Source organism: Aquisphaera insulae, assembly GCF_011064615.1.
In the GTDB taxonomy this organism is placed as follows: domain Bacteria; phylum Planctomycetota; class Planctomycetia; order Isosphaerales; family Isosphaeraceae; genus Aquisphaera; species Aquisphaera insulae.
In genome coordinates, this window is record NZ_JAALJH010000001.1 from 1 (window position 1) to 57,671 (window position 57,671).

The 57,671-nt window shown below is 68.2% G+C and carries 44 protein-coding genes (1 of these 44 running past the window's edge); 26 read left to right on the top strand and 18 right to left on the bottom strand.

Features of this window, described 5'->3' with window-relative positions; translation table 11 throughout:
- Positions 1-367: 367 nt before the first annotated feature.
- From G6O54_RS00005 to G6O54_RS00030, 6 genes are all read left to right on the top strand, one after another.
- The gene (locus tag G6O54_RS00005) at positions 368-1,540 is read left to right on the top strand and encodes a DUF1559 family PulG-like putative transporter (RefSeq protein WP_165218912.1); all 1,173 of its coding nucleotides are present in this window, start codon (positions 368-370) and stop codon (positions 1,538-1,540) included.
- Positions 1,541-1,586: 46 nt separating this feature from the next.
- A complete protein-coding gene (locus G6O54_RS00010; RefSeq protein ID WP_165218915.1) occupies positions 1,587-4,226 on the top strand; it encodes a PSD1 and planctomycete cytochrome C domain-containing protein in 2,640 nt (879 codons plus the stop codon).
- A 47-nt stretch (positions 4,227-4,273) separates the two neighbouring features.
- Positions 4,274-5,683: a DUF1501 domain-containing protein gene (locus tag G6O54_RS00015; RefSeq protein ID WP_165218918.1), complete on the top strand. Its 1,410-nt coding sequence runs from the start codon at positions 4,274-4,276 to the stop codon at positions 5,681-5,683.
- Positions 5,684-6,015: 332 nt separating this feature from the next.
- On the top strand, positions 6,016-7,257 hold the full coding sequence (locus tag G6O54_RS00020; protein WP_165218921.1) for a DNA polymerase Y family protein: 1,242 nt from the start codon (positions 6,016-6,018) through the stop codon (positions 7,255-7,257).
- Positions 7,258-7,284: 27 nt separating this feature from the next.
- Positions 7,285-7,752, top strand: coding sequence for a hypothetical protein (locus G6O54_RS00025; protein ID WP_165218924.1), 468 nt, complete (start codon positions 7,285-7,287; stop codon positions 7,750-7,752).
- Positions 7,753-7,853: 101 nt separating this feature from the next.
- The gene (locus tag G6O54_RS00030) at positions 7,854-8,522 is read left to right on the top strand and encodes a hypothetical protein (protein ID WP_165218927.1); all 669 of its coding nucleotides are present in this window, start codon (positions 7,854-7,856) and stop codon (positions 8,520-8,522) included.
- Here the strand turns inward: G6O54_RS00030 and G6O54_RS00035 are convergent, their stop codons facing one another.
- Both G6O54_RS00035 and G6O54_RS00040 read right to left on the bottom strand, forming a co-directional pair.
- Positions 8,523-9,380, bottom strand: a complete 858-nt coding sequence (locus G6O54_RS00035) for a YHS domain-containing protein (protein ID WP_165218930.1) — start codon at positions 9,378-9,380, stop codon at positions 8,523-8,525.
- A gap of 22 nt (positions 9,381-9,402) precedes the next feature.
- Entirely contained in the window at positions 9,403-11,322 is a 1,920-nt protein-coding gene (locus G6O54_RS00040; RefSeq protein WP_250846624.1) for a redoxin domain-containing protein, read from the bottom strand.
- A 219-nt stretch (positions 11,323-11,541) separates the two neighbouring features.
- On the opposite strand from G6O54_RS00040, the gene G6O54_RS00045 reads away from it, so the two are divergent.
- From G6O54_RS00045 to G6O54_RS00070, 6 genes are all read left to right on the top strand, one after another.
- A complete protein-coding gene (locus G6O54_RS00045) occupies positions 11,542-13,176 on the top strand; it encodes a glycosyltransferase family protein (protein WP_165218933.1) in 1,635 nt (544 codons plus the stop codon).
- Between the two features lie 133 nt (positions 13,177-13,309).
- A complete protein-coding gene (locus G6O54_RS00050; RefSeq protein WP_165218936.1) occupies positions 13,310-13,657 on the top strand; it encodes a biotin/lipoyl-containing protein in 348 nt (115 codons plus the stop codon).
- The gene (locus tag G6O54_RS00055; protein WP_165218939.1) at positions 13,654-14,133 is read left to right on the top strand and encodes a bis(5'-nucleosyl)-tetraphosphatase; all 480 of its coding nucleotides are present in this window, start codon (positions 13,654-13,656) and stop codon (positions 14,131-14,133) included. Before G6O54_RS00050 ends, G6O54_RS00055 begins: the two co-directional genes overlap by 4 nt.
- A gap of 80 nt (positions 14,134-14,213) precedes the next feature.
- Complete coding sequence (gene tmk / locus G6O54_RS00060; RefSeq protein WP_250846626.1) at positions 14,214-14,897, top strand: dTMP kinase; 684 nt, start codon at positions 14,214-14,216, stop codon at positions 14,895-14,897.
- Positions 14,869-15,906: a DNA polymerase III subunit delta' gene (gene holB, locus G6O54_RS00065; protein WP_165218942.1), complete on the top strand. Its 1,038-nt coding sequence runs from the start codon at positions 14,869-14,871 to the stop codon at positions 15,904-15,906. Before tmk ends, holB begins: the two co-directional genes overlap by 29 nt.
- A gap of 28 nt (positions 15,907-15,934) precedes the next feature.
- Positions 15,935-17,653: an alpha-keto acid decarboxylase family protein gene (locus G6O54_RS00070; protein ID WP_165218945.1), complete on the top strand. Its 1,719-nt coding sequence runs from the start codon at positions 15,935-15,937 to the stop codon at positions 17,651-17,653.
- An 88-nt stretch (positions 17,654-17,741) separates the two neighbouring features.
- Here G6O54_RS00070 and G6O54_RS37240 read toward each other — a convergent pair whose 3' ends face one another.
- Entirely contained in the window at positions 17,742-20,195 is a 2,454-nt protein-coding gene (locus tag G6O54_RS37240; RefSeq protein WP_205678629.1) for a beta strand repeat-containing protein, read from the bottom strand.
- Between the two features lie 455 nt (positions 20,196-20,650).
- Here G6O54_RS37240 and G6O54_RS37665 point away from each other — a divergent pair, with 455 nt between their 5' ends.
- From G6O54_RS37665 to greA, 5 genes are all read left to right on the top strand, one after another.
- Entirely contained in the window at positions 20,651-23,533 is a 2,883-nt protein-coding gene (locus tag G6O54_RS37665; protein ID WP_165218948.1) for a TolC family protein, read from the top strand.
- Positions 23,487-25,334, top strand: coding sequence for an efflux RND transporter periplasmic adaptor subunit (locus tag G6O54_RS00085; RefSeq protein ID WP_165218909.1), 1,848 nt, complete (start codon positions 23,487-23,489; stop codon positions 25,332-25,334). The genes G6O54_RS37665 and G6O54_RS00085 overlap by 47 nt, the downstream gene beginning before the upstream one ends.
- Before the next feature lie 77 nt (positions 25,335-25,411).
- On the top strand, positions 25,412-26,176 hold the full coding sequence (locus G6O54_RS00090; RefSeq protein WP_369432117.1) for an ABC transporter ATP-binding protein: 765 nt from the start codon (positions 25,412-25,414) through the stop codon (positions 26,174-26,176).
- Positions 26,177-26,284: 108 nt separating this feature from the next.
- A complete protein-coding gene (locus G6O54_RS00095; protein ID WP_165218951.1) occupies positions 26,285-27,562 on the top strand; it encodes an ABC transporter permease in 1,278 nt (425 codons plus the stop codon).
- A 478-nt stretch (positions 27,563-28,040) separates the two neighbouring features.
- A complete protein-coding gene (gene greA / locus G6O54_RS00100; RefSeq protein ID WP_165218954.1) occupies positions 28,041-28,520 on the top strand; it encodes a transcription elongation factor GreA in 480 nt (159 codons plus the stop codon).
- A gap of 494 nt (positions 28,521-29,014) precedes the next feature.
- Here greA and G6O54_RS00105 read toward each other — a convergent pair whose 3' ends face one another.
- The 4 genes from G6O54_RS00105 to G6O54_RS00120 form a co-directional block, all read right to left on the bottom strand.
- Positions 29,015-29,722, bottom strand: a complete 708-nt coding sequence (locus G6O54_RS00105; RefSeq protein WP_165218995.1) for an RluA family pseudouridine synthase — start codon at positions 29,720-29,722, stop codon at positions 29,015-29,017.
- A gap of 7 nt (positions 29,723-29,729) precedes the next feature.
- Positions 29,730-30,221 (bottom strand): hypothetical protein, encoded by a 492-nt coding sequence (locus G6O54_RS00110; RefSeq protein ID WP_165218997.1) that lies wholly within the window; start codon positions 30,219-30,221, stop codon positions 29,730-29,732.
- Positions 30,222-30,325: 104 nt separating this feature from the next.
- Positions 30,326-30,943 carry a superoxide dismutase gene (locus G6O54_RS00115; protein WP_165218999.1) on the bottom strand — a complete coding sequence of 206 codons (618 nt, stop codon included), beginning with the start codon at positions 30,941-30,943 and terminating at the stop codon, positions 30,326-30,328.
- Between the two features lie 169 nt (positions 30,944-31,112).
- Complete coding sequence (locus G6O54_RS00120; RefSeq protein WP_165219001.1) at positions 31,113-32,888, bottom strand: matrixin family metalloprotease; 1,776 nt, start codon at positions 32,886-32,888, stop codon at positions 31,113-31,115.
- A gap of 767 nt (positions 32,889-33,655) precedes the next feature.
- On the opposite strand from G6O54_RS00120, the gene G6O54_RS00125 reads away from it, so the two are divergent.
- Positions 33,656-35,626, top strand: a complete 1,971-nt coding sequence (locus tag G6O54_RS00125) for an efflux RND transporter periplasmic adaptor subunit (RefSeq protein WP_205678631.1) — start codon at positions 33,656-33,658, stop codon at positions 35,624-35,626.
- On the opposite strand, the gene G6O54_RS00130 is transcribed toward G6O54_RS00125, so the two are convergent.
- On the bottom strand, positions 35,627-36,670 hold the full coding sequence (locus tag G6O54_RS00130; protein WP_165219003.1) for an N-acetylmuramoyl-L-alanine amidase: 1,044 nt from the start codon (positions 36,668-36,670) through the stop codon (positions 35,627-35,629). It abuts the gene before it with no gap.
- Between the two features lie 80 nt (positions 36,671-36,750).
- On the opposite strand from G6O54_RS00130, the gene G6O54_RS00135 reads away from it, so the two are divergent.
- Together G6O54_RS00135 and G6O54_RS00140 are read left to right on the top strand one after the other, a co-directional pair.
- Positions 36,751-37,839: a serine hydrolase gene (locus G6O54_RS00135; protein WP_250846628.1), complete on the top strand. Its 1,089-nt coding sequence runs from the start codon at positions 36,751-36,753 to the stop codon at positions 37,837-37,839.
- Positions 37,840-37,897: 58 nt separating this feature from the next.
- Positions 37,898-38,371: a hypothetical protein gene (locus tag G6O54_RS00140; protein ID WP_165219005.1), complete on the top strand. Its 474-nt coding sequence runs from the start codon at positions 37,898-37,900 to the stop codon at positions 38,369-38,371.
- A 32-nt stretch (positions 38,372-38,403) separates the two neighbouring features.
- On the opposite strand, the gene G6O54_RS00145 is transcribed toward G6O54_RS00140, so the two are convergent.
- Genes G6O54_RS00145 through G6O54_RS37670 form a run of 3 tightly spaced genes read right to left on the bottom strand, consistent with a single transcriptional unit; the run spans position 38,404 to position 40,186 of the window.
- Positions 38,404-38,790 (bottom strand): acyl-CoA thioesterase, encoded by a 387-nt coding sequence (locus G6O54_RS00145; RefSeq protein ID WP_165219007.1) that lies wholly within the window; start codon positions 38,788-38,790, stop codon positions 38,404-38,406.
- Between the two features lie 45 nt (positions 38,791-38,835).
- A complete protein-coding gene (locus G6O54_RS00150) occupies positions 38,836-39,438 on the bottom strand; it encodes a phosphatase domain-containing putative toxin (RefSeq protein ID WP_250846629.1) in 603 nt (200 codons plus the stop codon).
- Entirely contained in the window at positions 39,404-40,186 is a 783-nt protein-coding gene (locus G6O54_RS37670) for a protein-tyrosine phosphatase family protein (RefSeq protein ID WP_250846630.1), read from the bottom strand. Before G6O54_RS37670 ends, G6O54_RS00150 begins: the two co-directional genes overlap by 35 nt.
- Before the next feature lie 254 nt (positions 40,187-40,440).
- Between G6O54_RS37670 and G6O54_RS00155 the strand changes: the two genes are divergently transcribed.
- Positions 40,441-41,841, top strand: coding sequence for a glycosyltransferase family 39 protein (locus G6O54_RS00155; RefSeq protein WP_165219011.1), 1,401 nt, complete (start codon positions 40,441-40,443; stop codon positions 41,839-41,841).
- Here G6O54_RS00155 and G6O54_RS00160 read toward each other — a convergent pair.
- The 4 genes from G6O54_RS00160 to fusA form a co-directional block, all read right to left on the bottom strand.
- Positions 41,758-42,201 (bottom strand): hypothetical protein, encoded by a 444-nt coding sequence (locus G6O54_RS00160; protein WP_165219013.1) that lies wholly within the window; start codon positions 42,199-42,201, stop codon positions 41,758-41,760. The genes G6O54_RS00155 and G6O54_RS00160 overlap by 84 nt on opposite strands.
- 73 nt (positions 42,202-42,274) lie before the next feature.
- Positions 42,275-43,648, bottom strand: a complete 1,374-nt coding sequence (locus tag G6O54_RS00165; protein ID WP_165219015.1) for an MFS transporter — start codon at positions 43,646-43,648, stop codon at positions 42,275-42,277.
- Positions 43,649-43,764: 116 nt separating this feature from the next.
- Positions 43,765-46,440 (bottom strand): pyruvate, phosphate dikinase, encoded by a 2,676-nt coding sequence (ppdK, locus tag G6O54_RS00170; RefSeq protein ID WP_165219017.1) that lies wholly within the window; start codon positions 46,438-46,440, stop codon positions 43,765-43,767.
- A gap of 619 nt (positions 46,441-47,059) precedes the next feature.
- Positions 47,060-49,150 (bottom strand): elongation factor G, encoded by a 2,091-nt coding sequence (gene fusA / locus G6O54_RS00175; protein ID WP_165219019.1) that lies wholly within the window; start codon positions 49,148-49,150, stop codon positions 47,060-47,062.
- 545 nt (positions 49,151-49,695) lie between these two features.
- Between fusA and G6O54_RS00180 the strand changes: the two genes are divergently transcribed.
- The 3 genes from G6O54_RS00180 to G6O54_RS00190 all read left to right on the top strand — a co-directional run bounded on the left by G6O54_RS00180 (position 49,696) and on the right by G6O54_RS00190 (position 52,379).
- Entirely contained in the window at positions 49,696-50,454 is a 759-nt protein-coding gene (locus G6O54_RS00180) for a S26 family signal peptidase (protein WP_165219021.1), read from the top strand.
- A 236-nt stretch (positions 50,455-50,690) separates the two neighbouring features.
- Positions 50,691-51,206, top strand: a complete 516-nt coding sequence (locus G6O54_RS00185) for an HIT family protein (protein ID WP_250846631.1) — start codon at positions 50,691-50,693, stop codon at positions 51,204-51,206.
- A gap of 72 nt (positions 51,207-51,278) precedes the next feature.
- The gene (locus tag G6O54_RS00190) at positions 51,279-52,379 is read left to right on the top strand and encodes a PIN/TRAM domain-containing protein (protein WP_165219025.1); all 1,101 of its coding nucleotides are present in this window, start codon (positions 51,279-51,281) and stop codon (positions 52,377-52,379) included.
- Between the two features lie 19 nt (positions 52,380-52,398).
- On the opposite strand, the gene G6O54_RS00195 is transcribed toward G6O54_RS00190, so the two are convergent.
- The 3 genes from G6O54_RS00195 to G6O54_RS00205 form a co-directional block, all read right to left on the bottom strand.
- Complete coding sequence (locus G6O54_RS00195; protein ID WP_165219026.1) at positions 52,399-52,632, bottom strand: hypothetical protein; 234 nt, start codon at positions 52,630-52,632, stop codon at positions 52,399-52,401.
- Between the two features lie 30 nt (positions 52,633-52,662).
- Entirely contained in the window at positions 52,663-53,913 is a 1,251-nt protein-coding gene (locus tag G6O54_RS00200) for an aminotransferase class I/II-fold pyridoxal phosphate-dependent enzyme (RefSeq protein WP_165219027.1), read from the bottom strand.
- A gap of 455 nt (positions 53,914-54,368) precedes the next feature.
- Positions 54,369-55,937 (bottom strand): trypsin-like peptidase domain-containing protein, encoded by a 1,569-nt coding sequence (locus G6O54_RS00205; RefSeq protein ID WP_165219028.1) that lies wholly within the window; start codon positions 55,935-55,937, stop codon positions 54,369-54,371.
- A 399-nt stretch (positions 55,938-56,336) separates the two neighbouring features.
- Between G6O54_RS00205 and rlmN the strand changes: the two genes are divergently transcribed.
- Both rlmN and G6O54_RS00215 read left to right on the top strand, forming a co-directional pair.
- The gene (gene rlmN, locus G6O54_RS00210) at positions 56,337-57,371 is read left to right on the top strand and encodes a 23S rRNA (adenine(2503)-C(2))-methyltransferase RlmN (RefSeq protein WP_165219029.1); all 1,035 of its coding nucleotides are present in this window, start codon (positions 56,337-56,339) and stop codon (positions 57,369-57,371) included.
- A 243-nt stretch (positions 57,372-57,614) separates the two neighbouring features.
- Positions 57,615-57,671: the start of a hypothetical protein gene (locus G6O54_RS00215; RefSeq protein ID WP_165219030.1), read on the top strand. 1,458 nt of this gene lie beyond the right edge of the window; 57 of the gene's 1,515 nt are visible here — the first part of the coding sequence; the start codon lies at positions 57,615-57,617; its stop codon lies off the right edge, out of view.

Genomic DNA, 57,671 nt, shown 5'->3' on the forward strand with positions numbered 1-57,671 from the left:
ACCGAAATCGCGCTTCAAGGGCCTCCATGAAGGCCCATTCCCCTTCCATCCCAGCCACCCCCAAAGCTCAACTTTGATTATTCCTACAGACTATGCGGGAATTCCTCTTGACCTTGAGCTAACGCGCGTGAAGAATGGGGCTCATAGCACGGGGATTTGTCCCACCATCGTGGCGATCCGAACGCGTTGTTGCGAAGAGGCAATCCGTCCGGGATGGCCTGAATACCGATCGACAGTGAGATTTCTTCACGTCGGTTGATCGGTGCTCCCTTCCGCCCACTCGTCCACGAGAGGCGTCTCGACCTACCTTTACGCGACGGGCCGACCGAACGACTCGGAGGCTCGCTCGAGACTCGTGGAGACGAACATGAACAGCCTCACGCAAGGAGGCCGGTCGCTCTCGGTCCGCGCCGAAGGGAATCACGTCGGGTCGGCACGCCGCCCGGCCTTCACGCTGATCGAGCTCCTGGTCGTGATCGCGATCATCGCGGTCCTCATCGCCCTCCTCCTGCCCGCGGTGCAGTCGGCCCGCGAGGCGGCCCGGCGCATCCACTGCACCAACAACCTCAAGCAGATCGGCCTCGGGCTCCTCAACTACGAGAGCACCAACGCCTGCTTCCCGCCGGGTGCGCTGCCTTATTTCGAGAACGGGGACATCCGTTCGAGCACCTTCTACAACAACCACGGCCCCAGTGCACACGCCCGGATGCTCAACTACGTTGAGCAGCAGAACCTCTTCAACGCCCTGAATTTCAACGTCAGCATCTTCAACGATCCGATCGGCGATCTGATCAACGTCACTGTGACGTCAACGTATTTGAGCACGTTCATCTGCCCATCGGACGTGCAGCCCGCGTGGCTCATCCAGGGGACGCATACGGTCCTGGCGACGACCCGCGCGGTCGGCAACAACTACTTCGCCTCGATGGGCTCGAGCCTGGAATTCGCGATGCAGCAGACGGGCGGGCCGCCGAATGGCCCTTTCCCCTACATCGGTACGCTCGGTCACATCACCAGGCTCAGCGAGATCACCGACGGCACCAGCAACACCATCGGCTTCGGCGAATGGCGGATCGGGAGCGGCCAGTCTGGGACGCAGTCGATCCAGGACATCGTCTTCACGGGCACCTTCCCCGCCGGGACCGCGAGGAACAACGGGACGCTCAACCTGCCCAATCCGAAGCTCGTCGCGAGCCTGCCCGCGTGGATCGAGGCCTGCTCCGCCCAGTGGCGGGCCGGGGGCGGACGATATGGCAAGTCCGTGACCCTGGGCGAATCCTGGGCGTTCGGCCTGGTCGGCTATAGCCAGGGGAACCTCGTGCTGCCGCCGAACTCGCCCTACCCGTATTGCAGCACCAGCAACAACGGCACGATCGAGAGCGTCGGGATCTACGGCCTGAGCAGCCATCACCCCGGCGGGGCCAACGTGGTCCTCCTCGACGGATCGGTCCGCTTCCTCAAGGACAGCGTGAGCCGCCCGACGCTCTGGGCGCTCGGATCGATCAGGCAGGGCGAGGTGATCTCCTCCGATTCTTATTGACCCGCGGCGAAGCCGTCCGGAACGAACTGTCAGGAGCAAGTCCCCGATGAAGCCTTCTACGAGATGGCTGCCGGCCATCCTCGCGATCGTCCCCCTCGGCCCGCCTTCCGCGCGGGCCGAGGTCGCTCCCGCGTCGGCGAGCCCCGAGAAGAAGGTCGAGTTCTTCGAGAAGAAGATCCGGCCGATCCTCGTGAGCCAGTGCCATACCTGTCATTCGGCCGAAACGAATTCCAAGGGGGGCCTGCGGGTCGATGACCGCAACGGCCTCGTCCAGGGGGGCAACAGCGGGTCGGCCGTCGTCCCCGGGAAGCCCGACGAGAGCCTGCTCCTCCAGGCGGTCCGGCACGCCGACGATGCCCCCAAGATGCCCCCGAAGTCGAAGCTGACCGACGCGGAGATCGCCGATCTGGCGCGATGGATCGAGGACGGCGCCGCCTGGCCCGCCGAGGTCGCCGCGAGCGCCCCGGCCCGTGGCCAGTGGGAGGAGAAGTACGCGGCCCTCCGCAAGAGCCACTGGGCCTGGCAGCCGGTCCGCGGCGGCGGCCCGCCGCCGGTACGCGACGCCTCCTGGCCGAGGTCGGACGTCGATCGCTTCGTCCTGGCCGGCCTCGAGGCGAAGGGCCTCTCGCCGGTGGGCGATGCCGACCGCGTCGCGCTGATCCGGCGGGCCACCTTCGACCTGACGGGCCTGCCGCCCGAGGTTGCCGACGTCGAGGCCTTCCTCCGCGACGACTCCGCCGGGGCCTTCGAGCGCGTGGTCGACCGGCTCCTGGCCTCGCCGGCCTTCGGCGAGCGGTGGGGGCGGCACTGGCTGGACGTCGCCCGGTACGGCGAGTCGACCGGCTCCTCGCGGAACGTCCCGTTCCCCCATGCCTGGAGATATCGCGACTACGTCATCGACGCCTTCAACCGCGACGTCCCCTTCGATCGCTTCCTCCGCCAGCAGATCGCCGGTGACCTCCTGCCGGCGGCCGACGACCGCGAGCGTCGCGAACACCTGGTGGCCACCGGGTTCCTCGCGCTCGGCGTCAAGGACGTCAATCAGCGGTTCAAGGTCCGCTTCGTCATGGACAACGTGGACGAGCAGATCGACACCGTCAGCCGCGCCGTGCTCGGGCTGACGGCGAGCTGTGCCCGCTGCCATGATCACAAGTTCGACCCCATCCCCCAGGCCGATTATTACGCCCTGGCCGGCATCTTCCAGAGCACCGACCTGTGCGCCGGCGTCCGGAACAAGATGGGGGGCGGCGGGCTCGACTACTACGACACGGCCATGCTGATCCCGCTGGACTCCGCCCCCGCCTCGAAGGCCGACTCGGCCAAGGTCGAGGAGGCGAAGAAGAAGGTCGCCGCCGCGAAGGCCGAGTTCGAGAAGCTTCGGGACTCCCCCGCGGGGGCCGAGCTCGGCCCCAACGGCCGGCCGAAGCGGGCCGCGGCCCGCCAGAAGATGGTCAAGCTCCAGGCCGATCTCCTCCAGCTCACGGACCCGGCCGCGCTCGGCCCGGTCGCCCTGGGCGTCCGCGACGGCAAGGCCGTCGGCGACACCCAGGTCCGGATCCGGGGCGAGGCCGAACGGCTCGGCCCGACCGTCCCCCGCGGGTTCCTGTCGGTCCTCAACCTGCCGGGCCAGCCGGCGATCCCGGCGAAACAGAGCGGCCGCGCGGAGCTCGCGAGCTGGCTGACCAGCCCGGACAATCCGCTGACCTCCCGGGTCTTCGTCAACCGCGCCTGGCAGCATCTCTTCGGGCAGGGCCTGGTGCGCACGGTCGACAACTTCGGCGTGACGGGCGACCTGCCGTCCCATCCGGAGCTGCTGGACCATCTCGCCCGCGAGTTCACCCGGGACGGCTGGTCGGTCAAGCGGCTGGTCCGACGGCTCATCCTGACCCGGGCCTACCAGCTCGATTCGTCCGCGACCCCGGATCGACTGGCCGCCGACCCGTCGAATCGGCTGGTCTGGAGGCACGCCCCGCGGCGGCTCGACGCCGAGGAGATCCGCGACGCCACCCTGGTCGCGGCCGGCCGCCTCGATCCGGTCCGGCCCGTCGGGGACTCGTCCCCCTCTTCCTCGATGAAGGTGATCGAGATCCGCAACAACGGCCCGGAGGCTCGCAAGCTCCTGGAGATCGCCGGCGCGAGCCGGTTGCGGAGCGTCTACCTCCCGTCGCTCCGGGGGATCACGCCCGGCTCGCTCGAGGTCTTCGACCCCGCCGAGCAGGGCATGGTCACGGGCCGTCGCGAGACGACGACCGTCCCGTCGCAGAGCCTCTACTTCCTCAACGACCCGTTCGTCCGCAGGCGGTCGATCGAGCTGGCCGACCAGCTCCTGGCCCGGTCGGACCTCGACGAGGCGGCCCGGATCGACCTGGCCTATCGCCGCACCGTCGGCAGGCCGGCCTCGGCCAATGAGCTCCGCCGGGCCTCGGCCTACATCGCCGAGTTCGCCCGCGATGCCCGCGCGGCGATCGACTGGAGCCCCTCCACCGCGGTCGCCGCCAAGGCCCCCGAGCCTCAGACGCGGCCGAAGCCCAAGGCCGCCGCCGCCCCGGTGAACCCCGACGAGGCCGACCAGTCCGACGAACCCGTCCGCGAGGAGGTCATCCGCGCCTCCAATCCGGAATCGGCCGCCTGGTCGAGCTTCTGCCAGGCCCTCCTCGGCTCGGCCGAGTTCCGATACCTGCGATGACGCTCCGGCCCCTCGCTCTTGATCAATCAATCCATACGAGAACGACGATGCCAAACGATTCTCCGCATCTTCCCGGGTCCCTCCTCACCCGCCGCCAGGCCCTCCGGTCCGCCGGCGCCGGCTTCGGCAGCCTCGCCCTGGCGGGCCTGCTCGACCAGGCCGCCCCCGCGGCCCGCGCCGCGGGGACTCCGGGAAAGCCCGCCACCCCGGCCGACCGCCCCCTCGCGCCCCGGCCACCCCACTTCCCGGCGAAGGCCAAACGGATCATCTTCCTGTTCATGCAGGGGGCCATCTCCCAGATGGACACCTGGGAGTACAAGCCCAGGCTCCAGCAGAGCGACGGCAAGGTCGGCCCGGGGGGCGGCACGCTCACGGCCTCGAAGTTCCGCTTCCGCCAGCACGGCGAGACCGGGACCTGGGTCTCCGAGCTCTACCCGCACCTGGCCGCCCACGTGGACAAGTTCTGCTTCCTGCGCGGGCTCTACACCGACACCCCGGCCCACCCCGAGGCGGTCATCCAGATCCACACCGGGGCCAAGCTCGTCCAGCTCACGAGGCCCTCGATGGGCTCGTGGCTGCTCTACGGGCTGGGGACCGAGAACCAGGACCTGCCGGGCTACGTGACGATCAACCCGCCGCCCAACTTCGGCGGTGCGCTCAATTACGGCAGCGCCTTCCTGCCGGCCCACTTCCAGGGGACGCGGATCAACGACCTGGGCTACCTGCCCAACCTGAAGGCGCAGTCCCCGTCGAGCCTCCAGCGGAAGCAGATCGACCTGGTGCAGGCCATGAACCGCGACCTCGCCGCGACTCCCTCGGCGCCCGACGAGCTCGAGGGGATCATCTCGTCGTACGAGCTGGCCTTCCGGATGCAGGGCAAGGTCCCGGAGCTGCTGGACATCGCCAGCGAGCCGCAGGCGGTCCTCGACGCCTACGGCGTCAAGCCCGGCCCCGCCGGGAGCTTCGCCAGGCAGTGCATCATGGCCCGGCGGCTGAGCGAGGCCGGGGTGCGGTTCGTCGAGATCTGCCATCCGGGCTGGGACCAGCACAACGACCTGCACGCGGGCCTGATCCGCAACACGGCCGCCACCGACCAGCCGACGGCCGCCCTGCTCGCCGACCTGGACCAGCGCGGGCTCCTCGACGAGACTCTCGTCCTCTTCGGCAGCGAGTTCGGCCGCCTGCCGACCGCCCAGGGGCCCGACGGCCGCGACCACAACATCACCGGCTACCCGATGTGGCTGGCCGGCGCCGGCGTCAAGCCGGGCTTCTCCTTCGGCGCCACCGACGAGTTCGGCCAGCACGCCGTCGAGGGCCGGATGCACATCAACGACCTCCACGCCACGATCCTCGCCCTGATGGGCCTGGACCACGAACGCCTCACCTACCGCTACGCCGGCCGCGACTTCCGCCTCACCGACGTCGCCGGCAACGTGGCCCGCTCCATCTTCGCCTGAACGCTAGCCACCGATGAAGAGGGGGGGAGGAATTTAGCCACAGATCAACACTGATAAACACAGATAAGAGATGAATTGGGGAGGGACGGGGAAGGGAAAGGGAAGGACGGTCAGGGTGGGCTTGCGGAGATGCCGAGGCCCGACCCAGTCGCCGGGCTGGCCGCCGGATTCCGGGCTCGCCCAACCTGAATTTCCCTCCCTCCCTCCCTCCTTCCCTCCCTCCCTCTCTATCTGTGTTGATCTGTGTTCATCCGTGGCTAAATTCCTCCCCTCTTCTCTCCGTGGCGACATCTCCCTTGACCTGTCCAGGAGTTCATACTACATTTCTGTTCATGACGACGCGAGCATCCGCCAGGGCGATCGGGCATCTGGACGCCGACTGTTTCTACGTGTCGGCGGAGCGGGTGCGGGATGGCTTCCTGGAGGGGAAGCCGGTGGGGGTGCTGGGGAACCAGGGGGCGTGCGTCATCGCCAAGAGTTATGAGATGAAGGCGAAGGGGGTGAAGACCGGGGAGCCGATCTGGGACGCGATGGAGAAGTGCCCGGAGGGGATCTACGTGAAGCGGGACTTCCGCTGGTACGAGGTCCTCAGCCGGCTGATGCTGGACGCGGTGCGGGACCTGTCGCCGCGGGTGGAGTACTACTCGATCGACGAGTTCTTCTTCCTGGCCCTGGCCGATCGCGGGCAGACGCTCCAGTCGCTGGCGGAGGAGATGCGGGACCGGATCCGGGAGCGGCTGGGGGTGCCGGTGACGGTGGGGATCGCCCGGACGCGGACGCTGGCGAAGCTGATCTCGGATTCGGCCAAGCCGTTCGGGGCCAGGGCGGTGATCGGGGCCGATCAGGAGGAGGAGCTGCTCAGGGGGCTGCCGGTGACGGAGATCACCGGGATCGCGGGGCGGCGGGCGGCACGGCTGTCCCCCTGGGGGATCGCGAGCTGCCTGGACCTGGCCCGGGCGGACCGGAGGCTCGTGCGGTCGCTGCTGACGGCGGCGGGAGAGACCCTCTGGTGGGAGCTCAATGGGGATCCCGTGCAGGCGATCCACGCCAAGCGCCCGGCCCACAAGGTGCTGTCGCGCGGGGGCTCGTTCGGCGAGTCGACGGCCGCGCCGGGGGTGCTCTATGCCTGGCTGGTCCGCAACCTGGAGCGGCTGATCGAGGAGATGCGGTTCCACGGCGTGACCGCGGGGCGAATCACGGTGGCCCTCAACTACAAGACCGGGCACTCGGGGGTCGGCCAGCGGACGATGCCGGTGGCCACGGACCGCTTCGACCTCCTGCTCGACGCGGCCCGGCCGTGCCTCCGCAAGGCGTGGATGCCGGGGGTCCAGGCCAGCCACATGCACCTGATCGCGGAGGACCTCGCCCCCCGCGGCCAGTGCCCGCCGGGGCTGTTCGAGGACCCCGCGGCGCGGGCCCGTGCGGAGGCCGTCGCCCGGGTCAAGGAGCAGGTGAACAACCGGATGGGCCGCTTCAGCCTCCGCAGCGCCGCCACCCTCCGCCTGCCGGAGATCTACCGCGACGTGGCCAATGAATATGACATCTGCGACATCCGAGGGAAAATCTGCTTCTGATCCGGGATCGCCGCGACAACGATAACAATGTGCGTCGGAATTGCCCTGCCATGGAGTGAGCTGCCCACGGAGCTGTCGGCACGATACGGGCTGGAACGCCGCGTCCACGAGCGTGGGGGCGAGCGCGAGGTGCGATTTTACTATCGCGACCGCCGGCCGCGGCTGCCCGTCTGGCGCGACGGCCGGCTCCTGGTCGTCCGCTGGGGCAACGGCCGGGGGCAGAGCCGGTTCCTCCCCGCCACCGGCTGGACCTGGCAGTCCACCATCGACGAGGGCTACTGGCGGAACCTCGACGGCGTCTACGTGGACATCCCCGCCTCGCTCGGCTACGACCGCGGGGTCTGGTACAAGATCCGCCAGGGGATCCGCGGGATCCTCGTCCCCGACGAGCGCGGGGTCGCCGTCGTCTACATGATCTGCGAGCCGGCCAGCCACTATTACCAGATCATGACCCGCTCCCCTCGCATGCCCGTGCTCATCGAGGAGCGGATCTGACCCGAGGGGCCGCGCGCTTGACCGCCGATGGCGGACAGGCGATCATCGGCCCGTCGTCGCGACGTTCCCGCATCCCCTTGCGGCCATCGAGGATCGCTCGCATGTCCACGCCAGAATCCACGCCGCAGGCCCCCAACGCGGACGTCCCGGTCGGCGTGGCCATCGTCGGCGAGCCCGGCACGGTCACCGCCCGCCGGGCCGGCGGGCTCCGCGACCTGGCGCTCGAGGTCGACCCCAAGAAGGTCGGCGACGACGCCGCGCTCCAGCACCTGGCGAAGGCCGTCAACATCGCCTTCCAGACCGATTACGGCGAGAACTACCTGGAAGCCGTCTACCAGGCGGCCATCGTCCGGCGAGGGGCCGTGACGATCGTCCACCGCGAATACTTCGGCTACGGCGACACCTGGTTCGGCCAGCTCGGCCGCCTGATCCGCTCGCTCGAGCTCACCATGGAGGGCCCCGATCCGGCCTCCCCGGAGGGGCGGGCGGCGATCGCCGAGAAGGGGCCGCGATCGATCCGCGGCCTGCTCAACCTGATCGGCCGCAAGCTCGACCTGGCGAGCGAGTACGAGGACCGCGTGCCGGCCTACGTCGAGCAGATGTTCGACCGGCTGGAGGCCTCCGGGATCATCGTCGGCTGGGATCGCGACGACTGGGAGATCGCGACGACCACCATCGGCCTGGACATCCGGATCTCGCGCAAAGCCCCGGCCCGTCCGGCGGGCGAAGGCGAGGAGATCTCGCCGGCGATCCCGCCTCCCAAGCGTTGATTACCTGGGCGGCTTCTTCGCGTCCTTGCCGTCCGTCGCCGGCGCGGGGGCGTCGTCGGAGTCGCCCGAGAAGGCGTCCTCGAACCGGCTCACGCCGGAGGGCTTCGCGGCCGCGGCCCCCTTCGCGGGCTCGGCCTTCCGGGAGGCCAGCTTCTTGAGGTACTTCTCGGGGTTCTCCTTGAACTCGTCGATGCAGCCGGTGCAGCAGACGGGGTAGGACTGGCCCTGGTACGAGACCGACATCGCGGCGGCCCCGCCCGTGACGATGCAGCGGGGACGCTCGACGGCCGAGGCTCCGGCGGCGAGGGACTCGCCCTCGCGGGTCAGGCCGACCTCGGATTTCGGGGCGAACGCGGTCGACCCCGCCGGCTTCCGGTCGATCGTCATGACGTAGCGGACGAAGTTCGCATTGGGCCGGATCGAGAGCCGCTGCGTCCCGCCGCCGGACGGCTCGGCCCGCTCCAGGTTCAGGACCTTGCCGGTGGCATCGAGCGTCCCCGTGAAGACGACGGCCTTGCCCCGATCGCCGGGCTCCTTGCCCTCGAGCCGATAGCGGCGCGAGGGTGCGTCGTAGGTCAACCGGCCCTGGGCGAGGACCTTGCCGGCCTTGATGGAGACGGTCAGCCCCACGGGCTTCCCCTTCTCGAAGGCCCAGGCCCAGGTGTGGGTCTCGGTCCACCCGCGGAAACGCTGGGAGGGATTGTCCCTGGGCACCCCCTGCCCCTTCCACGAACCGACCAGGAACTCGAGCGGGGCCAGCGCCGGCGGGACGTCACGGGACGGCTCAGGCGGCTGGCCCAGGATCGGGCCGACGAACAGGACGGCCGGGACGATGAGGAAGAGGCGAGGGTATCGCATGATGAGACCTGGTGCCGTGGACTCAGAGTGAGGGCCGGGCGTCGGCCTTCGCTCCCCGATCGCGGGGGAAGTCGACGTCGATGTAGCCGATCATCATCTCGTCGGTCGTCTGATCGCCCCAGCGGACGAGCCGGGTGGGGTCCGGGTTGTTCGGGTTGCCCGCGGAATTATCGAAGTGGGCCAGGCAATCGATGCGGGTCCCGGCGGGGAGGGCCATCGGGTTGGCGAGCGTGTAGATGCTCTGCCAGCCGAAATCGTAGGCCGGGACCGAGAGGACGACCTCCGGGGGCTGACCGGGTCGCGTGACCGTGTACCGGAAATCCTTCCCTCGCAGGTGCATGTGGGGCATGAAGTTGAGCAGCCGCGTTTCCCGGTCCAGGGTCAGGGTCGAGGCGACGGGGACGTCGTCCTTCCCCGCCGGGATCAGGAACCCCGTCTCGGCGATGCCGACGGTGCGCGCCTCGCGTACGACCGGCTCCTTCGCGAAGACGAGCCCGACCTTCGAGCGGTCGGTGTGTGGCTGGCCGTTGGGGGTGTAGTGGAGCTCGAAGAGGAGGTCGGATCCGGCCGGGATCCGCTTGGCCGTCCCCGCGGGGTAGATGCTGGGCAGGTCGCCGGGGGCGTAGGCGACGAGGTGCGACTCCTCGTGCCGGTCCCGCTTCGCATCCTTCGGCGGGACGACGTAGGCGATGATGTGATGGACGGCCGAGCGTTCGCCGGGCCGGGCCTCGGCGGCCTGCACCCAGCGGTCTTCCTGGAAATGAGTCGGCACGCGGATCCGGACGTATTCGAGGACGCCCTGGGCGGGCACGAGGTAGTCCTGGGGCATCTCGATGACCAGATCGGGCTTGCCGATGGTCCAGCCGTCGGGGAACTCGCGCGGGGGCGGGGCGTCCTTCGGGTCGCCCAGGGGCGTCCCCTGCTCGACCCAGGCCAACAGGGTCGCGCGTTCGCGGGGCGTCAGGCTGCGGTCGTTCGAGAACTTGCCGTGGCGAGGGTCGGCATGCCAGGGGGGCATCCGCCGGTTGTCCACCACCTCGCCGATCATCGCGGCGTGCTTCCTCGCGTCGTCATAGGTCCGGAGCGGGAACGGACCGACCTGGCCGGGGCGATGGCAGGACTCGCATCGCTCCTGCAGGATCCGCCCGGCCTGGGCATACGTGACAGCCCCCACGTCGGCGGTCGTCTCGCCCGCTGTCTCCTTGATCCCGGCCAGGATCGCCGGGGCCGCCGGTCGGATCCGCGGGGCCGAGGACCGGGCTTCCGCCGGTAAGGCCCGGTCGATGAGGCAGCCCGGCGCGGCGGTCGAGGCCAGCGCGACGGGCTTCCCCGCCAGGATCGAGTCCAGGGCGTCCGCCAGGTAGCGGTGAGCGGGCTCGGGCTTGCGCGTCCCCACGCCGTACTGGTCATCGATCGCGCCCCGATACCGGATCACGGCGCGGCCGTCCAGGACGACCACCTCGGGGGTCCGCTCCGCCATGGCCAGGTCGGCCACGACGTTCCGCTCGTCCCGGAGCATGGGGAAATCGAGGGCGTGCTTGCGGGCCTGGGCGGCCATCGCGGCGGCGGAATCGCCCGCGTTGGAGTTGATCGCCAGGAAGACGACGCCGCGGGACCGGTAGGCGGAATTCAACTCCTTGAGCCGAGGCGCGTACAGCTCGGCGAGCGGGCATTCGGCCCCCAGGAAGACGAGCACGGCCGCCTTCTTGCCGGCAAAGCCGTAGAGCGAGACCTGGCGGTCGTTGACCACGTCGCGGAGCTTGAAATTCCCCATCCGCTGGCCGACGCCGCGGTCCGCGGGGAGCGCGGGGCGGGGCTGTCCGTCCGCGGCGACGGGCCGTGATACCCCGATCAGGGTGCATGCCGAGAGGACCCAGGCGAGCACGGCGCCGCCGGATCGTCGTGATGGGGAAGCCGACGTCGCTCCTCGGATCGTTCTCATTCCGGAACCTCGGGGTATGGGGGCGAGCCGAACGCTCGCCGGGTTTCAACTCTCCCGAGTAAGACCCTGTGACGCAACGCCAGGTTTCAACTCTCCCGGGAAAAGTCCGAACGGGAGTGGCATGGCCGCCTCGCGGCTTTCTGATATAGTCCCGGCCGAGCCCCCTCGGACGGACTCGCGGGGGCGTCCTGGCCGATGCGATGGGGAGTCAGACCGCGCATGGATAATCCGGAAGGGAGGCCCGGGACGGGGCGATGGGTGGCGATCGCGACGGGGGTCTTCCTGGTCCTGGGGATCCTGATTCGGCTGACTCGCTATCTGGTCGTCTATCCGATCTGGCACGACGAGGCGTTCCTGGCGGCGAGCCTCTGGGATCGCAGCTATGTGGACCTCTTCCGGCCGCTCGAATACGGGCAGATCGCCCCCTGGCTCTTCCTGGTCATCGAGCGGACCGCGGTGGACTGGCTGGGATACTCGGAATGGTCGCTCCGACTCTTCCCGACGATCTGCAGCGTCGCCGGCATGGTCGTCTTCGGCCATCTCTCGGGGCAGCTTCTCACGGGGAAGGCGCGGCTGATCGCGGTCGCCGTCTTCGCCACGGCGATCTTCCCGATCCGGCACGGGGCCGAGATCAAGCCCTATGCGGGCGACCTGCTGGCCGCGCTGATCGTCGTGAGCCTGGCCCTCCACGCCATCAAGGAACCCGGCCGGAGTCGGTGGTGGTGGATCATGGCCGCGGCCTCGCCGGTCCTGATCGCCGTCTCGTATCCGGTCATCTTCGTGCTGGGGGGGATTGCGATCGCCACGGCCCCCCTGGTCCTCCGGTCGCCGGAGCGGTCGGTCCGACTGGGCTGGCTGACGACCAACCTGGTGGTCGCGGCCGCCTTCCTTTCGGTCTACTTCGCGTGCACCCAGTTCCAGGCGGCGGCCATGCGCGACCAGTACCGGACCGGCTGCTGGGCGGACGCCTTCCCTCCGCTGGACCGACCCTGGATGGTCCCGGTTTGGCTCGTCGACGTGACGTCCGGCGTGATGATGGCCTACCCGGCGGGCGACCGGCACGGCGGCAGCACGGCGACCCTGCTCTGCCTGATCGCGGGTGCCCTTTGCCTGGCGAGGCGGGGAGACCGGGCCGCGCTCGGGGTCCTGCTGGCCCCGTCCGCCCTGGGACTCGCCGCGGCGTTCCTGGGCCGTTATCCGTTCGGCGGGGCGCAGCGGGTCATGCTCTATCTCGCCCCGTCGATCTGCCTCCTGGCCGGCCTGGGGCTGGCGGACCTGATCGCTCGCATCCGGATACCACGCCGGCAGTTCGCGGCGATCGCGGGCTGCACGGCGGCGCTCGCGATCCTCGGCGTCGGGCTGCTCGTCCGCGACCTGGCCAGGCCGTACCGGGTGATCGAGGACGCGAGGACCCGGGAGTTCGCACGCTGGGTCTGGTCCGGCCAGTCGCCCCGGGGCGAATCGGCCTGCGTGAAGACCGACCTGGGGCTATCGGCCCGGCCGGACCTCTGGCGGGTGGGGATGTCCGCGGTCTACCTCTTCCATCAGCGGATGTTCTCCGAGCGTCATCGGGACCGGCTCCCCGTGGACCTTGATCCCTCGCGATACTCGGCCGATCGGCCCCTCCGCCTGGTCGCCTTCGACGAGCTGCCGGAGGGGGAGCCGGGGTTCGACGCGTGGTACGCCGCGCTGCTACGGAGTTTCGAGGTCCGCCGCCGCGATTCGTACGAGATCCAGCCCGGCAAGCCGGGAGAGGGCTGGCTGCGCGATGCCTACGTCGTGCTGGAGCTGGTGCCGCGACGCGACGGCGCCTCGATCGCGGGCAAGGCGCCCCGGCCGATCAGCCGGTACTAACCAATTCAAATCGCTCTGGCCAAAGAGGATGGGCCAAGATAAGCTAGGGATAAGTGAGCGGCGTGCGAATCGGCAACGGTCCGCATGCCGTTTCGAGATAGACGGTTAGGCAACAGACGTGACGGGACTCGCCATGCGAATGGCGGCAGTGATCGTCCCCGACCTGGGGACCGGTCCGGACACACCGATCGTCGTCAGCTACTGGTTTGTCGCGCGTGGGGAGACGGTCTGGGAGGGGGAGCGGCTGGTCGAGGTACTGGCCGGCCCCGCGTCCTTCGATGTCCCCGCGCCGGCGACCGGCCGCCTGGTGGAGATCCGAGCGCGCGAGGATGATCAGGTCCTCCCGGGTACCTTACTCGGACGGCTCGCGGTCCTGGGCGAGGAGGGCGGCGACGATCTCGGCGATCCGGACGGCGAGGGTCGGGGGCGTGGCCGCGATCCGGGCAGCATCCCTCCGCGCTCAGGTCCGCCCGCCACATGACCACGTTCCACGAGCGATCTGCCGGAGTGATACCCTTCCGACGGGAGCCGGACAGGGGGCTCGTCTACCTGGTCCTCCACTCGGCCACGGTGCGCAATCCCCGGGCCAAGTGGGAGTTCCCCAAGGGAGGCGTCGAGCAGGGAGAGACCACGCGCCAGACCGCCTCGCGGGAGTTCCAGGAGGAGACCGGCCTCACGGGCTGGAGGTTCATCGACGATTTCGAGCGGAGCCTCTCCTACACCTACATCCGCCGCGGCCGCAAGGTGGTCAAGACGGTGACCTACTACCTGGTCGAGGTCGATCTCGCCGCCGACCCGACCCGATCGGAGGAGCACGTCGAGGACGCGCAGGGCCGGTGGTTCCAGTGGGGGAGCTTCGACCAGATCAATCAGTTGCTCTACCACACCAAGATCCGCCAGGTCTTCGCGGAGGCGAACGCCTGGCTCCGCGAGGGGGCGGCCGGCCCCCCCACCTGACCGACCGGCCGACGGCGGGACGGGGCGTGTCCTCGCCGGCCGCGGAGGATTAGGATGGTGGCCAGAGGAGCCAGCCCACGATGCCCGACCAGCACACGGATCAAGCCCCGTTCCGCCCCCACCCGCATCCCGGCCTCCTGATCGCGCTCGAAGGGCCGGACGGGGGGGGCAAGACGACCCAGGCGGCTCGCCTGGTGAGCTGGCTCCGGGAAACCGGCCTCGACGTCGTGGCCTGCCACGACCCCGGCAGCACGGCCGTCGGCGAGCGGCTCCGCCAGATCGTCCTCGATCGGGCCTCCGTCCATCTGAGCGTCCGGGCCGAGGTCTTCATCTACATGGCGAGCCGCGCCCAGCTCGTGGACGAGGTGATCCGGCCGTCGCTCGAGGCGGGCCGCGTGGTGGTCACCGACCGTTTCTTGCTCTCGAGCCTCGTCTACCAGGGCCATGCCGGCGGGCTCCCGCTCGACCTGGTCGCCCGGCTCGGGCGCGACGCCACGGACGGTCTCCTCCCCGACCTGACGCTGGTCCTGGACGTCCCGCTCGACGCCGCCCGGGCGCGGGTCGGGCCGGGCCGGGACCGGATCGAGGACCGGCCGGACGCGTATCGCAATCGGGTCCGCGAGGGGTTCCTCCACGTGGGTCGCGACCCGTCCGCCTACCCGGCCCGCACGATCGTCGTGGACGCCAATGCGGACGCCGATTCGGTCTTCGGTCGGATTCAGAACGAGGTGGGACGTGTCCTGGCAATCGGTCCGCGGCCATGACTCGATCGTGACCATGCTTCGCGCCGCGGCTCGCGCCGGCCGGCTCGCGCACGCCTTCCTGTTCGTCGGGCCCGAGGGCGTCGGCAAGCGGACCCTCGCGAGGGTCCTCGCCCGGGCCCTGCTCTGCGAGACGAATCGCGAGCAGGACCTCGACCCCTGCGGCGAGTGCCCGGGCTGCCTCCAGGCCGAGGCCGCGACCCACCCGGACCTGCTCGAGTTCGGCCGGCCGGCGGACCGCTCGGAGCTGCCGATCCAGGTGATCCGGGACCTTTGCGCGGAATTCGGCCTGAAGCCGGCCCGGAGCCGGCGCAAGGTCGCCATCGTCGACGACGTCGACTCCATGAGCGACGAGGCGGCCAATGCCTTCCTCAAGACCCTGGAAGAGCCCCCCCCCGGCGCGGTCCTGATCCTGATCGGCACCTCCGCGGAGCTCCAGCTCGACACGATCGTCTCGAGGTGCCAGGTGGTCCGCTTCCGCTCGCTCCCCGATCCGCTGGTCGCCGACCTGCTCGAGTCGCAGGGCGTGGCCAGCGACCCCGCCGACGCCGCCCGGCTCTCCGCCCTCGGCGAGGGGAGCCTGAGCCGGGCGATCGGCCTGGCCGACCCCGAGCTCGAGCGGTTCCGCCGCGCGCTGATCGACGACCTGGCCGCCGACCGGGGCTTCGATCCGTCCCTGCAGGCGCAGCGGTTCCTGGCCTTCGTCCGCCAGGCCGGCAAGGAGTCGGCCGACCATCGACGCCGGGCCGCGCTCCTGATCGGCGAGCTCGGCCGCCTGTTCCGGGGGGTGCTCTGGCAGACCGCCGGGCTGGAGCCCCCCAGCCCCGACGCCGAGGACCGCCGCGCCGCCTCCGAGCTGGCGGCACGGCTCGAGCCGGAGGATGTCTTCGCCCTCATGGATCGCTGCCTGGGCGCGGCCTATCACCTGAGGCGGAACCTCCTCCTCCCCGTCGTCCTCGAATCCCTGTTCCACGACCTTTCACGACTGCTGAACGGCCGCGCCCGCGAGTAACCGCCGGTCGAGCCGGCAGGAGATCTCGATGAAGAAACCTTCGGCGCCTCATGGGCATGACTCGGGACCGACCGCGGCCCCCTCCCCGGCCACGCCCGACGTTCGGACGGTCGGCGGATACCTCGTCGAACGGCTCCAGGCGTTGGGGGTGAAGCACGTCTTCGGGATCCCGGGGGACTACGTGCTCGGGCTCTACCGGCTGCTGGACGAGAGCCCGATCCAGGTCGTCGGCATGACCCGGGAGGACAACGCGGGCTTTGCGGCGGACGCCTACGCGCGAATCCACGGCCTGGGGTGCGTCTGCGTGACCTACTGCGTCGGCGGCCTGAGCACCTGCAACAGCATCGCCGGGGCCTACGCGGAGAAGTCCCCGGTCATCGTCCTGAGCGGCTCGCCGGGGATGAACGAGCGGGCGCACAACCCCATGCTGCATCACAAGGTGAAGAACTTCGACACCCAGTTCAAGGTCTTCCGTCAGATCACGGCGGCGTCGGCCGTCCTCGACCATCCGGAGACCGCCTTCAGGGACATCGACCGCGTGCTCGAGGCCGCGCTCCGATTCAAGCGTCCGGTCTACCTGGAGCTGCCCAGGGACCAGACCCATGCGCGGCAAGCGGCCCCGCACCACCCCCACGCCGGCCTCCCCCCCAGCGACCCGGCCGCGCTCCGCGAGGCCCTCGACGAGGCCGCGGCCCTGCTGACGTCGGCGAAGCGGCCGATGATCCTGGCGGACGTCGAGATCCACCGATTCCGGCTCCAGGATCGCCTGCTGGAGCTGGCGGAATCCACCGGGATGCCGATCGCCACCACGATCCTGGGGAAGAGCGTGATCTCGGAGGCACATCCCCTCTTCGCCGGAGTCTACGAGGGGGCGATGGGGCGTCCCGAGGTCACCGACCTGGTCGAGAACGCCGACTGCTTGCTGATGCTCGGCTGCTTCCTCACCGACATCAACCTCGGCATCTTCACCGCCAAGCTCGACCCCTCGAAGTCCATCGACGTCACGAGCGAGGACCTGAGGATTCGCCACCACCATTATCGGGACGTGCGGCTCGACGACTTCCTGGACGGGCTGATCCGGCGCAAGCTCGTCGTCGCCGGGACGCCCGTCCCGCCGCGCGGCAATCCGTTCGAGGCCGCGGTCGCCTCGCCGGAATCGCCGGTGACGTCGTCGCTGCTGTTCGGCCGGCTCAACGCCCTGCTCAAGGCCCACACCGAGATCACCGTCATCGCGGACATCGGCGATTCCCTCTTCGGCGCCGCGGACCTGGAGATCCATCGCCACACCGAGTTCCTCAGCCCGGCCTATTACACCTCGATGGGGTTCGGCGTGCCGGCGGCCGTCGGCGCCAGCATGGCATCGGCGGGCCCGCGGATCCTCGTGATCGTGGGCGACGGGGCCTTCCAGATGACGGGGATGGAGCTGGCGACCATCGCCCGCCACGGCCTCAATCCGATCGTCGTCGTGCTCAACAACCACGGCTACACCACCGAGCGGTTCCTCCTGGAAGGGCCGTTCAACGACATCCACAACTGGGAATACCATCGAATCCCGGAGGTACTCGGGGCCGGGATGGGCCTGGAGGTCCGCAACGTCCGCCAGCTCGACGAGTCCCTGGCCGCGGCCTGGGCCAACACCGGATCATTCAGCCTGCTGAACGTCCACCTCGATCGCTACGACCGCAGCCCCGCGCTCGAGCGGATGGCGAGCAAACTCTCGAAGATGGTCGACAACCGCGACCGATGACCCCGAGACGGCGAACGGCCCGCCCGGCCCGGCGTGTTGCCGGACCGCGCGGGCCGTCGCGACCGAGGTCGGTGCCGAGCTGGCGCGATCAGACCTTGCCCAGCGGATTCCCCTTGCTCGTGTAGCGCGTGTTGACCGACTGCGTGGGGACGATCCGGGCGGTCGTGCCGTGCGCCGTGTGGGTCCACTGGTACGTCTTGCCCGGGTGGAACCGGCCGCGGGTGGCGACCTTGCTGCCCAGGGTGAAGGCGCCCGATCGCTTGTAGGTGTTGTGGCTCTGGGCCTGCCCCCGGCCGTTCACCTTGGCGCCCGGGTGATAGTACGCGTAGAACCGCTGCTTGAAGCCGTCCGGCACCTGGTACTGCTGGAGGGCCACCCGCAGGGGGATCGGCGAGTAATTGAGCGTGGAGAGCGAGGAGACGGTCGGGACGAAGTTGTTGCCGAGGTCCGGGATCGTGTAGGTCAGGTTGACGACACCCGGCGGCGTCACGCCCGCAAAGCCGGTGAAGGTCCCCCCGCCGCCACCACCACCGCCGCCGCCTCCGCCGCCGCCGGACCCGCCCAGGATCGGCAGCGAGTTGGCCGGCTGGAGGGCATCGAGGACGATGGCCGCCGCACCGACGAGCGGGGTCGGCGGGTTGGACGTGCTCGTGTTCAGCGTCCCGGTGTACCCCGGGGCACCGGCGATGAAGTCGCCGCTGCCGTTGGCGAAGGCCGAGACCGAGATGCCGAAGTTGATGGCGTCCGAGCTCTGGAACGTGGTGGGGAAGGTGAGCGTGTACTGGCGGGCGATCGAGCTGGTGAGGACCTGGCCCAACCCCTGGAAGGTGTTCGTCGAGGCCCCCTGAAGCTCATACGCGCTGCCGGACCCGCTCTGGGTGGTGTCGCCCGGCGCACCGATCAGGATTCGGCTCGATGTCGAGCTCGACTGGGTGTTGATGTAGGAGACCGAGTTGCCGACCCGGGCCCCCGTGGTCGCCCCCACGAACGAGGCGGCCAGCGGCGAGATCCCGGTCAGGTTCAGGGCGGTCGTCGGGCTGGCGAGCTGGATCGGATTGGTCGAGTTGGCGATCAGGCCGGCCGTGTACTGGCCCGACGAGTTGACGGCCCCCGTGGCGACGCCGTAGAAGACGCTGACGCGGCCGGACGTGCCATTGGCACCGGGCGAGCCGATCATGAAATCGCTGAGCTGGTCGACGCCATTGTTGAAGCTGCCGGCGCTGCTGACCGTGGTCCCGGCCCGGTCGGTTCCGCCGCCGACGAAGACGGCCCCCTGCGGCGGCGTCGGATCCGTGGTCGTATTCGGCGTGATCTGGAGCCGGCTCAGGTCGAGGATGCCGCCGAGCAGCCCGTTCGACATGGTCGTCCCGCCGTAGACCAGGTAGGCCGCACCGGCGTTGCTGTTGAAGCCCGGCGCACCGATCAGGAGCGAGTTGACCGGCTGGGTCAGGCCGTTGACGTTGCCCGCCCCGGCCACCGAGTAGCCGGCCTGGTCGCCGCTGTTGGCGCCCGAGATGGTGAGCTGGGAGCCGGCCTGGACCTGGACGACGTTGTTCGTGCCGATCGAGCTCGGCAGCGACGAGAGCTGGAAGATGAACGCGCCGCCGTTGCCCGTCTTGCCGTTGAGCGAGGCATTCGGCTCGCCGATGACGACGTAGTCGTTGCTGTCGCCGAAGAGGTTGTTGACCAGGGCCGCCGAGGTCCCCAGGCCCGCCGACGGATTCGCCGTATCCTCGAAGGTGATGATCGTCAGGCCGGAGTAATTCTGGGGCTGGTCGAGGTCGATGGGGGCGGACCGCAGGGTCGACTGGTTGAAGTTCGAGGTCGCGGCGACGTAATAGAGCCGGCCGCCGCCGGTGTAGTTCGGCGCCCCGATGAAGAACCCGCCGTTGCCCGCCGCGGCGACGAACGTGCCCAGCCCGGAATTCGTGGACTGGCTGGTGATGAAGGAGACGCCGTCGAAGTTGTACGCGTAGGGGGAGTTGCGATTCGTGAACGGGTTGTAGTTGAGGGTGCCGCCCAGGTTCGAGAGGACGCCGGTCCGCTGCTCGGGCGTCGCCGACAGCCAACTCTGGGTGGACGGGAACGACGCGGAGCGGTCGCCGAAGACGAGGTAGGCGGTGTTGCCGATCCCGTTCGAGGCCGAGATGGTGGTCCCGCTCCGGGTGACCGTCGGCGCGCCGATGACGTAGTCATTGCTGCCGTCGCCGTTCATGTCGCCGAGGCCCGCCGTCGAGTAGCCGGCCCCGCCCGCCTGGACGTTGCCGACCTGCATGATGCCCAGGCCCGGGTCGGTCGTCTGATTGCTCTGGGTCTGATTGAGGCCGCTCGAGTCGGCGATGAACGGGAGCTGGCCGCCCAGGGTCTGGGGGCCGTTGGGGGCGGTGGTCGCCTGGCCGGCGAGGTTGAAGGGAGTGCCGGCCCCGAGCTTGAGCACCGCCATCAGGTAGCGATCCTCGAGCCCGTCCGGATTGGGCCGGAAGGTGGCCCGCTTGTGCGGCCGACCGGCCGACGATTCAGACCCGCGATGACCAAACCGCATCGGAGACTCCCTTCTCCACAAGTCAGAATCCGGCGTCCGCCACCGGCGACGACGATCGAGCCGGCCGCGGCAGGTCCCTGGATGTCCGATCGCCGGGACTCGTCTCGCGAGCCCGTCCTCCGACGATTCGGCGCATCTTCGCCGCCAGGGCTTCCCTGTCATGTGACCAATTTCGGCCCGGGGACGGCCCGCACTCTAAGGAAAACCCGAACTGCACCCGCCGGCACCACGCCCGTCCGCCGTGCTTTCGTCTCAACTGGGATAGACCGCATTTCCGATACAACCCGTGAGTCGGCAGACCGCCGACGTCGGCAGCGCCAACGATCCGACACGCCCGGGTCCCGTGAGCGTCGTGGAGGGCGCGCTCGACGGGGGCGGACGAGCCGGTGGCGCGAGCCCGGCACTTATCTCAGCCTGTTCGCGGCCCTGGGCCGCTTGGTGACGAGGTGAAGTCCATGTTCAGGATTGGTCATCTATCCCCGGGTGCTCTCCGGCGAGGTCTGCGGCGGGGAGCCATCTTCACCATCCTGGCTGCGGGGTCCCAGGCGGGCTGCACCCGGGAATTCTACCGGGAGTGGGCGAACCAGGACGTGTCCGAGGCGGTCTTCGAGAAGAGCCGCGACCCCCGCTGGAGGCTCGACGTCTTCTCGGTCGAGCCGCCGGCCATGTCCCGGTTCGCCTCCCCCTACGATCCCGAGTTCCCCCCCGCCCCGCCCGACGACCCCGCGACCGAGGCCCTCTCCCCGGTCCCCCAGGCGCCCGACAATCGGCTCCTGGTCCCGGCCGAGGGCACGGGATACCTCGAGCTTCTGGAGAAGTGGCGGTCCGAGCGCGAGGCCAATGACCCCAACTTCAAGGAGCCGCCGGGCCCCCGTCCCCCCGACGAGGCCGCCGGCTCGCCGACCCCGAACGTGGGCCGCTCCATCCAGCCCCCGGATACCGCCTCTCCATTCGCGCCGGGGACCGGCACGCCGGACAACCCGGCACCCGGGACCTCCGGGCCTGGCCCCGATCCGGCCGCCGGCGGATACACGCCCGGTCGAGGCGGCACCGCACCCGGCCCGAAGCCGGCCGGACCATCGGCCTCGAATTCCGTCCCGAATTCCAGGACCAAGCCCTCGGGTTCAACGCCTATACAGACAGCGACTACCCAGGCTGCCCGTAAGCCGTCATCCATTCCGCCCCCCAAACCCATCGAAACCCTGGTCGCGACCGGTTCGAAGCGGAAATCGGGGCTGAAGGATTCCGCCGTGCAGAGGACCGCACGCCGCCAGCCCCCCGGCGACGGCGTCCAGCAGCCCTTGCCCCCCGGGCCACGTATCCCCCTCGAATCGCGGGACGCCGAGCGAGAAATGTCCGAGGAGACGCGCAGAGAACTCGAGCGCATCGCCCCGCCCGGCTCCGGCGCCTTCAACCAGGAGCAGGCCGCGGAGCTCGCCGGCATCCTCGTGCCCAGGGTCCCGCCGCTCAACGTCGCCCAGGTCGCGGGCCTTCCCAGAAACGCCCGCCCCTACGTGGTGACGATGCAGCAAGCCTTCACGCTTGCGCTCATCAACTCACGCGTGTATCAGTCCCAGCTCGAGAACCTCTACGCCAGTGCCCTGACGGTGACGCTCCAGCGATTCCAGTTCGAGCCGCAATTCTACGCGGGCCTGTCGCCGCGTACCGCGCCGATCGGGGCGGGGTTCCCCGGCATCGTGCCGGCGAACCAGTTCCTTTACTCGACGCGAAGGTCCCCGGGCGGGCAGGTGTCGGCCCTGACCTTGGGCGAGGTGGCCGGCGTCGGCAAGCTGTTCAGCAGCGGCGGCCAGCTCCTGATGGGGTTTGCCAACCAGGTCGTGTTCAACTTCGTCGGCAAGAACCCGATTCAGCCCCAGGTCTCCTCCTCGTTGCCGCTCACGTTCATCCAGCCCTTCCTGAGGGGGGCCGGCCGGGCCGTGGTGCTGGAGTCGCTCACCCAGGCCGAGCGTAGCCTGCTCTACCAGACTCGCGCCTTCGCCAAGTTCCGCCAGGAGTTCATCGTCGTGTCGCTGACCGGCGGCACGATCGCCAACTTCGGCACCGGCGTCGCGGCCCAGGGCTTCTCCGGCGGCGGCAACAGCGACCCGACCCTGGGCTTCATCCCGGTCGCGGTCAATTTCGCCAATGTGATCATCGACCGCCGGAATCTCGCCTACTTCGAGCAGCTCGCGGCCCTCTACGAGGAGCTCATTGAGGGCGAGTCGTCCGGCCTCACCAAGCTCCAGGTTGACCAGATCCGGTCCAACGTCCTGGGGGCCCGGTCGACGCTGATCTCCGATATCCTCGTCCTGCGGAACCAGATCGACCAGTTCAAGCAGCAGCTCGGCATGCCGCCGGATACGCCGCTGGTCCCGGACCTGAGCCTCGTCCAGCCGTATCTGAACGTCTACAATGACATCGACGACTGGCAGCGTGCGGCCAATCGCAAGCTCGATGACATCCCCAAGATCGTGAACAAGATCCCCGAGCTCGAGGACATCGTGCTCGACGGCCGTTCGGTCCTGGGCATCTACAAGGGGAGCACCACTTACGACAACGAGGACGAGCTGGAGGCGACCCTCCAGGCGGCCGTCCGGATCGCGGCCGAGTACCGCCTGGACTTGATGAACAACCGCGCCGCGCTCTACGATGCATGGCGGCAGATCCGGGTGCGTGCCAATGCCCTCAAGGGCTACCTGGATGTCTCCATCACCAACCAGCTATTCACGCCGACGAACACGACGAACCCGTTCGCCTTCGTTGACCAGGCCAAGCAGTTCAGTCTGGTGCTCAGGGCGGAGCTGCCCCTGGTCCGGGTCGCGGAGCGGAATACCTTCCGCGCGGCCATCATCGCCTACGAGCAGGCCCGGCGCACTCTGATGTCCCAGGAGGACTTCATCAAGTACCAGTTGCGTAGCGACATCCGCGGCATGCAGGTGCAGTACATCAATTACGAGATCACGAAGCGCAACCTCATCCTCAACGTCCAGTTGAAGGATCAGGCGTTCGAGCAGATCATCGCCCCGCCGCAGGGGGGAACCTCGGGTGGCGTCGGCCTGGCGGCGAACGCCGCGACCCAGACCAACAATCTGGTCGGCTTCCATCGGAGCGTGATCCAGAGCGAGCAGTCGCTCATCAACGCATTCCAGGCCTACCAGGCCGCCCGCCTGACGGTGTATCGCGACATCGGCACCTTGCCTTATGACGAATGGGAGGCATTCAGTGAACTTTTCCCTTCAGAATACCGGGGACCCAGCCTCGGGCAAAACGCCGGCACCGGCGTCCAGCGACGTGCCCCCTCTGAAGCGGCCCAGCCGGCGCAAGCGGGCGGCCGGTAAGGTCTTCGTCGTCGGGCTGGTGGGACTGCTCGCCGTGGCCGGGGTCGCTTTCTGGAGCGTCCCCGGCCTGAGCAAGCCGATCCGCAGCTTCTTCAAGCCGGCCGAGGTCGACGTCGTCCCCTACGAGGTCAAGGCGGCCGTCCTGCCGATCACCGTGGGGGACAAGGGGGCGCTCGAGAGCTCCAAGAACCAGGACGTCCTCTGCAAGGTGGAAGGATCGACGACGATCATCTCGATCCTCCCCGAGGGCTCCAAGGTCAAGAAGGGGGAGCTGGTCTGCGAGCTCGACAGCGCCACGCTCAAGGACTCGCTCACCAACCAGAAGATCTCGACCCAGAGCGCGGAGGCGTCCTACCAGAATTCCAAGCTCACCCGCGAGGTGGCCCAGATCGCCGTCAAGGAATACGTGGAGGGGATCTACCTCCAGGACAAGGCGACGATCGAGGGCGAGATCAAGCTGGCCGAGTCCGACCTGAAGCGCTCCGAGGACCGGGTGGACTGGTCCAACCGGATGTATGAGAAGGGCTATGTCTCGAAGGCCTCCAAGGTGTCCGAGGAGCTGACCTATCAGAAGGCCAAGTTCTCGCTCGAGCAGGCCGAGAACAAGCGGAACGTCCTCGAGCAGTACACCAAGCAGAAGACGATCAAGGAGCTGAACTCCGAGGTCGAGAAGGCCCTCTCCGACGAGCTGGCCAAGAAGCAGACCCTCCAGATCGAGAAGGAGAAGGAGGCCAAGCTCGAGACCCAAATCGCCAACTGCAAGCTGTTCGCCCCCGGGGACGGCATCGTCGTCTACGCCAACGACCCGATGAAGAACTTCGGCAGCACCCAGCCCCAGATCGAGGAGGGGGCGACGGTCCGCGAGCGCCAGAAGATCTTCAGCTTGCCCGACATCCAGCGGATGCAGGTGAACGCCAAGGTCCACGAGTCGCAGATCGACAAGATCGCGATGGGCATGAAGGCCAAGATCCGGGTCGACGCCTTCGCGGACACGGAGCTGGAGGGGACCGTCCAGGAGGTGGCCCCCCTGCCCGACCCGTCCAGCTTCTTCAGCTCGGACATCAAGGTCTACACGACCAAGGTGAGGATCGAGAACCCGCTGCCGGGCCTGCGGCCGGGCATGAACGCCGAGGTCACGATCCTCGTCGACCGCAAGGAGAACGTCCTCAGCGTCCCCGTCCAGGCGATCCTGGAATATGGCGGCAAGGACCACGTGATGGTCAGGACGCCGAACGGCTTCGATCGGCGGGAGGTCGAGCTCGGCGCGACCAACGACAAGTTCATCGAGATCACCAAGGGGATCACCGCCGGGAACGTGGTGGCCCTCAACCCGACCGTGCTCCTGTCCGAGGAGCAGCGGCGTGAGATGGCCGGATCCGGCCGAGGCGCCAGCAAGAAGGACTGGGGCCCGATGGCCAAGGGCAAGGAGGGCGAGGCCGGCCCGCCCGGCGGGGCACCCGGCAAGGCAGGCCCCGGCGGGGCGCCCGGCAAGGGCGAGCTCGCCGCCAAGGGAGGCGACCCCGCCAAGGCCAAGGGCAAGGGGGCGCGGGGCCGCGGCGGGCCGGGCGGCGGGGCGTTCTTCGAGAAGTTCAAGAACATCGCCGCCGAGGACAAGGCCAAGCTCAAGACCGGCACCGAGGAAGAGAAGGCCGAGATCTTCAAGAAGGCCGGCTTCACCGACGAAGAGCTCGAGCAGATGAAGAACTTCCGCCCCGGCGGCGGCGGCGGGCCCGGCGGCCCTCCGGGCGGCGGCGGCGGCGGCGGATTCGGCGGCCCTCCGGGCGGCGGTGGAGGAAACTAGTCGTGGATTTCAGCGGAAACGGGAACGGCCGCGAGGACCCCATCGTCGCGCTCGTCGACGTCAAGAAGACGTACATGATGGGCCACCACAAGTCGGGTGGGCTCTTCGGCGGCCGGAATACCGTCCCGGCGGTCATCGTGCACGCCCTCCGGGGCGTGTCGGTGAACTTCTATCCCGGCGAATACATCGCCATCATGGGAGCCTCCGGATCCGGCAAGAGCACCATGCTCAACCTGCTCGGATGCCTGGACCGACCCACCAGCGGCCAGTACCTCCTGGGCGGCCGGGACGTCTCCGGCCTCGACGACGACGAGCTCTCCGAGGTCCGCAGCCGCTATCTCGGCTTCATCTTCCAGTCGTATAACCTGATCCAGCAGTACACGGTGCTGGAGAACATCCAGCTCCCGCTGACGTATCAGGGGAGCGGGGAGATCAGCCACGAGGCCCACGAACGCTCCGTCGAGCTCGCCAAGCTCGTCGGGCTCGGGGAACGCATCGACCACCGGCCCACCCAGTTGTCCGGCGGCCAGCAGCAGCGGGTGGCGATCGCCCGCTCGCTCGTCAACGACCCCTACATCATCCTCGCCGACGAGGCGACGGGTAACCTGGACACCGCGACCAGCCACGAGATCATGGCCATGCTCGGCCGGCTCAACGACGCCGGCAAGACGATCATCATGGTCACCCACGAGCAGGACATCGCGGAGCACGCGAAGCGGATCATCCGGATGCAGGACGGCCACATCATCGAGGACGGACCCAGCCCCCGGATGCTCCAGGCCCAGGGCGCACTCGCCGACGGATCGGGAGAGCCGGCCGGGCTCGAGTGGGAAGTGGAGTAGACCCGGGACGGGCGGCACGGCCCGCCCCCCGCATCGAGGAGGGCCGGCATCCCCGCCGGCCCCGACGAGCCATTCGGCGGATCTATCTTCGGAGAGGACGACGCGAAAATGGGGCGCATCTGGCGGGCCTTGCGGCTGGGAATGAAGAGCCTGCTCCTGCACAAGCTCCGGTCGGGGTTGACCGTGCTGGGGACGGTCTTCGGCGTCGCCGCCGTGATCTCCATGCTGGCGATCGCGGAGGGGGCCGGCCGGGACGCCCTGGAGCGGATCCGCTCGCTCGGGGCCACTAACATCATCATCCGGTCCGTGAAGCCCAGCGACGAGGCCCAGGCCACCGGCGGCCGGCCGTCGCGGATCCTCAACTACGGCATCAAGTACTCCGACTACGACCGGATCATCGAGACCGTCCCCACGATCAAGAAGGTCCTTCCGATCCGCGAGATCCGCAAGCAGATCCGCCGCTACCAGTATTTCCTCGACGGCCGGGTCGTGGGGACGACGGAGGACTACGCCGAGTTCAGCCTCCTGGAGATGGACCGCGGCCGATTCCTCACCGCGGCGGACAACGAGCGGTTCCAGAACTACGCCGTGCTCGCCGCCACCACCGCCAAGACCCTCTTCCCCTATGAAGACCCGATCGGCCTCTCCGTGAAGCTCGGCTCGGACTACTACACGGTGGTCGGCGTCACCAAGGAGCGGCAGAGCACCGCCGGCACCTCCGGCAGCCTGGCGGCCCAGGACTTCAACAAGGACGTCTACATCCCCCTCAACACCTGCAAGGTCCGATTCGGCGAGAAGATCGTCAACAACCGATCCGGCTCGATGGAGGCCGAGGAGACGCAGCTCTCCCAGATCACCATACAGGTCGGCTCGATCGACCAGGTCCAGCCGACCGTGCCGATCATCGAGGCCGCCTACGCCCCCTGGCACCCCCGCAAGGATGTCGAGAAGACCGTCCCCTACGACCTGCTCCTGGCCGCCCAGCAGACCGCCCGCCAGTTCAGCATCATCCTCGGCACCATCGCGGCCATCTCGCTGCTCGTCGGCGGCATCGGCATCATGAACATCATGCTGGCGACCGTCACCGAGCGGACCCGCGAGATCGGCATCCGCCGGGCCCTGGGCGCCAAGCAGCGGGACATCACCGTCCAGTTCCTGATCGAGACCATGGTGCTCTCCGGCGTCGGCGGCATCCTGGGCGTCACCCTGGGCATCGCCATCCCCAGGCTCATCGTCTTCTTCATCCCCGACCAGAAGGCGTTCGTGACCTTGCAGTCGGTCCTCCTGGCCTTCTGCATCTCGGTCGGCATCGGCATCCTCTTCGGCCTCTATCCGGCCAACCGGGCATCCAAGATGGACCCGATCGAGGCCCTCCGTCACGAGTGAGCGTTTCGACCCATCATCATGTTCCGGGTCATCGCCGGCAGGCATGCCAGGGATGGCCCCGCGGCGACCCGGCAACCGCTTTTCGGCCGGGCCCGTTTCGATCGCTGGGCCCTCCCCCGATTGGGCTTGCGTGGCCCAAACGGGGAGACTAGGCTTGAGTCCGCGAGATAAAGGAAGAGCGCGACCTCGGGGTCCCCGACGTCGCGTTTTTTTCTTCGACCTCGCGGCCCCGTCCCGAGACGAGGCATCCTGCGGTCGGAGATTTCTTGATGACTTCATTTCCCGAGTGCGCCGGCGCCTGTAAACAGGTCCTCCGCGTGTCGTGAGGCCCCGTCGGACGTGATCGGCCCGCCATTTCACGCGCCGATCGAGCAAGCGGCATCGACCACCCGGGGGCGAGATCTCCCGCAACGGCCCGCCGCGGTCTGCAAAACAGGCTCGTGCATCAACTCAGTGTCGAGGTGGGGAGCAGATCGGGATGTCCAGCGATCGTATACCGATGTCGAAGGAAGGCTACGAGAAGCAACTAGCCCTGCTCAACAGGATGAAGAACGACGACATGCCCCGCATCGCGGAGCAGATCGCCCAGGCCCGGGGCTACGGCGACCTCTCCGAGAACGCGGAGTTCGACGCCGCCGTCGAGGCCCAGGGCATGCTCCAGGCCAAGATCAACGACCTCCAGGAGAAGCTCGGCCGCGCCTTCATCGTGGACAAGACGACCCTCCCCACCGACCGCGTCGTCTTCGGCTCCAAGGTCAAGGTCCTGGACCTCGACCTCGACGAGGAGGAGGACTTCATCCTCGTCGGCCCCGGCGACGAGGACTACGATCAGAACAAGATCCTCCTCACCAGCCCGATCGGCCAGGGCCTCGTGGGTAAGAAGGTCGGCGACCAGGTCGAAGTCCCCATCCCCAGCGGCACCCTCAAGCTCAAGATCGTCGAGATCGGCATCGGTTGAGCCCGGTCAGACCCCGCCTGTCTCGGTCCTCCGGTCCCCTCCTCCCTACGTGAGAAGGTTGGTAGCGCCTTCCGAGGCCCGTGATGCGGCCGGGAACACCGCCCGGGCGCGTACGGCAGCTCGCGCCGTGCTCGGCCGAAGCCTCGCCCGGGCGCGATGAAAAGTTGGCCCGGACGACCCGGGCGTCTTGTCCAGGATTTGTCGCGCGGGAACGAGGCCTGTCGGCAAGCCTCGGCCTGCGCCTGGCTCGGCAGGAGCCTCGCCCTCCCGGGCTGGGAGCGGCTCTTCTCCGAATGGGAGGGCGAGGCTCCTGCCGAGCCAGGCGCAGGCTGGCGATCGCGCCGGGGCCTGGTTCCCAACGGCATCGCGGGCCGCGTCGGGCGCAACAGAAACCGCCACGTCCGCATGCCGGGTGTGGGGCAGACAATACCAACCCTTTCATCCGCGGGTTCGGGAGGGGCTCAACCATCCACGGGTCGGCAACTTCCTGAGATTCACAACCGAGTTTCCGCATCCTTGATCTGAACGCCCACGTCCCCCCACGACTCCGGCAGCGGTGCCGTCAGGACCAGCGGCGCGTGCAGCGACGGGTGAGAGACCCGCAACGCCCGCGCGTGGAGCGCAATCCCCTCGAGAAAGGGCCGCGACGCCCCGTAATGGGAATCGCCCACGATGGGCATCCCGCGGAGAGCGGACTGCACCCGGAGCTGGTGCGTCCGACCGGTCTTCGGCCAGAGGCGGAGCCACGCCAGGCCGTCCGGGATGGAGCTCGGGACCCCGCGCCGGTAGTCCGTGATGGCCTCGCGGGCCCCCGCAGTCCCTTCCGGCATGGCGCGGACAATCCCTTCCACGCCGGCCCGCGTCAGCCAGTCGGTCCAGGTCCCCTGGTCCGGGGCGGTCGAAGATTCGACGATCGCCCAGTATTCCTTCTCGACGGTCCGGCGCTCGAACTGACCGGAGAGCCGCCGGGCCGCGCGGGAGGTCTTGGCCCAGAGCAGGACGCCCGAAACGGGGCGATCCAGGCGATGGACGATCCCGACATACGCCGAGGCGGGATCCTCCGGCGCCAGGTAGTCACGGACCTCCTGCTCGAGCGTCTTCTCGCCGGGCGGTGCCCAGTCCCCCTGGGTGAACTGGCCGGGACGCTTCCAGACCGCCAGGCAGTGCTCATCCTCGAAGAGTACGAAGCGTCGCTCGGTCATGCGTGGCTCACGGATAGGCCCCGCCGGGCCCGCCGTCGCTGCCCGGGATCGTCGAGGACGAGCTGGGATCCTTGCTGAGCGTCTCCGAGGCCGAGGGCTGTGACCTCATCAGCGAGTTCGCCAGCGACGACGTGCCTCCCTCACCCGTCGAGAGTCCGGACGTGCCGGGCGCCCCGTAGCGGTGATCGGTGGGAGCCCCCATCCGCTCGGTGCCGGGGGTCGGCGTGCCGTACATCGTGTCTCGCTGGGATGCGGGCGATCCGTCCTGGGCCGCGGAGCTCGGCCCGCGATTGGCGTACAGATTGCTGAGCCCGGCGTTGGAGGCGGGATGCGGCTCGGAGCTGAAGCCGACCGAGGGGGGAGCGCCTCCCATCGTCTGGTACGGCTTCCCCGCGGGCACCTCGCTCTTGGTGGCCCGGCACCCCGCGCCGCTCAGCATGACCCCGCCTGCCAGGAGGACAAGGCCCCCGGCCCGCCTGAGAGTGATCCGCCCATCCATGGCATGATCCGGTTTGATAGAGAAATGAAATCCGGACGCCCGCGAACGACGAGGCGCCGCGACGTCCGGATCTTAGGGAACCCGACGGTTCGGTCAAGCCGGGATCAGCCCTTCGCGGCGGCGTACCGGCGGTTCACCTCGTCCCAGTTCACCGTGTTCCACCACGCGCCCACGTAATCCGGGCGACGGTTCTGGTACTTGAGGTAGTAGGCGTGCTCCCAGACGTCGAGCCCCAGGACCGGCGTATTGCCCTCCATGATCGGGCTGTCCTGGTTGGGGGTGGAGGTGACGGAGAGCTTCCCGTCCTTGCCCACGATCAGCCAGGCCCAGCCCGACCCGAAGCGGGTCGCGGCGGCCTTGTTGAACGCCTCCTTGAACGCGGCGAAGCCGCCGAGCTCGGCCTCGATCGCGGTGGCGATGGCGCCGGTCGGCTCGCCGCCGCCCCCCGCCTTCATGAGCTGCCAGAAGAGCGAGTGGTTCGCGTGCCCGCCGCCGTTGTTCCGGACGGCCGTCCGGATGGCCTCGGGGACCGCATTGAGATCGGCGATGAGGGCCTCAATCGTCTTTCCCTGGAGATCGGGATGATCCTTGAGCGCGGCGTTGAGGTTGTTCACGTAGGCCGCGTGGTGCTTGTCGTGGTGGATCTCCATCGTCTTCGCGTCGATGTGAGGCTCGAGGGCCCCGAAGTCGTATGGCAGCGGGGGCAAGGTGTAGTCGGCCACGGCGTCGCTCCTCTGGTGGAAATTCGAGCGTGTGCCCGCAACGGTGCTCCTCGCCCGAACCCGGGCTGGATGAAGGAGTTTTCATGCGGGCGGCTGAAGTTGTTCCGCTCAAACTACCATGAGAGGGGCAGCCGCTTCAAATCCTCGACGGGGAGCCCGGGGATCCACCTCAGTCGACGAGCGGCGACCGCTTCCATTTCGGGGCGGTGAGCCGGCCGAGAGGCGTCCCGAGCCTGCGGCCCAGGAGGATCGAGGACCACGCCGAGCGTACGGCCGTCGCCGCGTCCGGCTCGCGAGAACGAACGACCGTCGACCTGGCACCGGCCGCCGACGGATCGGGCGAGGCGATCTCCAGGTGCTTCGGACGCGTCAGCGGACGCTTGGCGGCGAAGGGGGTGGCCGCGCCGATCGAGAGTGAGTAATTGGCGACCGGCGTCCCGGTGGGTGAGGAGACGCTCACCTGGAAGAGGGTCCCCGCCCGCGAGAGGGGCAGGGTTACGCTGCTCACGCCGGTCGCGATCCGCCGGCCCTTCGCATTGTAGACCTGGATCAGCTCGCCCGCGGCTCCCACGACGTATCGACCGTTGGAGCCGATCCGGAATGAGAAGTAGTCCAGGTCGCCGCTGGTCAGGGTCAACCCCGTGACATTGATGCGGGTGGTCCGCCCCAGGCTCGTGGCCGAGGCCGGCGATCCGTTCGGCTCGAGTCGATCGGGGAGAATCGAGCCCGTGGTCGTCGTCGTGGTTGTCCCCGTCGAGGGGCTCGTGGGGTTTCCGGTCGTCAGCGGAGCCGTCGTGGGCTTGGTGCTGTTCGGCAGGGCGACCGTGAGGTTGTAGGTGCCGACGCTGAAGACGTCCTGCGTCGCGCCCGTGACGACCGCGTAGTATTTCTGCCCCGGGACCACGCCCGCGGCGATCGCGGTCACGTTGTCGCTCCAGGCGGAGGGATCGCCCGCGGTGGCCAGGAGATGGCCCGACGCGTCGTAAATGCTCACGCGCGGGCTCAGCATGCTGACGTTCGCCGCGGCGGCGGTCACCTGGATCGTCCCGGTGGCGTAACTCGGCGCGGTGAACGCGAAATACTCCGAGGCCCCGATGCTCGCCAGCGACAGGCTCCCGAGCGAGGCGCTGTTGGCCGCGGCCAGCCCGGCGGAGACGTCGATCGCGGAGCTGAATCCGAGGCCGGTCCCCTGCGCCTGGTAGGCATCACTCGTCCGCGCCCCATAGATCGCCTGAATCCCCGCGATGTCGCCGTCGGCGAGCCCGGCCCGCTCCCCCCCGTACTTCGCATACATCACCGAGGCGGGGTTCTTGGCGTGATCCAGTCCGAGTGAGTGCCCGGTCTCGTGGAGCAGGACGCTGTACAGGTCGTACTGGGTGCCGATCTGGAAGTTCATCGACGTGTTGACCTCGACATCCCCGGCCGCCGTGGATCCGTTGGGGGGCGGGAAGTAGGTCTGGGCCAGCGTGGTCGCCGTGTTGGCGAAGGAGTATCCCCCGAAACGGATGTCGCCGAAGCGGGAATCCCCCTGGGAATAGCCGAGCGCGTCGTCGTCATAGGAACCGTCGGCGACCGGGACGATGTTGATGTTCGCCACCGATTCCCAGGTTGCGAGCGCCCTCGCCAGCTCCCGCTGCCAGGTTCCCGCGCCGAATTTGGCGTTGAAGACCGCGGACAGGTTGTTCAGGCCGTGATCCCAGTAGACACCGTCGGGGGCGATGCTGTACGTGATCCGGCCCGGATTGGACCACTTGTAGCCGGAAAGCACGTAGTCGTATCCGGCCACGGCCATGAGCTGGCGGCCTTCGAGCGAATCGAAGGCCGGGGTGCGGGCGGGCCCGCGCCGGTCGCCGAGCCGAACTTTCCCCCTGCTCCAGACCGAGGCCACATCCCTGGGCGTTTCGACGGGGCGCTCTCCGAGCATCCCGATCGCGGGCCGGATCATGAGACTCTCCGACTAGCCTGGGGCGCGACGAGGGGTGGCCATGGGCCGGTCGAATCGGACGAGTCCAGGACTGTCCGTCGACCGACCTTCTGCTAGGTCCCATCCCTGTCAGCACTCCGGCATGCGCCGGGAACTCCCTTCGCTCCTCTCGCCCGACCAGGTGATACTCCCGGGTGATGCAACGCCGAGCACCGCCATCGGCATGAGGCCGAGACGTTTGCGCGGCAAAAACCAACCGCAACGAAAAGATCTGACGACGAGGTTATTCAGGCCGTCATCGAAAACATAGCTCCCGTTTCTGAAAATAGACTCAAGTCCGAGGCCGAACCCTCCCAACCACACCGATCGGTAGAAAAGGTCGTGGGCGGCTGTCACGGGGCGGCCGTGGGGGAAAGACGACCGCGGACAGACGCATGCATGCATTTCAGCGCAGAGGTTGAACCGGAGATTGATGCGGCCGGCCGGAATGAAGGTCCTGGCCCGACCCCGTCGTCGCTTCTTACTGGAGGAGAGCCGGTAACGGAACGTTGACCGCGGGCCCGAGCTGTCGATAATAGGATCAGTCGAGCAGCCGGGCCGCCCAACGCCCGCAATCACTCCGGCCATTCCGAGCTGAGGTCGAGCCCACGGACCCCGTGCCCGGGCTCGATTCCACCCGGGCTCGGACCCGATCCATCCCCCCTATCCCGGTCCAAAAGACGATGCGCGAACCGATTACGACCCAGGTACCGATCGTGCTGGAACGACCCGCTCCGCGGAGCCGGACGATGGGAAGGCTCGTGATGCTCGCCGGGCTCGCCGGGGCCGGCGGCCTGGGGTGGGCCTGGTACTCCGGCTATCGGCCGGCGATGCTCAGGGCCGAGTCGCCGGACGCGGCCCTCCCGCTGGTCGAGATCGATCAGGGGGACGTCGTGGAGTACATCGTCGAGAACGGTGCGCTCGAGAGCGCCTCCAACACGGTGGTCAAGTGCGAGGTGGAGGCCCTCCTCGGCATGGTCGGCGGCTCGTCGAGCTCGACGACCGGCGCCGCCAAGTCCACGAGCGGGTCCGCCTCGGGGACGAGCGGGACGACCGCCGCTTCCGGGACGAGCGGGAGCGGCACGTCGGGGGGCACGGCGGCCGCCGCCACGACCACGGCGTCGTCCAAGGCCAAGTCGAAGGCTAGCGGGTCCAGCAGCAAGAGCTCGGGGGCGTCGACCGCGGGGAAGAGCGGCAGCTCCTCCTCTGGCGGCTCCTCTTCCGGCGGCTCGGGCGGGGGAGCATCGTCTTCCGGGGGCTCGGGCGGGGATTCATCGGGCGCGGCCACGACTGCATCGGCCAAGCCGACGATCCGCAGCTTCTCGTACATGGTCACCCCGCACACGCCCCTTCGGGGCGCATCCAAGAGCACGACCACCACGGCCGCGAAGGGTGTCCAGTCATCCTCGTCGGGCGGTGGCGGCGGCGGGGGCGGCGGACGCGGCGGACGCGGCGGACGCGGCGGGGGCGGCGGCGGGATGATGGACGAGGAGAAGCCGGGATCCACCCGGATCGTGAGCATCCTCCCCGACGGCTCCAAGGTGCGCAAGGGAGAGGTCGTCTGCGAGCTCGACAGCTCCACCTTCCAGGACGAGCTCAAGGCCCAGCTCATCCGCTATGCCCAGGCGAAGGCCTGGGTGGACCAGGCCCGGTCCATCCACGACGTGACCGAGATCACGCTCCGGGAATATCGCGACGGCATCTTCCCGCAGGACCTGCAGCTCCTCCGCCAGTACATCAAGACCTGCGAGATCACCAAGGATCAGGCCGCGCGGAACCTCGCGTGGTCGCGAGAGGTGACCAAGAAGGGCATGCGCGCTTCCTCGCAGCTCCGGGCCGATGAACTCTCCGACCAGCAGGCGGGGATCGCCCTCGAGGAGGCCCAGGGCATGCTCGAGCGGCTCGAGAGGTACACCGGCCCCAAGAACCTGAAGCAGCTCGAGGCCAAGCTCAAGGCCATCGACGCCGACAAGAGCACCCAGGAAGCGGCCCTCGAGCTGGAGAAGCAGCGACTGGCACGGCTCCAGAAGTGCATCGACAATTGCGTCCTGCGAGCCCCGATGGACGGCCAGATCGTCTACAAGCCGGTGGTGAACTCGTGGGGGCGCGTGGAGGCCCAGATCGAGCAGGGCGTCACCGTCCGCGAAGACCAGCCCATCTTCGAGCTCCCCGACCCCAGGAACATGCGGGTCAAGGTCCGGATCAACGAGACCAAGATCGGCCTCATCAAGACGGGCCAGTCGGCGCTCATTCGCCTCGATGCCTTCCCCGACCGGACGATCCGCGGGGTCGTGGAGACCGTCACCGCCATCTCCACGCCCGTGAACGGCCCCTTCTCGGACGTCCGGATCTACTTCGCGAACGTGAAGATCGACGCGGACTTCGACGACCTCCGCCCCGGGCTGACGGCCGAGGTCTTCTTCAAGTCGGACGTGCACCCGAACGTGACGAGGATCCCGCTCACGGCGGTCAGGAAGATCGGCGACCGCCATTTCGCCGCCGTCCACCAGCAGGGCTCGCCCGGCCGCGACCGCCCCTGGGAATGGCAGCGGATCGAGCTGGGCGCCAGCGACCCCGATTATGTCGAGGTCGTCTCGGGCCTGAAGCAGGGCGACCGCGTCGTCGCCAACCCGAAGGATCTGCCGGCACCCGTGCCGTCTCCGGTCGGGCCCGATTCCGGCGCCGCGTCCGCGGTCGCGGTGATCACGCCGGGCCCCTGATCACGGCGCTCCCGGGGTCATGAGGCCCCGAGCCCCCTCGACCACCCGGTCCCACTGGAAGGCCGGGCCGGGATCCGTCTTGTTCGTCTGGACGTGATAGTGCCCGAGGATCCCGTGGTAGTTCTCGAGCGGCTCGGGGGGCAGCTTGGCCGGGATGAGCTTCCCCGAGGCATCCTTCGGATAGTCGCAGCGGATCTGCGGAAAGATCGTGCAGAGGGTCGCGGTGAGACGGATGAGGGCCTGGTACTGCGGCTCCGTCAGGTCGTACTGCGCGAGCGTCTGGCCCTGGATCACCCCCTCGACCCGCTCGTTCCGGGCCGGCCGCAGCAGGGCGCCTCGATCCCGGAGCGAGTTCCGCTCGGCCTCCCCGGGGATCGTCAGGATCGTCTTGCCGTCGTCGCCCGCCCGGTACCATTGCTCCAGGGTCTTCGAATGGGCCGGCGGGTAGGCCCCGATGTTCGCGATCTCGATGCCGATCGACCGCGAGTTGGCGATCGTCGCGTGCCAGGCCTGCTCCTTCAGGTCCAGAGTCTGATAGATCGTGCCGTCGGCGTCGAGCATGAAATGGACGCTCAGACCGCGGAGGTCGTGGAGGACCTCGAAGCAGCGCCGGCTCGTCCCGCAGACGTCGTAGTGGATGACGAACTGGTCCACGGCCTTCTGCAGCGTCGGCAGGTCCCAGCCCCCGCCGCGGACACGCTCCAGCTCCTCGGAGGAAAGATGACGCCTCCTCAGGCCGAACGTGCTGCGGAGCGGAGGCTGCGTGTCTTCCTTCTTCGCGGGGGGAGCCGTCGCCTGGAGAGGCTTGAACCTCGGCTCGAGGCGATAGGCGTCGTAGCCCCCCGGGTCCGACCAGAGGATGACCGGGGTCGTCGTGTGGTAGAGCTGCCCGCAGACCATGATCTCGTCCCCGGTCCGCTCGAGCCGCTTGCCGGGCTTCGCAAGCGTCGCGGCCGCGGGTTCGTCCCCTCTCGAGGGGCCGCAGAGGGCGATCAGGGAGCAGAGCGCAAGCAGGATTCGACGCGTGCCGGTTGGCGCGTTCATTCGATGAACAGGATTCACGGAGGACTCCTCATTTTGCTTCACCAAGGAGAGGGAGCCCGTGAACGTCACGAGGTCGAGCCATGATACCCGCCGGAGACCGGATTCGCAGGCTTTGGATTGGCCGGGGCGTCGGAACCTGGGACAATTTCCGGGCCGCCTGCGCGACGAGCGACGACGAGAAATCCCGGAGCAAGCCCATGTCCTTCCGTTTCCGCGCCTCGACACCTTCGCGGCTGCGAGTCCAGCGGCTCGCGGCGTTCCTCCTGATCGCGGCGGCCCGATCGCTGCCGGCCCTGGCGGACGATCCCGCCGGCGCCACGCGACCGGCGGCCACGCTGGCGGGCCGGCTCGACCCCCTGATCCGCGCCTACAAGGGCAAGGTGGCGATCGCGGTGAAGAACCTCAAGACGGGTGAGGAATTCCACCATCGGGGCGGCGAGGTCATGCCCACGGCGAGCCTGATCAAGTTCCCGGTGATGGTCGAGGCCTACCGCCAGGCGTCCCAGGGGAAGATCGACCTGGATGCCCGGGTCGCGCTCCGCGTCGAGGACAAGGTCCCGGGATCCGGGGTCCTCACCGACCACTTCTCGGCCGGGGATCGGATCGCCCTCAAGGATGCGGTCCGGCTCATGATCATGTTCTCGGACAACACGGCCACGAACCTGGTGCTGGACGCGATCGGGATCGGGGCGACGGCCGCCACCATGGAATCGCTCGGCTACCCGAACACGAAGATCCACTCGAAGGTCTTCCGCCGCGACACCTCGGTCTTCCCGGAACGATCGAAGAAATACGGCCTGGGGAGCACAACCGCCGACGAGATGGTGCGACTCTGCCAGGCGCTCCATGAACATCGCCTGGTGAGCCCGGCCGCGAGCGACCGGATGCTGGAGCATCTGCGGACCTGTGACGACCGGGACAAGTTCCCCAGGGGACTACCCTACGGCACCAAGCTGGCGTTCAAGACCGGCAGCGTGGACGACGCCCGGACCTGCGCCGGTCTCATCGAATGCCCGGGGGGGACCGTGGCCGTGTGCGTGCTCACCTGCGAGAATGAGGATCGTCGGTGGGTCCCGGACAACGCCGGCAACCTCCTCTGCGCCGAGGTCGCTCGCGCGGTGTTCGATCACTTTTCCGTGACCCCGCCGGCCTCGCCGAAGCCGCATTGAGGCGGGCGGGCGCCGCTCAACCTGCTCAAGGACCGTACACACTCGAAGGAGGTCGACCATGGGTTTCTTCAACGCCCTGAAGCGCGTCCTGACGCACGAGGCGCGGACGGAGGCCGACGAGGACGCCAGGCGGCGGATCCGCGACCTGTGGGGGCTCGAGGACGAGGACTCGACGGCGGACGGGGCGGCAGGTCATGACGCGCTCGATTACGATCGGTCCCAGTGGCAGAAGCGGCTCCAGCGGATCGTCGACGAGCTGCCGGCCTCTCAGCCCCGCTGGGCCGACCTCATGAACGACGCCCAGGCGCTCCACCTGGAGCCGGCCTGGATCCACGATCGTCAGCTCGAGGCCCTCTCGCTGCTGGTCAGGAAGGCGGTCGCGAACCGCGTCTTCACCGCCGAGGAGCACCACCGCCTGGACCAGGCCCGAAAGCTGATGGGCATCCCCGAGGCCGAGGCCGAGGCGCTCCTCCACGACATCATCGCCGAGGCCGAATCGATCTTCGGACAACCGATCAAGGACGAGGGCTGAGATCCCCCGGGGGCGCCGTCAGTCGTCCCCGATCACCGGAGCAGTTCCGGCAGCGCCTGCGGCTTGCCCGCGCGATCGACGCAGGCGAGGACCGAGTGCCCCTCGGCGAGCAGCGTCTCGCCTCGATAGAGCCTGTACTCGTGGACGATCTTCACGTGGGTCACCCGGGCCGCCGTCGTCCTGAGGGTGAGCAGATCATCGTAGTGGGCGGGTCGCTTGAACTTGCAGGCGATCTCGATGATCACCAGGAAGTGGCCGGCGTCCTCCACCTCCTTGTAGGTCAGCCCCCGAGCCCGCAGCAGCTCGGTCCGGCCCATCTCGAAGTAGACGAAGTAGTTCGCGTGGTGGAGCAGCCCCATGCGATCGGTCTCGGCGTACCGGACGCGAATCTCGGTGGCGTGCTCGATGATGTCGCTCATGCTCCGACGATCTCCTGCCTCTCCGGCTCCCCCGATACCCACACCTCAGCGCCGTTCCGCCCGGCCGGGCGACGAGCCAGGCGGGCCGGTCGCGATCGACCGATCGGCCGGCCCGGGCCGCGTCACCACCGAGAGGGGGGTCGGGTCATAGGGCCACGCCTCGCGGCTCGGTTTCCCCGGAAGATACCCCGACTCCACCCATCGGCGGAAGACCGACGGGTCGTGCGAGAGCCCTCGCTCCCGGACCCAGCCGGCATACTGCTCGACGAGTTCCCCCATGATCTTGCCGTCGCCGAGGGGCACGTACAGGTATCGGATCGCGAGCTGGGCCCGCGCGGAGTCGATCGTCCCTCCCGGGCGGAGCAGCTCGGAGATCGCGGCCGTGAGACCGGTCCGTTCCGAGCCCCAGGCGCAATGGACGATCAGCGGGTACTCGCTGGACTCGAGGATCTTCACCAGCGTCCGGAGCTGGATCCGCGACATCCAGACGCAGGACGAAAGGGGAATGTCGACCTGCGTGGCCCCCGCGTCGAGCGTCGCCCGGAGCTCATCCCGATACCAACGCTCGCGAGGGTTCGACCCTCGGAGGTTCAGCACCGTGCGGATGTGCTGCTCACGAAGCGTCCGCGCCAGCGCGTTCGGCGGCATCTGTCCCGACCGGAACAGCCGATCCGGCCGGACCACCGCGAAGTTGTGCGTCGCCTGGTTCCACGCGATCCACGCCGCCGGGGCCAGCAAGACCGTCGTGAGAACCGCGAGGATCCTTCGGAGCCGCCTGCGACCAGCTATCATGCCCCATCTCCCAGACGCCATGCTCGCGCGAGGGTGCGAGCGTGGACTGCATCCTCGCGAATTCCTCGATCAGGAACCGATCGTTGCGATCCACGACCGAGTCCGGCCGGCTCCACGGCAGCGTCGAGATCTCTCGCCAGGCCGCTTCCGCGGAGAATCCCTGATGGCGGATCAGGTACGCCGCGTGGGCGAGGCTGGTCCGGTGGTGTCCCGCCACGCAATGGAAGAAGACCGGCTGCGCGTCCGGGTCGGCGAGCAGGTCGGCCGCCAGGGCCATCTGCTCCGGCGTCGCCCGCGATCCTCGCATCGGGATGATCAGCCAGCGGACGCCCCGGTCGCGGAGCACCTGCTCCTGTCCGACGAACTTCCGATCGGTCGAGTTGATCGCCGTCAGGCTCACGACCGTTCGAATCTTCTCCCGCTCGATGATCCGTCCGAGCGGCCCGGGCGTCTGCCAGGCACCGCGGACCAGCCGGCCGGGGACGACGACCTTCACACGCTTCTCGAGCCAGATGTCGCGATTGAGGGCGACACCGACCACCGCCGCGACGAGCGTCGCGAGACCGGCAGCCAGGCCGAATTTGAACCGGAACGGTTGCTTCACGCGAGCGTTCCTCGCCCGAGATTCATCGCCTCTTACACCCGGCTACAGCCTTCCTGGCGGCCGGAACGAGGAGCCGTCGAGGCGCGGGATCGCCTCGATGGCCTCGCGGGGGATTCTAGCCTGGGACCGGATCCGGGCAAGGCCAACCCGCCCGTCGAGTCGCCCATCCTCGCGTTGACGTTCCGGTCGGTTCCTCGCAGAATCCGGAATCGGTCGGGAAGGTCGGGGAAGGGACGCGGAGGGAGACGCGGAACATGGCGAGCCGAATCGGGCCCTTGTGGACGGCGATCGTCCTCCTGGCTGTCTTCGTTCGAGCTGCGGGCGTCCTGCTCCTCCAGAGCCATCTCGTCCCGCGGAGCACCTATGAACACGGGGAAATCGCGGCCAACCTGATCGCCGGTCGCGGCTTTTCGACCCGCTTCCTCGGCGCCGACGGCCCCACGTCGCAGCAGGCGCCAGTCTATCCCTCGATCGTGGCCGTGGCGTACCTCATCGGCGGGGTTGAGACTCCCCGATCGCTCCTGATCCTCGAGCTGGGCCAGGCCGTGCTCGGCGGGGTGCTCACGCTCGGCGTGATGGTCCTCGCCCGCCGGATCGCCGGCGATCATCCCCGGGCCGTGCTGGCAGCGGGGCTCCTCGCCGCGCTCCATCCCACCCTCGTGTATGCCGCGACCCACGTCCAGGTCGCCCTGCTCGGCGCCACGCTCGTGACCTGGGCGCTCGCCTCCGCGCTCCGGCTGGCGGAAACCGGCCGTCCCCGCGATGCCGTCACCGCGGGGAGCCTGCTGGCGCTCACGGCGCTAACCGATCCGATCCTCGGCCTGGTCGCCGCGGGCATGCTCGTTGCGGTCTTCCTCGGCCGCGAGCGGGCCCCGGCCCTCCGGCTCTCGGCCCTGATGCTGGGCGTCGCCGCGGCCGGGGTCTCGCCCTGGATCGCCCGCAACGCCCTCGTCCACGGTGAGTTCGTCGCGATCAAGAGCACATTCGGCTATGCCTTCTGGCAGGGGAACTGCGCGATCAGCGAGGGGACGGACAAGGTCGTGCGTGCCTCGGTGGAGACGACCCTGGGAGGGAAGACCGGGGAGACCGGCCTCGCGGCCTGGAACCGCACCCTCTGGAAGGCCCGCCATGAGGCGGGCTACATCGACGACATCGCCCTCACCAACGAGGATCGCAGCCTGCTCGGTCGCGTGACCGAGCCGGAGCGCTCGCGGATCCTCCTGCGGAGGGCACTCGCCGACCTCCGCCGGCAACCGTGGCGATACCCGCAGCTCTGTCTCCGTCGACTCCGCTACTTCTGGCTCTTCGACGAGACCAATCCCAAGGCCCGTTCCATGGTCTACCGCGCCAGCCAGTGCGGCCTGCTGGCCCTGTCCCTGGCCGGGCTGGCCGCCTGCGGTCGAGATGTCCGACGTCGGCTGCTGCCCCTGCTGGCGACCACCGGGCTGGTGGCCGCCTTCCACGCCCTGACGATCGTCTCCGCGCGGTTCCACGTCCCGCTCGAGCCCCTGATGGCCGTCATCGCCGGCTCGGGGCTCGCGGGTGCACTGCCCTTCGGCGTCCCCTGGGGCTCAGCCGCGGCTGCTCACGACGTCGTAGGCGTCGGGATCGTAGACGGACTTGAACGAGGCGGGCTGCTCGACGGGGCGGCTTGACCGGGCGGCCAGGTAGCCCAGGATCAGGGCCGTCACCAGCGCGGCGACGCTGATCGCCGTGGCGAAGGCCCAGACGATCGCGACCATGGGGATCGCATCCGATTCCGCTCGAAACAGGAACATGGAGAGCAGCAGGGCGCCGAGGATCGCGGCGATCGGGACGCATCCTCCGATGACCGGGATCGACAGGCCCAGGCCGTGGTCGCCGGGGGGGACCGGCATGCCCAGCTCGATGGCCCGGATCCGCTCCCGATGCAGCATCTCGCGCTTCCTCTGCCGATACTTCATGATGATCCCCGTGGGGGCCACGACGATCGGAACCAGCAGGGCGAAGATCGGGATCAGAATCCCCTCGTTCATCGATCGTACCTTTCATGAAGGGAGCGTGGGGGGCGCGGGCAAGCGGGGCGGCCGGCTCGAGGGACTTTACCTTTCATTCGCTCCCGGGAGCCGAATATTCGCGGCCATCCCGCCGAACTGCGGGGGAGCCGGCCGCTCGATCCGTCCCGGCGATCACCGGCCCGGGCGAGAAGTCGGCCAGGACCGTGATCCTCCCCACCAGCCAGAGGGTCATCATCGTCGCCAGGATGCCGAGGAGCCCGACGAGATTGTACCGCGTGATCGACTCATTCGGCCCCGGGCCGGTGATCAGGCCGCCGAGCCAGGCCCCGATCCCGGCCCCCAGGTGCTGGACGGCCGAGTTGGCGCTCATGAACCCACCACGCCGGCGCGGCTCCACGCTCCCCGTCACGATCGCCATGCCGGCCACCATCCGGCCGGAGTTGAAGAACATGAAGAGCCCCGCACAGCCCGCGGCCAGCGCCAGCGACACCCTCGGCATGTTCGTGATCAGGAGCATCATGACGGCGACGGCCAGGCCCATGGCGCGATACACGAGCGGCTTGCCCAGGCGGTCCGCCAGCCGGCCGGAGATGGGCGCCCCGAAGAGCGAGAGGACGCCCCCGGTGAAGTAGACCCACGTGAGCTGCGACTCCGTGATGCCCACGTTCTTCACCAGGTAGAGGCTCATGTAGGGGATGACCAGGAAGGCGCCGACCATCAGCGTGAAGGTGAACGCGAAGGCCCGGACGTGATTCGGCTCGTTGAACGTCTCGAGGATCTGGCGGAGCGGATCGGGACGCCCCTGCCCCGCCATGTGCCCTCGCATCGATGGCAGTTGTCGGGCGGCCAGCGCCAGGATCGGCACCCCGAGCGCGGCCAGGGCCAGGAACGGGAATTGCCAGCCGAACCGATTGCCGAGGTCGAGGCAGATCGGAACGCCCAGCACCGAGGCCAGGGCGAAGGCCGACATCAGGACCCCGGTGGCGCGCCCTCGCCGCGAGTCCGGGAAGACGTCGCCGACGATGGCCAGCGCCATGCCGCCGAGGATCCCGCCGAAGGCGCCCGTCACGATCCGGGCCAGCATGAGCGTCGCGTAGCTGCCGGACAGTCCGCAGCAGAGGGTGCCCAGCAGGAAGCCGGCGAAGAGGACCAGGAAGGCCCGCTTGCGGTCGTAGCGGTCCAGGATGGCCGAGGCGAGGACGGCGGCGAATCCGGCGCTCAGCGTGTAGGCGGAGACGATCAGGCCGAACTGGCTGGTATTCAGGTGGAGGCGGCGCTCGAGCTGCGCGGCCAGGGGCATCACGACCATGAAGTCGACGATGCTGATGAACTGGACCGCGGCGAGGATCAGCAGCAGGAAGACCTCGGGCCGCTGGAGTCCGTCGGACGGGGGGGCGCTTGGTGGCGGATCGGCAAGCTCGTTGCGGGCACCGGGGGCGTCGATCGGCGATCCCTCTGGCGGCATTCATCCCTCCGGGTGGGCACCGTGTCGGAGACGAAAAAGGCCGCCCGGTATGGTCCCGGGCGGCCTCTTCATTCTAACGGGCACGGCAAGACTTCAGGCGGATTGCCGCCGGGCCGTCACTTGTCGCGGGCGATCTTGCCCCCCTCGGCGAGCGACGCCTGGGCCGCCGCGAGCCGGGCGATGGGGACGCGGAACGGGGAGCAAGAGACGTAGTCCATGCCGACCTTGTGGCAGAACACCACGCTGTCGGGATCGCCGCCGTGCTCGCCGCAGATGCCGACCTTGAGGTGCTCGTTGTGCTTCGCCTTGCGGCCCTCGCGGCCCCTCTTGACGCCCCACTCAATGAGCTGGCCCACGCCCTCGACGTCGATCGACTGGAACGGGTCGACGGGGAGGATCTTCTCCTTGAGGTAGGTGCCCATGAACGACTTGATGTCGTCGCGGCTGAAGCCGAACGTCATCTGGGTCAGGTCGTTGGTGCCGAACGAGAAGAACTGGGCCTCCTCGGCGACCTTGTCGGCCACCAGGGCGGCACGCGGGATCTCGATCATCGTGCCGACCAGGTACTCGACCTTCTGGCCGGATGCCTTGATCAGCTCGTCGGCGAGCTTGATGGCCCGCTCCTTGAGGATCTTGAGCTCGGCCACGGTGCCGATGAGCGGGATCATGATCTCGGGCAGGACGCTCTTGCCCGCCTTCTTGACGTCGATGGCCGCCGAGATGATCGCGCGGACCTGCATGTCGCCGATCTCGGGGTAGACGATCGGCAGCCGGCAGCCGCGGAAGCCGAGCATCGGGTTGAACTCGTGGAGCTGCTCCACGCGGTCCTTGACCTTCTGCACCGGGATCCCCAGCTCCTTGGCGACCGTCTCCTGCCCCTTGGCGTCGTGCGGCAGGAACTCGTGGAGCGGCGGGTCGAGGAGGCGGATGGTGACCGGGAGGCCGTCCATCGCCTCGAAGATGCCGACGAAGTCCTTCTTCTGGAACGGCTCGAGTGCCGCCAGGGCGGCCTCGCGGCCCTTGGTGTCGTCGGCGAGGATCATCTTCCGCATGGCGACGATCCGCTCGTCGCCGAAGAACATGTGCTCGGTCCGACAGAGGCCGATCCCCTCGGCGCCGAACTCGCGGGCCTTGGCGGCGTCGGCCGGGGTGTCGGCGTTGGTCCGGACCTTGAGCTTCCGCGCCTTGTCGGCCCAGCCCATCAGGACGGCGAAGTCGCCGGAGACCGACGGGTCGATCGTCTCGACCTGGCCGATCATGACGTCGCCTGTCGTGCCGTTGATGGTGATGTAGTCGCCCACCTTCAGCGTCTTGCCGGCGATCGTGACGGTGCCCGCCTTCTCGTCGATCTTGATCGCCTCGCAGCCGACGACGCAGGGCTTGCCCCAGCCGCGGGCGACGACCGCCGCGTGGCTGGCCTTGCCGCCGGTCGACGTCAGGATGCCCTTCGCCAGGTGCATGCCGGCGACGTCCTCCGGGCTCGTCTCCTTGCGGACGAGCATGATCGGCTCGTCGGGGTGCTTCTCGGCGAACTCCACGGCGGCCTCGGCCGTGAGGATGATCTTGCCGGAGGCGGCGCCGGGGCTGGCGGCGATGCCCTGGGCGACCGGCTTGTTCTTGCTCTTGGGGTCGAGCTGGGGCAGGAGCAGGTGGTTCAGGCTCTCCGGGTTGACCCTCTGGACGGCCGTCTTCTCGTCGATCAGGCCCTCCTTCACGAGCTCGACCGCGATCCGGACGGCCGAGGTCCCGGTCCGCTTGCCGGTCCGGGTCTGGAGCATGTAGAGCGTCCCGTCCTGGACGGTGAACTCGATGTCCTGCATCTCCTTGTAGTGCTTCTCGAGCTTCTGGCGGATGTCCATGAGCTGGTCATAGACCTTGGGCATCTCCTCGTGGAGCCGGCTGATCGGCTCCGGCGTGCGGATGCCCGCCACCACGTCCTCGCCCTGGGCGTTGATCAGGTAATCGCCGTAGAACGTGTTCTCTCCGTTGTTCGGGTCGCGGGTGAACGCGACGCCGGTGCCGGAGTTGTCGCCGGTATTGCCGAAGACCATCGCCTGGACGTTGACCGCGGTCCCCTTCAGCCCGGTGATCCGCTCGATCCGCCGGTACTCGACCGCCTTGTTCCCCATCCAGCTATTGAAGACGGCCATGATGGCCTTCCAGAGCTGGTCCTTGGGATCCTGCGGGAACGGCTCGCCGACCGCCTTCTGATAGACCGCCTTGTACCGCTTGACCAGCTCCTTGAGGTCGTCCGCGGTCAGCTCCGTATCCTCCTTGACCTTCTTCTCCTTCTTCAGCCCGGTCAGCTCGTGCTCGAACAGCTCGTGCTCAACCCCCATGGCCGTGGAGCCGAACATGTCGATCAGCCGGCGATAGCTATCCAGGGCGAGCCGCAGGTTGTTGGTCTTCTTGCCGAAGCCCTCGACCGCCGCGTCCGTCAGGCCGAGGTTGAGGATCGTGTTCATCATGCCGGGCATCGACAGCGCCGCACCAGAACGGACGCTCACCAGCAGCGGATCGGAGGCGTCGCCGAACTTCTTGCCGACCTGCTCCTCCACCTTCTTGAGCGCCGCCTCGACCTCCGGCTTCACCGACTCCGGGAGCTTCCGACCGGCCTCGTAGTAGTCGTGGCAAACTTCCGTCGTGATCGTGAATCCGGGCGGGACCGGGATCCCGATCGAGCTCATCTCCGCGAGATTGGCACCCTTGCCGCCAAGCAGCTCTTTCATGTCGGCGCGGCCGTCGGCCTTGCCACCACCAAAGGAATAGACATATTTCGGATGCGTAGACATCGTACTGGCAGGCTCCTGGAACGGGTCACAAAGGTCGAGGCGGCGGCGTCTTCGCGCACACCCCGAACGACTGCCCCTGGATCGGGGCATGATCAGATCGTAATCCCTTATAAAGTACCAACTTAACGTCCCCGGCGGGGCAAGTCAAGGATCCACCGGCCTCGTGCCTGAACCCGGTATGCGCGTTGGACTCAGGGCAAGCAACCGGGGGATCGGTCGACCGCCCGGCGATCTCCCGCAACGCGGAGCGGGTGGACGGCGAGGATCGAGGTGATGGCCCCCCGCGGACGGGCCGAAGGTCGCGGATGGCAACTCGAGCAGGATCCAGGCCAGCGCCCGAGTGACCTCCAGGAGAGACGTCCGGAAGGCCCAGCCGACCTGATCGGCCCCGATCCCCGGGCGTTCTTATTCCGGAGGAAGGTCACCCCGTCGTTGGGGCCGACCCAGCCATTGCCGACCGCGGCGTCGAGGAGCCCGTGACTCGGACGGTTCGGTGGGCGTGGCATCGCCGGTCGGTACATCATGCGGCCCGGTGAGGTCCGGGGCCGACTTCATGCGAAAGGGCCGACCGGAAATCCGGTCGGCCCCCGAGTGAATCGGCCTCGCATGGGTCGTCGGCTCACGCCTTGGCCGTCGCCTTGGCCTCGGCCTGGACCTTCTTGACGATCTCCTCCTGGAACCGGGAGGGGAGCTTCTGGTACTTGAGGAACTCCATGCTGAAGGAGCCCTTGCCCTGGGTGGAGGACCGCAGGTCGTTGGAGTAGCCGAACATCTCCGAGAGGGGGACCTCCGAGGTGATGACGGTGTATCCGGACCGGCTCTCGGTGCCCAGGATGACGCCCCGCTTGGAGGAGATGGCGCCGGTGACGGGCCCCTGGAACTCGGTCGGGATCTCGACCTCGACCTTCATGATCGGCTCCAGGAGGACCGGATCGGCCTTGCGGAAGGTCTCGCGGAAGCAGTCCCGGGCGCAGATTTCGAAGGCCATCGTGGAGGAGTCGACGTCGTGGTAGGAGCCGTCATCGAGCCGCATGTGGACGCCGATGACCTCGTAGCCGGCCACGGGGCCCTTGCGGAGCGACTCGCGGAAGCCCTTCTCGACCGAGGGGATGTACTCGGTCGGGATCCGGCCGCCGGTGACCTTGTTCTCGAAGACGAACGGCTCGGAGGCGTCGGACGGCAGCGGGATCAGGGCGCCCACGACGTGGGCGTACTGGCCGGAGCCGCCGGTCTGCTTGCGGTGCTTGTAATTGAAGGCCGTCTCGCGGGTCGGTGCCTCGCGGTAGCTCACCTTGGGGGCGCCGACGCTGCACTCGACCTTGTACTCGCGACGGATCCGCTCGACGTAGATCTCCAGGTGGAGCTCGCCCATGCCCGAGATGATCGTCTCGCTGGTCTCGGGGTCGACGTGGACGCGGAACGTCGGGTCCTCACGCATGAAGCGATTGAGGGCCTTGGAGAGCTTGTCGTAGTCGGCCCGCTTGGCCGGCTGGATCGAGAGGTCGATGACCGGCTCGGCGGCGTAGATGCTCTCGAGCGAGAGGTTCGAGTCCTCCTCGCAGTAGGTGTCGCCGGTGGCGCACTCGACGCCCATGACGGCGACGATGTCGCCGGCGCCGGCCGAATCGATGTCTTCCTTCTGGTCGGCGTGGACGCGGAGGATCCGGCTGATCCTGGCCCGCTTCCGCTGCCGGCTGTTGAAGTAGAAGGTCCCCTTCTTGAGGGTCCCCTGGTAGATCCGCATGTAGGTGACCTGGCCGAACGACTCCTCGACGAGCTTGAACGCCATGGCGACGAGGGGCGCGTCGGGGTCGGAGGCGAGGGGGACCTCGGCCATGCCGTTGTTGTTGTCCTTGGCGAAGACCTCGCGGTCGAGCGGGCTGGGGAGGTAGCGATTGACCGCGTCGAGGAGCGGCTGGACCCCCTTGTTGCGGTAGGCGGACCCGACCATCACGGGGCAGATCTGCTGGGCGATCGTCCCCTCGCGGATCGTCTTGTGGATCAGGTCGATCGGGACCTCGGCCTCCTCGAGGAGCAGCTCCATGATCTGGTCGGAGACCATCGAGAGGGCCTCGAGCATCCCCTGGCGGGCGCGATCGGCCGCCTCGACCATTTCGGCCGGGATCTCCTCGAGGCGGATGTTCTCGCCGTTGTCGCCGTCGAAGTACATCGCCTTCCGCTCGATGAGGTCGATGATGCCGGCGAAGTTCGACTCGGCCCCGATCGGGATCTGGAGCGGGATCGTGGTCAGGCCGAGTTTGCTCTCGAGCTGGCTGATGACGTTGGCCGGATTGGCTCCCGTCCGGTCCATCTTGTTGATGAAGGCGATCCGGGGGACCGCGTACCGCTTCATCTGGCGGTCGACCGTGATCGACTGGCTCTGGACGCCGGCCACGGCGCAGAGGACCAGCACGGCCCCGTCCAGCACCCGGAGCGACCGCTCCACCTCGACCGTGAAGTCGACGTGGCCCGGGGTGTCGATGATGTTGACCTTCTTGTCTTCCCAGTGGACGGTCGTGGCGGCCGAGGTGATCGTGATCCCTCGCTCCTTCTCGAGCTCCATGTGGTCCATCACGGCGCCTTCACCCTTGACTTCCTTGATCACGTGGGTGCGGCCCGTGTAATAGAGCATGCGCTCCGTCAGCGTGGTCTTGCCCGAGTCGATGTGGGCGGAGATGCCGATATTGCGGACGTTTCTCAGGTTTTCCATGGTCCAGGTCTACTCAGCCGCGAGTGAGGGGTGGAACGCCCTTCACCCGGGCCACGAGCCACGCGAGAGAGAAGAGAACCCGGGGAGGACCAACCCGCAGTTCCAGCACGGGTTGCGAGGCATGCCGGGAATCGGAGATGAGGCACACCAGGATCGTCGATCAGGCACGCTAATCCATCTTGGTGTGGCGCATCGGAAGAGTACGGGAAGGCTAGAGCTAAGGGTAAACTATCATACCCCCGTGCACTTCCGCGTCAAGACCGCACCGCCGATCCCTCCCCTCGAACCGCTTCCCCGGAAATCGGGCGGGCGGATCGAACCCGGCGCGGCCGGAGGCGAGGGGAGTGTCGCCTATTTGCCCCAAGTAGCTCCTTCCGCGTCCGATTCTGGCAGGAAGCTGAGAGACTTTCGGATCGAACCCGATTAGAATTCGTTGAAGATTGATGCCGGGCTCTCGTGCCGCCACCCCGTCCGGATTCCGATCCGGACGGCGACCACGGGAGGACGCTCCCTCCCCCCTCGTCCCGCCCCGAGGAGACCGCCCGATGGCCGCCCCGTTCCGCTCCCCCGGCGGGCCTCCTCCGAGCCGAGCCTCGAATCGCCACGCCATCCTCGCCGACCTGTTGCCGGGCGTCGCCCAGTGGAGATGGTCCCAGCGAGACCGCGGGCTCGTGCTCCTCGGCTCGTTCCTGGCCACCCTGATGATGAGCGTCTTCTGCTGGGGCACCGTCCTGGGCTGGGCGTTCCTCGGCCTCGCCTTCCTGACCCACCTCGCATCGTCGATCGACGTCCTCCGCCAACTGGCCTTCCCGGTCTTCCGGCCGCTGGTCGCCGTCTCGGCCTCCGCGCTCAGCCTCGCCGCCGCGGTGTATCTCCCCATCGCCGTCTCGCTCTTCCTCGTCGCCTACCCGGCCCGCTCCTCCGATCTCGGGGCGCGCTACCTCGTCAACCTCCTGGCATACCGAACGGCGACCCCTTGCCGCGGGGAATGGGTCTGGTTTCGCCACTCCCCGCAGCAGCCGGACCGGGCCGGCCGCGTCCTCGCCACCGAGGGGCAGGAGGTGGAGTGGACGGGACGTCGCTGGAAGATCGACGGCCTGGACGTCCCCGCCCACCCGGGGATGCTCCCCTACTATCCCGAGGGCTGGCGATTCTCGATCCCCAGGGGCCATCTCCTCGTCAGCCAGGAAGCCTCGGGCAACGAATCGACGGACAGCTCTCCGATCCTGATCGTCGGCCGCGACCAGATCATCGGCCGCGCCTGGATCAAGTGCTATCCCTTCTGGGAGCGGTCCCTGCTCTGAAATTCGCCGTCATCTCCGGGCCGCCGCTGCGTAATGAGTAGCGAGTCGTCCTCCCCCCACGCTCGACCTACCCTCCCAGGTACATGCACTCTCTCAAAAAATGCGTGAACCCCCACGCCGGGCGAGGGCGGATTGGTATCCTGGATGGGTCACTGTTCCGCATCCCGAGTTCTTCCTTCTACATTCCGTCAACGAAGGAACTCGGGATCGGCCGCTCGGTTCGGAGAGCTTGGATCGTGCATGATCGCATCTGGGCACCCTGGCGTGCCCAATACATCCACGACTCCTCGGCACGAGGACCTTCCGAGGATTCGTGCTTTCTTTGTCGCGCGGTCGAGGAGTCGGACGATCGGGCAAACCTCCTCGTCCATCGCGCCGACCACGCCATCGTTGTCCTCAATCGATACCCCTACAACAACGGCCATCTCCTGGTCGCGCCGCGGGTCCACCGGGGCCGGCTGGACGAGCTGAGCGGCCCGGATTTGACCGCGCCGATCGAGACGATCCGCGGGTTGATCAGAATCCTCGATCGGATGCTCCGCCCTCAGGGTTATAATATCGGGCTGAACCTCGGCAAGAGTGCCGGGGCCGGCCTACCCGGGCATCTTCACTGGCACATCGTGCCGCGCTGGGACGGGGATACCAATTTCATGCCGGTTCTCGGAGATGCGAAAGTAATCGTCGAGAGCCTGTACGCGTTTTATGACAGACTGGCCGAGGAACTAGGCCAGGATTCGCTTTCCTACTCCTGATCCGATGGCCCCCACCGCACGGATGGCTCATGCGGGTTGCGGGTTGACTCAATAGTGCGAGGCATCCCTCTCATGCTCCTGATCCTGATCCGGGCCACCTTCATCCTCGTGGTCGCCGGCCTGGGCGTCCGCATGGCGAAGATCGTCGGCGAGAACGAGCTGGCGAACCCGTATCTCGTCTTCGTCGGGGTCATGATCGCCGCCATCGCCATCGTCGTGGCGGACACGCTGACGCCCCGGAAGCGAATCCAGACGATCTCCGCTCTCTACTTCGGCGTGATCGTCGGGGTGTTCCTGAGCAACCTGGTGAACGACGCGATCCAGCCGGCGGTGCAGCTCTACCTCCACCAGAAGGTCCACATGGCCTTCTCGAGCGTCCTCATGATCCTGATGTGCTACATCTGTGTCTCGACCCTCCTCCAGACCAAGGACGATTTCCGGTTCATCATCCCCTACGTCGAGTTCTCCAAGGAGGTGAAGGGCGCGCGGCCCCTGGTCCTGGACACCTCCGTGGTGATCGACGGCCGGATCGCCGACGTCGCCGAGACCAGGGTCCTCGACCAGCCGATGGTGGTCCCCCGGTTCGTCCTCCAGGAGCTCCAGAACATCGCCGATAGCTCGGACAAGCTCCGCCGCAACCGGGGCCGCCGGGGGCTGGACATCCTCAACAAGCTCCAGAAGTCGCCGGGCATCGAGGTCCGGATCCACGACGCCGAGGTGCCCGAGCTCGCCGGCGTCCGCGAGGTCGACCAGAAGCTCGTCATCCTGGCCAAGCACCTCGGCGGCAAGGTCGTGACCAACGACTACAACCTCAACAAGATCGCCAAGATCCAGGGCGTCGAGGTCATCAACCTCAACGATCTGGCCAACGCCATGAAGCCGATCGTCCTCCCGGGAGAGGCGATCCAGGTCAAGCTCATGAAGCGCGGCGAGGAGCAGGGCCAGGGGGTCGGCTACCTGGACGACGGCACGATGGTGGTGGCCGAGCAGGGCTCCTTCCACATCGGCGAGATCGTCCGCCTGACGGTCACCAGCGTGCTCCAGACGAGCGCCGGGCGGATGATCTTCGGGCGGATCGACGGCCCCGTGGCTCGCGGCGTGAATTCGGCCAACGCGCCGGGCCATCACGAGGGGAGCCCGCAGCACTCCTCGGGCAAGCCGCAGGCATCCTGAAACCCGTCCTGGGCCGCGCTCAGTCTCCGGCCTCGGGGGGATCCGAGTCGTCGTCCGGATCGTCCGAATCCCCCTCGCGGCCGTCGTAAGGCGTCCGGCACCACCGACAGACGAGGACCTTGCGACAACCCCGGCAGGCGACCGGGACGTCACGCCGGAAGAGCGCCTCATACTCCTCCGGCGTGGCAGGCACGAAGGGCACCCCGCAGTCGCCGCAGAGGAGCGGCCGTTCGCAATAGGCGCAATCGAACATCACGCTCCCCCGCGCGGTGGCCGTCGAGGATCAATGGACGGCCTGCTCCCCCTTGAGGCATCGACCGATCTGCCGGACGGCCTGGCGGAGCCGGTGGGAATTCTCGACCAGGGCCAGGCGGAGGAATCCCTCGCCCGTCTCGCCGAAGCCCCGGCCGGGGCTGACGACGACGTTGGCGTCCTCGAGCAGCTTCATGGCGAAGTCCATCGATCCCGTCTGGGATTTCCAGGGCTCCGGCAAGGGTGTCCATACGAACATACCCGCCCGAGGCACGATCGGGTCCCAGCCCAGGCGGCGGAGGCCCCGGACCAGGACGTCGCGGCGCTCCTGGTATTCCTTGACCTGCGCCAGCCGGTCCTCCTCGCCGTGGCGGAGGGCGACGATGGCCGCGACCTGGACCGCCTGGAAGATGCCGTAGTCGTAGTAGCCCTTGATCGCCTTGAGGGCGCCGAGCATGTCGCGGTTGCCGGCTGCGAAGCCGACCCGCCAGCCGGCCATGTTGTAGCCCTTGGACATGGTCGTGAACTCGCAGCCGACGCTCTTGGCCCCCTTGACGGAGAGGAAGCTCGGCGGCTGATAGCCCTCGAAGCCGATGTCGCCGTAGGCGAAGTCGTGGATCACGAAGAAGCGGTACTTCTTCGCCAGGGCCACGATCTCCTCGAAGAACCCCTCGTCGACCACGGTCGAGGACGGGTTGTGGGGATAGTTCAGGACCAGGATCTTGGGCCGGGGGAAGAGGCTCTCGCAGACCCGGGCGATGTTCTTGAGGAACGATTGCGAGTCGCGGACGTCCAGCGAGATCACGTTGGCGGAGGCCAGGGCGATCGCGTGGACGTGGATCGGGAAGCTCGGCGCGGGGACGAGCGCCGTGTCGCCGGGGCCGAGCAGGGCCAGGCACATGTGGCTGAACCCCTCCTTGGACCCGATCGTGGCGACGACCTCCTGGTCGGGGTCGAGCGAGACGCCGAACCGCTTCTCGTATCGGACGGCGACCTCGCGCCTCAGGTTGTAGACGCCGGTCGCCACGCTGTAGCGGTGGTTCCGGGAATCGCGAGCGGCCTCGCAGAGCTTGTCGACCACGGCCTCCGAGGGAGGATCGGTCGGGTTGCCCATGCCCAGGTCGATGACGTCGACGTCGTCGCGCCGCTTGCGGTACTTCAGCTCGTTGATCTTGCCGAACAGGTAGGCGGGGAGATTGCGGACCCGGGGCGCCACCTCGAGGTCGTAGTGTTCGGTCGATTCATGCTCCTCGGAGCCCGGGTTCGTCGTGGGGTCCAGCATCGCCAGCGTCGTCCTCTGCCGCGGGGCGGATCGGCCGGCCGCTCGCCGCGACCCGTGCCGGCGCGAGTGTCGATCCGTTCCCCAGGTTCTCCGTGGAGACGGGGCGACCGTCGCGCCGCCGTCCTCGCGTCCTCCAGGTCCCTTCATGATACTTCACGCGCCCGCCGTGGGAACTTGAATCTTGAACGTTTCCCGCGCAATCGCTGCCGACGGCACGCGGAGGGGGGCCGGATCCGGGGCGATTGCCTTCACGCAACTTTTGAGGAAACTTCGGGCCCGGACGCGTCGATACTCCCTTTACCACCAGACGGCCCCACCGACTTCGCAACTACAACGAGATTGGCCCCACGGACACGGGGCAACTGGATATTCATAGAGAAGAAGGGCGGCCGGGATCACTCCCGGCCGCCCTTCTTCGTTTCAGGACTCGACCGGCTGCCGCCGGACGGGTTTGTTCACTTCTTGGCCTTCGCCAGGGTGACGAAGCGGCCCGGATCCTTGCCGGTCTGGACGTAGAAGGAGACCTCATCGGCCTTCGAGGCCAGCTCCTGGAACTCCTTCACGCTCCCCAGCGGCTGGATCTTGCGATCCTTGACGACCTTGGTGATCAGGTCGCCCTCCTTGATCCCCTCGGCCTCCGCCGCGCTCCCTTCCTTCACCTCGCTGACCAGCAGGCCGGTGGAGCCGGCCGGCAGGTCCAGCGACTTGGCGAGGTCGGGGGTCAAAGGCTGGACCTCGAGGCCCAGGTCGCCGATCGCGGAGCTCTTCGGCTGGCCGGCGGACGGCGAGCCGTCCTTCTGGCCCTGCTCCTTCTCCCTTTCGAAGGCCACGCTCTCGAAGGGGGCCGGGGTGAGGGTCGCCGTCTGCCGCTTGCCGTCGCGATAGTATTCCAGGTCGAAGGACTTGCCCACGGGGCTGCCCGCGACCTTGAGCCGGAACGTCGGCAGGCTGACGATCTTCTCGCCCGCCAGCCCCACGATCACGTCGCCCTGCTTGAGGCCGGCCTTCTCCGCCGGGCTACCGGCGATGATCTCGCTGACCAGGATCCCCTTGGTCCCCGCGTCGATCCCGAGCTGGCGGGCCAGGCTCGGCGTCAGCGGAGCGAGCACGATGCCGATCGCGCCGCGATGGACCTTGTGGTCCTGCTGCTTGATGAGCTGATCGGCCACGCTGGAGGCCATGTCCATCGGGATCGCGAAGCCGATGCCGTCGTTGCCGCGGCCGCCGGTGACGATGGCCGAGTTGACGCCGATCACCTCGCCGCTCATGTTCACGAGCGGGCCGCCGGAATTGCCCGGGTTGATCGACGCATCGGTCTGGAGGAACGACTCGTAGGCGTTGATCTTGACGTCATTCCGCTCGGTCGCGGAGATGATCCCGGTCGTGACGCTCTGGCTGAGCTCGAACGGAGACCCGATCGCCATCACCAGCTCGCCGACCTTGACCTTGGTGCTGTCCCCCTTCGGGAGGGCCGGGTAGTTCGTCGCGTCCACCTTGATCACGGCGACGTCCGACTTGTCATCGGTGCCGACCACCGTGGCCGGGGCCTCGACGCCGTCGTGGAAGGTGACGGTGATCTTCTCCGCGTCGCTCACGACGTGGTTGTTGGTCACGATGTGCCCGGAATTGTCGTAGACGAAGCCCGAGCCGGTCCCGTGCGCCTCGCGGCCAAACTGCTGGGGCTCGACCAGCCCATCGGGCCCGAAGAACCGCTTGAGGAGCTCCTCGAGGTCCTTGGGATTGTTCGGGCTGTTCGGGTTGGGCCGGCGACCGTTGGGGCCGGGGAACGGGAAGTTCCGCAGGTTCGGGATCTTGCCCGCCTTCTTCGTCACCGTGATCTGGACCACCGACGGCCGGACGAAATCGGCCACCGCCGCATAGGCCTGCGAGAGCGCCGTCGCCGTCTTCTGCCCCTCGGCCGGGACGTTGGGGGCCGCCGGCATCTGCCGCAAGGCACCCGAGGAACTCACCAGGGCCGCGGACGAGACAACCAGGGCGGCCCACGCGACAGGATTCTTCTTCATGCTTCGATCGTCTCCTCGATTGGAAGTCCATCTTCCGTCCGCCGGCATCATAACGCGAATCGGTCCATGCGGAAATCAAGTTCCTCACCCATGATCCGGGTATCCCGGATCGTCGAGAGCGGACCCTTCGTGCTCCGGCGAACACGTCATAACCTCATCGACGGACGGCACTTCAGAGTTGACTGACGGGGCCGGCCGGCGGTGTTCGGCAGGTTCCATCTTCCTACGATGCGACCTCGCGGAAGGTTGGCTGGATCGGTCAAAAAGTTTGAACGGATCGAAGCGGGCCGAATGGACGACCGCGGCGACATTCCCGTCTATTAGGGTCTTCGTTACGCTGGTTGAAGTATCAAGCGTTTCCCGGATTTGATTCCTCGAGCCGCCAGGGAGGCCGCCGCTGTGATCGACCCGCGAGACCTCTCCCCGGACGCCTTCCGGCGGGAGGCAGAGGCGCTCGGCGTCGGCCCGCCGATCAGTCGGCGGCTCAGCTCCGCGGTCCTCGCCCGGGGGATCTTCGACCCCCAGGTCTGGATGAGCTCGCTCCAGATCCCCAGGCGGCTGATGGAGGCCGTCGGCCCGCTCGAGCGGCTCCGGCTGGAGCGGTCGATCGTCTCCCCCAGGGACGGTTTCCAGAAGCTGAGCTTCCGGACGGCGGATGACCTCATCCTCGAGACCGTGATCATCCCCCTGCACAAGCCCGGGGCGGTCAGCATCTGCGTCTCCTCCCAGGTCGGCTGTGCGATGGGCTGTCGCTTCTGCGCGACCGCCCGGATGACCCGGCGGCGGAACCTGAAGACCTGGGAGATCCTCGACCAGTTCCTCCAGGCCCGGGAGATGGCGAGGGCCTCGGGCCGGCGGCCGACCGGCGTCGTCTTCATGGGGATGGGCGAGCCGTTCCTCAACTACGAGAACGTCCTGGTCGCGGCCGACCTCCTCCGCTGCTCGTGGGGGGCTTCGATCGGGGCGAAGGCGATCACCATCAGCACGGTGGGGCTCGTGCCGGAGATCGACCGGTTCACCCGCGAAGGCCACAACTACCGGCTGGCCATCTCCCTCGGGGCTGCCACCGACGCCCAGCGCGAACGCCTGGTCCCGGTCGCCGCGCGGACGCCCGTGGCCGAGGTCATGGCTGCCGCGCGGCGGCACGCGCTCGCCCGCCGCGAACGGGTCACGCTCGCCTACGTCTGCATCTCCGGCCAGAACATGGCCGAGGAGGACGCCCGCGCGCTCGGCGCCCTGATCGGCGACACGCCGGTCCGCGTCGACCTGATCGAGGTCACGGATCCGACCGGCATGTACCATCCCCCGGACGCCGTCGAGTTGAAGGCATTCCGCGATGCCCTCACCCGCCACGTCGGCCAGCCAATCGTCCGCCGCTACTCCGGCGGCAAGGACATCCAGGCCGCCTGCGGGACGCTGGCGGGGGCGGGATGAATGGAGACTGCGGCCGACTCCGGCGTCGCCTTTGCGATCCGCGAGCCGGCGACCGGGTGAGGGTTGGATGGAGCCTTTCCTGATTCTCCTCCTCAGATCTCTCATTTTGGTGAAACTCGCCCGCGAGATTTCGGGATTGTATTGAGGTAGAAGCCGCGAGCAGGACGAAGACGCCGCACGACGTCGCGACGGCGCCGTCCTCGCGCGCACCCGCGCTACTGCACCCCTGCGAGGGCCGGCACCATGATCAGCGACGCCCGAATCGAGGCCAACCGCCGCAACGCCAGGAAGAGCACCGGG

Coding starts and splice junctions, on each gene's coding strand:
- G6O54_RS00005 (WP_165218912.1), top strand. CDS start 368: ATGAACAGCCTCACGCAAGGAGGCCGGTCGCTCTCGGTCCGCGCCGAA.
- G6O54_RS00010 (WP_165218915.1), top strand. CDS start 1,587: ATGAAGCCTTCTACGAGATGGCTGCCGGCCATCCTCGCGATCGTCCCC.
- G6O54_RS00015 (WP_165218918.1), top strand. CDS start 4,274: ATGCCAAACGATTCTCCGCATCTTCCCGGGTCCCTCCTCACCCGCCGC.
- G6O54_RS00020 (WP_165218921.1), top strand. CDS start 6,016: ATGACGACGCGAGCATCCGCCAGGGCGATCGGGCATCTGGACGCCGAC.
- G6O54_RS00025 (WP_165218924.1), top strand. CDS start 7,285: ATGTGCGTCGGAATTGCCCTGCCATGGAGTGAGCTGCCCACGGAGCTG.
- G6O54_RS00030 (WP_165218927.1), top strand. CDS start 7,854: ATGTCCACGCCAGAATCCACGCCGCAGGCCCCCAACGCGGACGTCCCG.
- G6O54_RS00035 (WP_165218930.1), bottom strand. CDS start 9,380: ATGCGATACCCTCGCCTCTTCCTCATCGTCCCGGCCGTCCTGTTCGTC.
- G6O54_RS00040 (WP_250846624.1), bottom strand. CDS start 11,322: ATGAGAACGATCCGAGGAGCGACGTCGGCTTCCCCATCACGACGATCC.
- G6O54_RS00045 (WP_165218933.1), top strand. CDS start 11,542: ATGGATAATCCGGAAGGGAGGCCCGGGACGGGGCGATGGGTGGCGATC.
- G6O54_RS00050 (WP_165218936.1), top strand. CDS start 13,310: ATGCGAATGGCGGCAGTGATCGTCCCCGACCTGGGGACCGGTCCGGAC.
- G6O54_RS00055 (WP_165218939.1), top strand. CDS start 13,654: ATGACCACGTTCCACGAGCGATCTGCCGGAGTGATACCCTTCCGACGG.
- tmk (WP_250846626.1), top strand. CDS start 14,214: ATGCCCGACCAGCACACGGATCAAGCCCCGTTCCGCCCCCACCCGCAT.
- G6O54_RS00070 (WP_165218945.1), top strand. CDS start 15,935: ATGAAGAAACCTTCGGCGCCTCATGGGCATGACTCGGGACCGACCGCG.
- G6O54_RS37240 (WP_205678629.1), bottom strand. CDS start 20,195: ATGCGGTTTGGTCATCGCGGGTCTGAATCGTCGGCCGGTCGGCCGCAC.
- G6O54_RS37665 (WP_165218948.1), top strand. CDS start 20,651: ATGTTCAGGATTGGTCATCTATCCCCGGGTGCTCTCCGGCGAGGTCTG.
- G6O54_RS00090 (WP_369432117.1), top strand. CDS start 25,412: ATGGGCCACCACAAGTCGGGTGGGCTCTTCGGCGGCCGGAATACCGTC.
- G6O54_RS00095 (WP_165218951.1), top strand. CDS start 26,285: ATGGGGCGCATCTGGCGGGCCTTGCGGCTGGGAATGAAGAGCCTGCTC.
- greA (WP_165218954.1), top strand. CDS start 28,041: ATGTCCAGCGATCGTATACCGATGTCGAAGGAAGGCTACGAGAAGCAA.
- G6O54_RS00105 (WP_165218995.1), bottom strand. CDS start 29,722: ATGACCGAGCGACGCTTCGTACTCTTCGAGGATGAGCACTGCCTGGCG.
- G6O54_RS00110 (WP_165218997.1), bottom strand. CDS start 30,221: ATGGATGGGCGGATCACTCTCAGGCGGGCCGGGGGCCTTGTCCTCCTG.
- G6O54_RS00120 (WP_165219001.1), bottom strand. CDS start 32,888: ATGATCCGGCCCGCGATCGGGATGCTCGGAGAGCGCCCCGTCGAAACG.
- G6O54_RS00125 (WP_205678631.1), top strand. CDS start 33,656: ATGGGAAGGCTCGTGATGCTCGCCGGGCTCGCCGGGGCCGGCGGCCTG.
- G6O54_RS00130 (WP_165219003.1), bottom strand. CDS start 36,670: ATGAACGCGCCAACCGGCACGCGTCGAATCCTGCTTGCGCTCTGCTCC.
- G6O54_RS00135 (WP_250846628.1), top strand. CDS start 36,751: ATGATACCCGCCGGAGACCGGATTCGCAGGCTTTGGATTGGCCGGGGC.
- G6O54_RS00140 (WP_165219005.1), top strand. CDS start 37,898: ATGGGTTTCTTCAACGCCCTGAAGCGCGTCCTGACGCACGAGGCGCGG.
- G6O54_RS00145 (WP_165219007.1), bottom strand. CDS start 38,790: ATGAGCGACATCATCGAGCACGCCACCGAGATTCGCGTCCGGTACGCC.
- G6O54_RS00150 (WP_250846629.1), bottom strand. CDS start 39,438: ATGCCGCCGAACGCGCTGGCGCGGACGCTTCGTGAGCAGCACATCCGC.
- G6O54_RS00155 (WP_165219011.1), top strand. CDS start 40,441: ATGGCGAGCCGAATCGGGCCCTTGTGGACGGCGATCGTCCTCCTGGCT.
- G6O54_RS00160 (WP_165219013.1), bottom strand. CDS start 42,201: ATGAACGAGGGGATTCTGATCCCGATCTTCGCCCTGCTGGTTCCGATC.
- G6O54_RS00165 (WP_165219015.1), bottom strand. CDS start 43,648: ATGCCGCCAGAGGGATCGCCGATCGACGCCCCCGGTGCCCGCAACGAG.
- ppdK (WP_165219017.1), bottom strand. CDS start 46,440: ATGTCTACGCATCCGAAATATGTCTATTCCTTTGGTGGTGGCAAGGCC.
- fusA (WP_165219019.1), bottom strand. CDS start 49,150: ATGGAAAACCTGAGAAACGTCCGCAATATCGGCATCTCCGCCCACATC.
- G6O54_RS00180 (WP_165219021.1), top strand. CDS start 49,696: ATGGCCGCCCCGTTCCGCTCCCCCGGCGGGCCTCCTCCGAGCCGAGCC.
- G6O54_RS00190 (WP_165219025.1), top strand. CDS start 51,279: ATGCTCCTGATCCTGATCCGGGCCACCTTCATCCTCGTGGTCGCCGGC.
- G6O54_RS00195 (WP_165219026.1), bottom strand. CDS start 52,632: ATGTTCGATTGCGCCTATTGCGAACGGCCGCTCCTCTGCGGCGACTGC.
- G6O54_RS00200 (WP_165219027.1), bottom strand. CDS start 53,913: ATGCTGGACCCCACGACGAACCCGGGCTCCGAGGAGCATGAATCGACC.
- G6O54_RS00205 (WP_165219028.1), bottom strand. CDS start 55,937: ATGAAGAAGAATCCTGTCGCGTGGGCCGCCCTGGTTGTCTCGTCCGCG.